This is a genomic window from Salinivibrio sp. PR5, from assembly GCF_001996085.1.
GTDB lineage: Bacteria > Pseudomonadota > Gammaproteobacteria > Enterobacterales > Vibrionaceae > Salinivibrio > Salinivibrio proteolyticus.
On the sequence record NZ_MUFK01000001.1, the window covers coordinates 229,412 to 287,082 of the forward strand.

48 protein-coding genes (1 of these 48 cut by a window edge) are annotated in these 57,671 nt (G+C 51.3%); 30 read left to right on the plus strand and 18 right to left on the minus strand.

From position 1 onward, the window contains the following. Positions 1-13: 13 nt before the first annotated feature. Positions 14-1,183, plus strand: coding sequence for a cell division protein FtsZ (gene ftsZ, locus BZG82_RS01045; RefSeq protein WP_077455359.1), 1,170 nt, complete (start codon positions 14-16; stop codon positions 1,181-1,183). A gap of 116 nt (positions 1,184-1,299) precedes the next feature. Beyond that, the gene (lpxC, locus tag BZG82_RS01050) at positions 1,300-2,217 is read left to right on the plus strand and encodes a UDP-3-O-acyl-N-acetylglucosamine deacetylase (protein ID WP_069586604.1); all 918 of its coding nucleotides are present in this window, start codon (positions 1,300-1,302) and stop codon (positions 2,215-2,217) included. Positions 2,218-2,290: 73 nt separating this feature from the next. Here the strand turns inward: lpxC and BZG82_RS01055 are convergent, their stop codons facing one another. Further along, on the minus strand, positions 2,291-2,752 hold the full coding sequence (locus BZG82_RS01055) for a DUF721 domain-containing protein (protein ID WP_108742938.1): 462 nt from the start codon (positions 2,750-2,752) through the stop codon (positions 2,291-2,293). Between the two features lie 416 nt (positions 2,753-3,168). Between BZG82_RS01055 and secA the strand changes: the two genes are divergently transcribed. Beyond that, on the plus strand, positions 3,169-5,892 hold the full coding sequence (secA, locus tag BZG82_RS01060) for a preprotein translocase subunit SecA (protein ID WP_077455358.1): 2,724 nt from the start codon (positions 3,169-3,171) through the stop codon (positions 5,890-5,892). 134 nt (positions 5,893-6,026) lie between these two features. Further along, positions 6,027-6,422: an 8-oxo-dGTP diphosphatase MutT gene (gene mutT / locus BZG82_RS01065; protein ID WP_077764971.1), complete on the plus strand. Its 396-nt coding sequence runs from the start codon at positions 6,027-6,029 to the stop codon at positions 6,420-6,422. Between the two features lie 30 nt (positions 6,423-6,452). Here mutT and yacG read toward each other — a convergent pair whose 3' ends face one another. The 8 genes from yacG to nadC form a co-directional block, all read right to left on the minus strand. Next, positions 6,453-6,659 (minus strand): DNA gyrase inhibitor YacG, encoded by a 207-nt coding sequence (yacG, locus tag BZG82_RS01070; protein ID WP_069586608.1) that lies wholly within the window; start codon positions 6,657-6,659, stop codon positions 6,453-6,455. Positions 6,660-6,663: 4 nt separating this feature from the next. Next, entirely contained in the window at positions 6,664-7,404 is a 741-nt protein-coding gene (gene zapD, locus BZG82_RS01075; RefSeq protein WP_077478947.1) for a cell division protein ZapD, read from the minus strand. 23 nt (positions 7,405-7,427) lie between these two features. Further along, complete coding sequence (gene coaE / locus BZG82_RS01080) at positions 7,428-8,042, minus strand: dephospho-CoA kinase (RefSeq protein WP_077478948.1); 615 nt, start codon at positions 8,040-8,042, stop codon at positions 7,428-7,430. A 4-nt stretch (positions 8,043-8,046) separates the two neighbouring features. Further along, positions 8,047-8,913 (minus strand): prepilin peptidase, encoded by an 867-nt coding sequence (locus BZG82_RS01085; RefSeq protein ID WP_077764972.1) that lies wholly within the window; start codon positions 8,911-8,913, stop codon positions 8,047-8,049. 64 nt (positions 8,914-8,977) lie between these two features. Further along, entirely contained in the window at positions 8,978-10,192 is a 1,215-nt protein-coding gene (locus tag BZG82_RS01090; protein ID WP_077764973.1) for a type II secretion system F family protein, read from the minus strand. Between the two features lie 9 nt (positions 10,193-10,201). Then, entirely contained in the window at positions 10,202-11,884 is a 1,683-nt protein-coding gene (pilB, locus tag BZG82_RS01095; RefSeq protein ID WP_077764974.1) for a type IV-A pilus assembly ATPase PilB, read from the minus strand. A gap of 24 nt (positions 11,885-11,908) precedes the next feature. After that, positions 11,909-12,322, minus strand: coding sequence for a pilin (locus BZG82_RS01100; protein ID WP_158075969.1), 414 nt, complete (start codon positions 12,320-12,322; stop codon positions 11,909-11,911). A 245-nt stretch (positions 12,323-12,567) separates the two neighbouring features. Beyond that, on the minus strand, positions 12,568-13,476 hold the full coding sequence (nadC, locus tag BZG82_RS01105; protein ID WP_077764976.1) for a carboxylating nicotinate-nucleotide diphosphorylase: 909 nt from the start codon (positions 13,474-13,476) through the stop codon (positions 12,568-12,570). Positions 13,477-13,638: 162 nt separating this feature from the next. On the opposite strand from nadC, the gene BZG82_RS01110 reads away from it, so the two are divergent. The 7 genes from BZG82_RS01110 to lpdA all read left to right on the plus strand — a co-directional run bounded on the left by BZG82_RS01110 (position 13,639) and on the right by lpdA (position 23,832). Beyond that, positions 13,639-14,631, plus strand: a complete 993-nt coding sequence (locus tag BZG82_RS01110) for an ABC transporter substrate-binding protein (protein ID WP_077478954.1) — start codon at positions 13,639-13,641, stop codon at positions 14,629-14,631. Beyond that, a complete protein-coding gene (locus BZG82_RS01115; protein WP_077478955.1) occupies positions 14,628-15,932 on the plus strand; it encodes a diguanylate cyclase domain-containing protein in 1,305 nt (434 codons plus the stop codon). The genes BZG82_RS01110 and BZG82_RS01115 overlap by 4 nt, the downstream gene beginning before the upstream one ends. A 27-nt stretch (positions 15,933-15,959) precedes the next feature. Continuing rightward, a complete protein-coding gene (gene ampD / locus BZG82_RS01120; RefSeq protein WP_077764977.1) occupies positions 15,960-16,514 on the plus strand; it encodes a 1,6-anhydro-N-acetylmuramyl-L-alanine amidase AmpD in 555 nt (184 codons plus the stop codon). Between the two features lie 280 nt (positions 16,515-16,794). Further along, the gene (pdhR, locus tag BZG82_RS01125) at positions 16,795-17,568 is read left to right on the plus strand and encodes a pyruvate dehydrogenase complex transcriptional repressor PdhR (RefSeq protein ID WP_069586617.1); all 774 of its coding nucleotides are present in this window, start codon (positions 16,795-16,797) and stop codon (positions 17,566-17,568) included. 92 nt (positions 17,569-17,660) lie between these two features. Beyond that, entirely contained in the window at positions 17,661-20,327 is a 2,667-nt protein-coding gene (gene aceE / locus BZG82_RS01130) for a pyruvate dehydrogenase (acetyl-transferring), homodimeric type (protein ID WP_077764978.1), read from the plus strand. 12 nt (positions 20,328-20,339) lie between these two features. Beyond that, a complete protein-coding gene (gene aceF, locus BZG82_RS01135; protein ID WP_069586619.1) occupies positions 20,340-22,220 on the plus strand; it encodes a pyruvate dehydrogenase complex dihydrolipoyllysine-residue acetyltransferase in 1,881 nt (626 codons plus the stop codon). Between the two features lie 187 nt (positions 22,221-22,407). Then, positions 22,408-23,832 (plus strand): dihydrolipoyl dehydrogenase, encoded by a 1,425-nt coding sequence (lpdA, locus tag BZG82_RS01140; protein WP_069586620.1) that lies wholly within the window; start codon positions 22,408-22,410, stop codon positions 23,830-23,832. Positions 23,833-23,953: 121 nt separating this feature from the next. Here lpdA and BZG82_RS01145 read toward each other — a convergent pair whose 3' ends face one another. Then, complete coding sequence (locus BZG82_RS01145; RefSeq protein ID WP_077764979.1) at positions 23,954-25,867, minus strand: methyl-accepting chemotaxis protein; 1,914 nt, start codon at positions 25,865-25,867, stop codon at positions 23,954-23,956. A 558-nt stretch (positions 25,868-26,425) separates the two neighbouring features. On the opposite strand from BZG82_RS01145, the gene acnB reads away from it, so the two are divergent. Beyond that, the gene (acnB, locus tag BZG82_RS01150) at positions 26,426-29,023 is read left to right on the plus strand and encodes a bifunctional aconitate hydratase 2/2-methylisocitrate dehydratase (protein ID WP_077764980.1); all 2,598 of its coding nucleotides are present in this window, start codon (positions 26,426-26,428) and stop codon (positions 29,021-29,023) included. A 68-nt stretch (positions 29,024-29,091) separates the two neighbouring features. Here the strand turns inward: acnB and BZG82_RS01155 are convergent, their stop codons facing one another. Continuing rightward, the gene (locus tag BZG82_RS01155) at positions 29,092-30,231 is read right to left on the minus strand and encodes a glycerate kinase family protein (RefSeq protein WP_077764981.1); all 1,140 of its coding nucleotides are present in this window, start codon (positions 30,229-30,231) and stop codon (positions 29,092-29,094) included. 265 nt (positions 30,232-30,496) lie between these two features. On the opposite strand from BZG82_RS01155, the gene BZG82_RS01165 reads away from it, so the two are divergent. From BZG82_RS01165 to BZG82_RS01190, 6 genes are all read left to right on the plus strand, one after another. Beyond that, a complete protein-coding gene (locus tag BZG82_RS01165) occupies positions 30,497-30,886 on the plus strand; it encodes a YacL family protein (protein ID WP_158011464.1) in 390 nt (129 codons plus the stop codon). 248 nt (positions 30,887-31,134) lie between these two features. Beyond that, on the plus strand, positions 31,135-31,473 hold the full coding sequence (glnK, locus tag BZG82_RS01170) for a P-II family nitrogen regulator (protein WP_069586419.1): 339 nt from the start codon (positions 31,135-31,137) through the stop codon (positions 31,471-31,473). Between the two features lie 18 nt (positions 31,474-31,491). After that, positions 31,492-32,721 carry an ammonium transporter gene (locus BZG82_RS01175; RefSeq protein ID WP_069586420.1) on the plus strand — a complete coding sequence of 410 codons (1,230 nt, stop codon included), beginning with the start codon at positions 31,492-31,494 and terminating at the stop codon, positions 32,719-32,721. Positions 32,722-32,885: 164 nt separating this feature from the next. After that, the gene (locus tag BZG82_RS01180; RefSeq protein WP_077455341.1) at positions 32,886-33,902 is read left to right on the plus strand and encodes a Fe(3+) ABC transporter substrate-binding protein; all 1,017 of its coding nucleotides are present in this window, start codon (positions 32,886-32,888) and stop codon (positions 33,900-33,902) included. A gap of 62 nt (positions 33,903-33,964) precedes the next feature. Then, complete coding sequence (locus BZG82_RS01185; protein WP_077478966.1) at positions 33,965-35,596, plus strand: ABC transporter permease; 1,632 nt, start codon at positions 33,965-33,967, stop codon at positions 35,594-35,596. Next, positions 35,593-36,639: an ABC transporter ATP-binding protein gene (locus BZG82_RS01190; protein ID WP_077764983.1), complete on the plus strand. Its 1,047-nt coding sequence runs from the start codon at positions 35,593-35,595 to the stop codon at positions 36,637-36,639. Before BZG82_RS01185 ends, BZG82_RS01190 begins: the two co-directional genes overlap by 4 nt. Before the next feature lie 48 nt (positions 36,640-36,687). Here the strand turns inward: BZG82_RS01190 and BZG82_RS01195 are convergent, their stop codons facing one another. Then, positions 36,688-37,296: a TetR/AcrR family transcriptional regulator gene (locus tag BZG82_RS01195; RefSeq protein ID WP_077764984.1), complete on the minus strand. Its 609-nt coding sequence runs from the start codon at positions 37,294-37,296 to the stop codon at positions 36,688-36,690. Positions 37,297-37,643: 347 nt separating this feature from the next. Here BZG82_RS01195 and hpt point away from each other — a divergent pair, with 347 nt between their 5' ends. After that, the gene (gene hpt / locus BZG82_RS01200; protein ID WP_069586425.1) at positions 37,644-38,174 is read left to right on the plus strand and encodes a hypoxanthine phosphoribosyltransferase; all 531 of its coding nucleotides are present in this window, start codon (positions 37,644-37,646) and stop codon (positions 38,172-38,174) included. 101 nt (positions 38,175-38,275) lie between these two features. Here hpt and secF read toward each other — a convergent pair whose 3' ends face one another. The 4 genes from secF to can all read right to left on the minus strand — a co-directional run bounded on the left by secF (position 38,276) and on the right by can (position 42,211). Further along, positions 38,276-39,172: a protein translocase subunit SecF gene (secF, locus tag BZG82_RS01205; RefSeq protein WP_077764985.1), complete on the minus strand. Its 897-nt coding sequence runs from the start codon at positions 39,170-39,172 to the stop codon at positions 38,276-38,278. Between the two features lie 12 nt (positions 39,173-39,184). Then, positions 39,185-40,963, minus strand: a complete 1,779-nt coding sequence (secD, locus tag BZG82_RS01210) for a protein translocase subunit SecD (protein ID WP_108742939.1) — start codon at positions 40,961-40,963, stop codon at positions 39,185-39,187. A gap of 105 nt (positions 40,964-41,068) precedes the next feature. Further along, positions 41,069-41,446, minus strand: a complete 378-nt coding sequence (locus tag BZG82_RS01215; protein ID WP_077478970.1) for a hypothetical protein — start codon at positions 41,444-41,446, stop codon at positions 41,069-41,071. A gap of 90 nt (positions 41,447-41,536) precedes the next feature. Continuing rightward, positions 41,537-42,211, minus strand: coding sequence for a carbonate dehydratase (gene can / locus BZG82_RS01220; protein WP_077455333.1), 675 nt, complete (start codon positions 42,209-42,211; stop codon positions 41,537-41,539). 213 nt (positions 42,212-42,424) lie between these two features. Between can and BZG82_RS01225 the strand changes: the two genes are divergently transcribed. The 4 genes from BZG82_RS01225 to BZG82_RS01240 all read left to right on the plus strand — a co-directional run bounded on the left by BZG82_RS01225 (position 42,425) and on the right by BZG82_RS01240 (position 47,723). Beyond that, positions 42,425-44,080, plus strand: coding sequence for a SulP family inorganic anion transporter (locus tag BZG82_RS01225; RefSeq protein WP_077662327.1), 1,656 nt, complete (start codon positions 42,425-42,427; stop codon positions 44,078-44,080). A 284-nt stretch (positions 44,081-44,364) separates the two neighbouring features. Beyond that, the gene (locus BZG82_RS01230) at positions 44,365-46,017 is read left to right on the plus strand and encodes a SulP family inorganic anion transporter (RefSeq protein ID WP_069586431.1); all 1,653 of its coding nucleotides are present in this window, start codon (positions 44,365-44,367) and stop codon (positions 46,015-46,017) included. A gap of 15 nt (positions 46,018-46,032) precedes the next feature. Continuing rightward, positions 46,033-46,956, plus strand: a complete 924-nt coding sequence (locus BZG82_RS01235) for an ABC transporter ATP-binding protein (RefSeq protein WP_077764986.1) — start codon at positions 46,033-46,035, stop codon at positions 46,954-46,956. Then, positions 46,953-47,723, plus strand: coding sequence for an ABC transporter permease (locus BZG82_RS01240; RefSeq protein ID WP_069586433.1), 771 nt, complete (start codon positions 46,953-46,955; stop codon positions 47,721-47,723). The genes BZG82_RS01235 and BZG82_RS01240 overlap by 4 nt, the downstream gene beginning before the upstream one ends. Before the next feature lie 82 nt (positions 47,724-47,805). On the opposite strand, the gene mrcB is transcribed toward BZG82_RS01240, so the two are convergent. Both mrcB and hrpB read right to left on the minus strand, forming a co-directional pair. Then, positions 47,806-50,139: a penicillin-binding protein 1B gene (gene mrcB / locus BZG82_RS01245; RefSeq protein ID WP_077764987.1), complete on the minus strand. Its 2,334-nt coding sequence runs from the start codon at positions 50,137-50,139 to the stop codon at positions 47,806-47,808. 8 nt (positions 50,140-50,147) lie between these two features. Next, positions 50,148-52,601, minus strand: coding sequence for an ATP-dependent helicase HrpB (gene hrpB / locus BZG82_RS01250; RefSeq protein WP_077764988.1), 2,454 nt, complete (start codon positions 52,599-52,601; stop codon positions 50,148-50,150). Positions 52,602-52,666: 65 nt separating this feature from the next. Here hrpB and thpR point away from each other — a divergent pair, with 65 nt between their 5' ends. From thpR to panB, 7 genes are all read left to right on the plus strand, one after another. Continuing rightward, on the plus strand, positions 52,667-53,224 hold the full coding sequence (gene thpR, locus BZG82_RS01255) for an RNA 2',3'-cyclic phosphodiesterase (RefSeq protein ID WP_077764989.1): 558 nt from the start codon (positions 52,667-52,669) through the stop codon (positions 53,222-53,224). 2 nt (positions 53,225-53,226) lie between these two features. Next, positions 53,227-53,949 carry a DNA/RNA nuclease SfsA gene (sfsA, locus tag BZG82_RS01260; RefSeq protein ID WP_077764990.1) on the plus strand — a complete coding sequence of 241 codons (723 nt, stop codon included), beginning with the start codon at positions 53,227-53,229 and terminating at the stop codon, positions 53,947-53,949. 124 nt (positions 53,950-54,073) lie between these two features. Beyond that, positions 54,074-54,523: an RNA polymerase-binding protein DksA gene (dksA, locus tag BZG82_RS01265; RefSeq protein WP_069586438.1), complete on the plus strand. Its 450-nt coding sequence runs from the start codon at positions 54,074-54,076 to the stop codon at positions 54,521-54,523. 166 nt (positions 54,524-54,689) lie between these two features. After that, positions 54,690-55,574 carry a tRNA glutamyl-Q(34) synthetase GluQRS gene (gluQRS, locus tag BZG82_RS01270; RefSeq protein ID WP_077478977.1) on the plus strand — a complete coding sequence of 295 codons (885 nt, stop codon included), beginning with the start codon at positions 54,690-54,692 and terminating at the stop codon, positions 55,572-55,574. A gap of 103 nt (positions 55,575-55,677) precedes the next feature. Next, positions 55,678-57,036 carry a polynucleotide adenylyltransferase PcnB gene (gene pcnB, locus BZG82_RS01275; protein ID WP_069588471.1) on the plus strand — a complete coding sequence of 453 codons (1,359 nt, stop codon included), beginning with the start codon at positions 55,678-55,680 and terminating at the stop codon, positions 57,034-57,036. Continuing rightward, a complete protein-coding gene (folK, locus tag BZG82_RS01280) occupies positions 57,033-57,524 on the plus strand; it encodes a 2-amino-4-hydroxy-6-hydroxymethyldihydropteridine diphosphokinase (RefSeq protein ID WP_069588415.1) in 492 nt (163 codons plus the stop codon). The genes pcnB and folK overlap by 4 nt, the downstream gene beginning before the upstream one ends. A 35-nt stretch (positions 57,525-57,559) precedes the next feature. Next, positions 57,560-57,671, plus strand: the beginning of a protein-coding gene (gene panB, locus BZG82_RS01285; protein WP_077478978.1) for a 3-methyl-2-oxobutanoate hydroxymethyltransferase. It continues 683 nt past the right edge of the window; the window shows 112 of its 795 coding nt (coding positions 1-112); the start codon lies at positions 57,560-57,562; its stop codon lies beyond the right edge, outside the window.

The following is a 57,671-nucleotide window of genomic DNA, read 5'->3' on the forward strand; positions in this document are numbered from 1 at the left end:
ACGGAGAGAACTCATGTTTGAACCGATGATGGAAATGTCTGACGATGCGGTAATTAAAGTCGTTGGCATTGGCGGTGGCGGCGGTAACGCTGTCGAGCATATGGTACGTGAGTCAATCGAAGGCGTTGACTTCATTAGTATTAACACTGACGCCCAAGCGTTGCGTAAAAGTAGCGTTGGCACCGTCATTCAAATTGGTGGTGACATCACCAAAGGCCTAGGCGCGGGGGCAAACCCTCAAGTAGGTCGAGATTCTGCCCTTGAAGATCGCGATGCGATTAAAGCTGAGCTCGAAGGTGCCGATATGGTATTTATCGCAGCAGGAATGGGCGGCGGTACTGGGACAGGTGCAGCACCTATCATCGCAGAAATTGCGAAAGAAATGGGTATCCTCACCGTTGCAGTGGTCACCAAACCATTTAGCTTCGAAGGTAAGAAGCGACTGGCCTTTGCTGAGCAAGGAATTGAAGAGCTGTCTAAGAATGTTGACTCGCTTATCACGATTCCTAACGAAAAACTGCTCAAAGTACTGGGTCGTGGCATAACCTTACTAGATGCGTTTGCGAAAGCGAATGATGTACTTCGTAACGCGGTGCAGGGTATTGCTGAGCTGATTACCCGTCCGGGCCACATCAACGTCGACTTTGCGGATGTCCGCACTGTGATGTCAGAGATGGGGCACGCCATGATGGGAAGCGGGGTTGCTACGGGAGAAGATCGAGCAGAAGAAGCGGCTGAAATGGCCATTTCTAGCCCGCTACTTGAGGACATCGACTTAGCAGGCGCACGCGGTGTGCTGGTGAACATTACCGCTGGTTTCGATATGCGTCTTGATGAATTCGAGACGGTTGGTAACACGGTTAAAGCGTTCGCCTCTGATAATGCGACTGTCGTGATTGGTACCTCGATGGATCCGGAAATGAGCGACGAGCTGCGAGTGACTGTGGTGGCAACGGGGATTGGCAACGAACGTAAGCCAGATATTACCTTGGTGACCAATGCACAGTCTGGGCAAGCACCGGCCGAGCCGAAAAAGGCACAGCCTTTGCAAGAAAAACCTCAGGCGGCAACGCCTGCGGCAAAAGAGCAGCCAGCTGCGTCGTCGTCAAACGCGGCGCCAAAATCGCAGACCGAGCATGATTATCTCGATATTCCTGCGTTTTTGCGTAAGCAAGCTGACTAGTGCCAGTGCTTGGTTTGTAGCCAGCGATGTGCTATCATCACGCTCCCCTTGTCTAAGGTGACAGGGTAATGAGTGACGCAGAGCACACTTTTTTGAGAAAAAGTTGAGATAAGCCGATGATAAGACAGCGAACATTAAAAAGTATTGTCGAAACGACCGGTGTGGGCCTCCACTCTGGGCGTAAGGTTACGCTTACTCTGCGTCCGGCTCCTGCGAACACCGGCGTGATTTATCGCCGTACCGATATGGAGCCGCCGGTTGACTTTCCGGCTGATCCAGCGGATGTACGCGACACCATGTTGTGTACCGCGCTCGTCAATGATGAAGGCGTGCGTATCTCGACTGTCGAGCACTTAAGTGCCGCGATTGCCGGTATGGGCATCGATAACATTATTATCGAGGTCAATGCGCCAGAAATTCCGATTATGGATGGTAGCTCAAGCCCATTCATCTTCTTGCTGCAATCTGCCGGCATTGAAGTACAAAACGCACCAAAACGATTCATTCGCATCAAAAAACCTGTTCGCATTGAAGACGGCGACAAATGGGCAGAGCTGGTGCCGTATAACGGTTTCCGCCTCGATTTTGCCATCGACTTCAACCATCCTGCGATTGAATCAGAGCAACAAAATTTGGTGATGGACTTCTCGACGCAGTCGTTTATCAAAGATATCAGTCGTGCGCGAACCTTTGGGTTTATGCGCGACATTGAGTACCTGCAATCACAGAACCTATGTTTGGGCGGCAGCTTTGACTGTGCCATTGTTCTGGATGACTACCGCATCTTGAACGAAGAAGGTCTGCGCTTTGATAACGAGCTCGTGAAGCACAAAGTGTTGGATGCAATTGGCGACCTATACATGTGTGGTCATAGCATCATCGGTGAAATGCGCGCCTATAAATCGGGCCATGCACTGAACAACCAGCTGCTGCGTGCGGTATTGGCGGATCAAGAAGCGTGGGAGTGGGTGACGTTTGAAGAAACGGAAAAATCACCGGTTGCGTTTGCTGACCCAGATATGGTGCTTGCATAAGACTTGCACCTAAATAGGGCAGAGTTGCCTCATTATGGTAAGTTGCTCAGCACCCTGTTAAATAAAGCCAGAGTCACGACTCTGGCTTTATTGTGTCTGTCGCTAGCTTGGCTAGAGCTTCTAAACGCGCTTTTAACTTCGGCGAGGCACTTTGCCCCAGCTCATGCAGTAACTCACCCGAGGCTTTGCTCAAATGGCGTGCGGGTGTGGTGGCATCTTCTTCTCTATCCACGGCGGCCAAGGCTGGATTAATTTTCACTTCAATGGTGGTGAGACTGGCGAGGCCTTTTTGCCGTAATACAGACAAAAGGTGTTGGCGCTCGTAATTGAGCCGCATAGCCCAAGCAGCGCTGCCAGCTTCAACCACAAGTACGCCCTCACGATAGTTGGCTACCCGGCATGCCTTGGAGGTTTCGCCTGGCAACAAGGCCAAGATCAGCTTATTCAACTTGGCGAGCTCAACTGCGCGTTGAGCGATATTGTTGTTGTCGCTCTCCAAGAGGTGCAACGTAGAGCGGGGTCGGTGATCTCGCATGGCTATTGTCTTTTTTATCGTCAATTCGGTGCGTGAACAGTCGCACAGCGTCTAATTTTTCCTAATTGATCCTATCTGTCCCTGATTATTCATAGGATGTCGGTCCAATTTCCCTTATTATAAGTGACCGAATCATTCACAGGTAAGTGTCGCATGGGTAGAGCGACAGGCATAGTGTTTTCAATGCAGCCTGTTAATTTCACAATCAGCTTCGCGGAAAATAAGTTGTTAAGCGGCACTGTCCGCCCTTGAATTCTTTCCGATTTGGCTCCACCTAATAAAGATGCGCGCATTGGCATCTTCTGTCGAATCGATGAACCATAGCCTATCCGCGTTGAACTGAATGCACACCAGCATCATTGCTGTGCAGCTGCCGCCCATGTGGGAAGACCATTAAAAAGAGTACCGGCAACGCCATGTTATCGAAAATCCTGACTAAAGTTATCGGAAGCCGTAATGACCGCACTTTGCGTCGGCTGCGAAAAGTCGTTGATGAAATCAACAAGCTAGAGCCCCAATTTGAATCCCTCAGTGATGATGCGCTAAAAGCGAAAACCGTCGAATTCCGTGAGCGTCTTGACCAAGGCGCGAGCTTGGACGATCTGCTTCCTGAAGCCTTTGCCACCGTCCGCGAAGCATCTAAGCGTGTGTTTGGTATGCGTCACTTCGATGTTCAGCTGATCGGGGGCATGGTGCTGCACAGTGGCCAGATTGCAGAAATGCGCACCGGTGAAGGTAAAACCCTGACCGCGACCTTGCCGTCTTATTTGAATGCCCTGACAGGCAAATCCGTGCACATTGTTACCGTCAACGACTACTTGGCGCAACGTGACGCGGAAACAAACCGCCCGTTATTTGATTTTCTTGGTATGACGGTCGGCGTGAATGTGCCGAACATGCCACCGGAAGCGAAGAAAGCCGCTTACGCGTGTGACATTCTTTACGGTACCAACAACGAATTTGGTTTCGACTACCTGCGCGACAACATGGCGTTCCGTGCGGAAGATCGCGTACAGCGCGATCGCTACTTCTCAATTGTCGATGAGGTGGACTCCATCTTGATTGATGAGGCGCGTACACCGCTGATTATTTCAGGGCCTGCAGAAGACAGCTCAGAAATGTATCAGCGGATCAACGCCTTGATCCCTCAGCTCGAAAAGCAGGACGAAGAAGACTCAGAAGAATACCGTGGCGATGGTCACTACACCGTCGATGAGAAAGCCAAACAGGTCTACATGACCGAAAACGGCCAAGAATTTGTCGAAGAGCTGCTAAAGAAAAACGGCTTGATGGCAGAAGACGATACGCTGTATTCGCCTGCGAATATTAGCTTGTTGCACCATATTAACGCTGCACTCCGTGCCCATGTGCTGTTTGAGCGCGACGTTGATTACATTGTTAAAGAAGACGAAGTGATCATCGTTGATGAGCACACCGGCCGCACCATGCCGGGACGTCGTTGGTCTGAAGGCTTACACCAAGCGGTGGAAGCCAAAGAAGGGGTGAAAATCCAAAACGAGAACCAGACGCTGGCCTCGATCACTTTCCAGAACTTCTTCCGACTTTATGAAAAGCTGTCAGGTATGACAGGGACCGCGGATACCGAAGCGTTTGAGTTCCAGTCGATTTATGGATTGGATACCGTGGTTATTCCGACCAACCGCCCGATGGTACGTAAAGATCATGCTGATCAGGTTTATATGACTGAGCGTGAGAAATTTGCCGCGATTATTGAAGACATTAAAACGCGAGCGAAAGCTGGCCAGCCGGTACTTGTCGGAACCGTCTCAATTGAAAAATCAGAGCTTCTTTCTAATGCGCTGAAAAAAGATGGCATCAAGCACCAAGTCCTCAACGCGAAATTCCACGCCCATGAAGCCGAAATCGTTGAACAAGCTGGTTACCCGGGCACCGTGACAATTGCGACCAATATGGCTGGTCGTGGTACGGATATTGTTCTAGGTGGTAGCTGGAAGCAGGTACTGGGTGATATTGACGAGCCAACAGACGCACAAGTCGAAGCGGCGAAAGAGAAATGGCAGCAGCTCCACGACCAAGTGGTTGAGGCGGGTGGCCTGCACATTATTGGTACGGAGCGTCACGAGTCACGCCGTATTGATAACCAGCTTCGTGGCCGTGCCGGTCGTCAAGGTGACCCAGGTTCGACGCGCTTTTATCTGTCGATGGAAGACTCACTGATGCGCATTTTTGCCTCAGAAAAAGTCTCTAACATGATGAAACGCCTCGGGATGGGTGAAGGTGAAGCGATTGAACACCCTTGGGTGAACAAGGCAATTGAAAACGCGCAACGTAAAGTAGAAGGGCGTAACTTCGACATTCGTAAGCAGTTGCTGGAATTCGATGATGTGGCCAACGATCAGCGTAAAGTGGTCTACGAATTGCGTGACGCGCTACTGGTTTCTAGCGATATCAGTGAAATGATTGAGCATAACCGTGAAGATGTAGTGAATGCATTGGTTAGCCAATATATTCCGCCACAATCGTTGGAAGAAATGTGGGATATCGCCGGCCTAGAGCAGCGCTTAAAAGCAGACTTTGATATCGAATTGCCTATTCAACAATGGTTGGATGAAGACGACAAGCTGTATGAAGAGTTATTGCGTGAGCGAATTCTGTCATCGCTGATTGATGTCTATAAGAGCAAAGAAGCGGCGGTGGGTGCTGAAACACTGCGCAACTTCGAAAAAGCGGTCATGCTGCAAACTTTGGATACGCTGTGGAAAGAGCATTTGGCGGCGATGGATCACCTGCGCCAAGGTATCCACCTGCGCGGCTATGCGCAAAAGAATCCGAAGCAGGAGTACAAGCGTGAATCGTTCGAGCTGTTTGAAGACATGCTAGAAGCGCTAAAAACCGACGTGATCACCACACTCAGCCGCGTTCGTGTGCAACAGCCTGATGACGTTGAGCGTATGGAAGCGGAGCGTCAAGCACGTGCCGAGCAAGCAGCTCGCCAACAGCAAGTAAATCATGCCAAAGCCGATAATCCACTCAGTGACGGCGAGGCGAATGCTTCAGGCAACGAAACTGTGGTGCGCGATGGCCGAAAAGTTGGCCGTAATGAGCCGTGTCCATGCGGATCAGGGAAGAAATTTAAACAATGTCACGGTAAAATCTAACCCTGACTATGTATGACTAAAAAGGCCGTTCAGCGGCCTTTTTTTATACCCCAAGACGCGCGTTCGCTGACGTGTTTGTCATCGATATCGACAGACAGTGGATAGCGCGTAGGCGGTAGTAAGTAGGAGTATTCATGAAACGGGTTAATATTGCCGCTGGTGTGATTGTTAATGCCGCGCAAGATAAGATATTTATTACACGTCGCCATGCGGATGTGCACCAAGGCGGAAAGTGGGAATTCCCCGGCGGAAAAATTGAAGCCAACGAAACCCCGCGCCAAGCCGTGGTGCGGGAGCTGCGTGAAGAAGTGGGGATTGATGCCACCGACGTCAGCCCCTTTATTTCGCTAGACTTTGATTTTCCAGACAAAGCGTTAAGCTTTGATTTTTTCTTAGTCAGTCGCTTTGAAGGGGAGCCGCAAGGGCAGGAAGGTCAGCATGGTGAGTGGGCACCGATTGCGCGTTTATCCGAGTACACTTTCCCTGAAGCGAATGACGCGGTGCTTGAGAAAATCCGTGCTCGATTTTAAGCACGGATCGTTCGTCTTGGCAGGTGGAGATTACTCCGCCTGTCCTTCTGACCATAGGTCGTCATCAGAGCTGTCTGGTGCGCCGGGAATCGCCTTTTCTTCATTGGCCCATTCCCCTAAATCAATCAACTGACAACGTTTGCTGCAAAACGGGCGATGCGGGCTGATTTCGCCCCAAACAACAGGTTGTTGGCAGGTTGGACATTTCACCACCGCGGGGGTATCACTCACGCTCATCTCCTTAACAGACACTGATAAATACCGGCATATTGTCGGCGACCTCGCGATCATCGTCAAATGGCATAAAACGGATCGCAAAACGGTTTTTGTGTCCTGAAACCAACGGATAAACGCCCAGATCGGGGTTGACCTGAATCCGGATCAGGCACGCGCCATCAGTGTCTTGTTGATAGAAGCCTTGTTTAACCTCGACATGCCCACCTTGTGCGCTTTCTCGGGTCAGTTGCAACCAAAATGCTAAGGCATGACGCAGCGGTGATAGCGTGGCGAGCCAGCCATTAATCGCGTTTTGGCGGGCGGCCAAAGGCTGATGTAACCAATGGTGGAAAATGGGCAAATCAAAACTACAGCTGCCACCGGGAATGGAGAATCGCTGTTTGATGCTGGTCAAGAAGCGATCTTCGCGTAGTGCTTGGCCAAAACGCTTGGCTTGTAAGACCGCACGTTGGTGCTCGGCCAATTGCTCAAGCAGTTGTTGCAGCTGCTGTTGATCGACCTGTGGCACATTGGCCCATGCGTTGAGCTTTTTCTTGAGCTTATCCAAATCCTTGGCAAGATCCGCTTTTACTTGCACTTGTTCTAATATTTCCAGCAAATCAAACAGACTGCGGAAAAATTGAATATGGTGGCAAGGGGCCGATAATCCGCTCACTTCGTCCAATTGATCGAGCAGGTACTCTAGGCGCAAATAAATTCGCACCTGTTCATTGAGTGGGTGTTCATACAAAGTGAGGCTGGTCATAAATGTTTTGCGATCCTATCCGGTTACTCCCCGGTGTGATGTTGGGCGGCCAAGGTTAAATACGTCTGGTGTAAGGCATCAATCTGGTGTTGGAGTTCCGTCTCTGGTTGATCATTGTTGATGATGTCGTCGGCGACCGCAAGTCGCTGTGCACGGGTTGCTTGGGCTGCCAGAATGGCATCGACTTGCTGGCGGCTCACGCCGTCTCGCTTTAATGTCCGTGCAATTTGGGTTTGCTCATCAACATCGACCACCAAAATACGGTCTGCTAATGCCATGAGGTTATTTTCCACCAATAACGGCACCACAAGCAAACAGTAGGAAGAGCGTGCTTGCGCGCAAGCGCTGATCATCCGGGTGCGGATCATTGGGTGCAGTAAGTCATCTAACCAACGTTTGTCGTCAGGGTGAGAAAAGACCCGCTCTCTGAGCCAAGCGCGATTCAATTGCCCATCGGACTGCAAGGCTGATTCACCAAAGCGCGCGGCGATTGCCGCCAGCCCTTCACTGCCAACCGCCACCACATCGCGTGCAATCACATCTGCATCAATCACCTCAATGCCTTTGGCAGCAAACTGGTTGGCAACCGTGGTTTTGCCGCTACCGATACCGCCAGTAAGCCCAATCACTAATCCCATTAACCTATACTCCCAATACTTGTGAAAGATACCAGTGTAACAGGCCATCACCCCACAGGAGGCAGACCCAGCCGGCGATCGCAATAAAAGGACCAAAGGCAAACGGCTGTTGCAGTCCTTGCTGCTGTCGGCGGAGTACGATCGTGCCAATCACGGCGCCACTCAATGAGGCCAGCAGGATCAATAGCGGCAGTACTTGCCATCCCAGCCAAGCCCCCAAGGCGGCAAAAAGCTTAAAGTCGCCATAGCCCATGCCTTCTTTGCCGGTGATGAGCTTAAAAGCCCAAAAGAGGCTCCAAAGGCTGACATAACCGACCATGGCGCCAATCACACTTTCACTGAGGGTGACTGGGCTGATGCCGATAAGAGCAAGGCCGATGCCGGCCCACATCAAAGGTAAGGTGAGTTGATCGGGCAGCAACAGGGTTTCCCAATCAATCAAGGTTAGGGCGAGCAAGACTAAACTGGCCGCCATCACGGCGATGGCCCATGTCGGGGAGGCGAGAAGCCAAGCGGGAAGCATGCAAAGTATTGCGCTGGTCAGCTCCACCAACGGATAGCGTTTACTGATGGGGTGCTGACAATGGCGGCAGCGGCCTTTTAAAGCCAGCCAACTGAGCAGCGGAATATTGTCATACCAGCGAATGGTTTGCTCACAGGCCGGACAGTGAGACGCTGGGAGACACAAATCAAAACGCTGCCCGTCAGGGGCATCAATATTAGCATCGGGAAACGTGGCCAAGCATTCTTGGCGCCAACGACGCGCCATCATGATTGGCAAACGTGCGATGACCACATTTAAAAAGCTACCGATAATCAGGCCGAATAGGCCGGCAAGACCGATGAATAACGGCGATGAGAATATCAACATGGGACCTTCTGGGTATAAACCTTGTGCGCATCATAGCGCCTTGTGGCGAGAGACTCTATCTTGGCTAGCCAAGAACGGACATCAGATTGAAAATCGGTAAATACATGGCCACCACCAAGCCGCCAATCAATAGCCCCAGCACTAAAATTAACAGGGGCTCGATGATTTTACCGAGGTTGTCCACGGTGTTATCGACTTCGGCTTCATAGATTTGCGCGATGCGGTTGAGCATATTATCGAGTGATCCCGACTCTTCGCCAATCATCACCATTTGCGTCACCATTACAGGGAAGCTGTCGCTGTCACGCAATGCTTGGTGGAGTGGAATACCGGTCGCGGTGTGCTGGTAAACTGCGTTGAGCGCGTGAACATAATAGGCGTTGGTCATGGATTTCGTGGCCGCTTGTAAGCCAGAAAGTAACGGAATGCCGGCACTAAAGGTGGTGGCGAGGGTACGAGAAAACTTGGCAATGCAGGCTTTACTCACCACTTCACCGATGACGGGCAGTCGCAGTAGCCAGCGGTCATAGTAATATTGGTAGGTCGCGTTTTTACGCTGCAGTAGTTGGTGGGCAGCGGCAAGGCCCGCCATTATCAATGTGATGGTCAATGCGTGCTGGCTCACGATGTCCGATAAGGCGAGGACTTGTTGGGTCAGCCAAGGTAGCTCGGCGCCGAAGGAGTCAAAAATATGTTTAAACTTCGGGATCACGAATACCAGTAAATAGGCACTCACTCCCAAGGCCACGCTGATCACGATGGTGGGATAGATCATGGCTTTAATCACTTTACTGCGAAGCTGCGCCTGCTTTTCACGATATAAGGTTAACCGGGCAAAGACCTGCGGCAATTGCCCGGTTTGCTCGCCTGTTGCGACCAGATCGCAATAGAAGCGATCAAACAAGGGACTCGCTTGCGCCAACGCATCACTCAAACTGGTACCGGCTTCGAGTTGCTGGCGAATATGACGCACCAGCAAGCGCATCTCGGCTTTGACCTGATTGAGCGCGATGAGGTTGAGGGCTTGTACGATGGGGATCCCAGACTCAAGCAGGGTGGTGAGATCGCGGGAAAACTGAGTGATATCCGCCGCGTTGGCTTTGTGACGGCGCTGCTGAAAGCTCGATAGCCGACGGCGAATGATGCGTGTGGGCAAGATCGATTGGCTTGCTAACTGTTGGCGAGCATCCTGCTCGGTATAGGCGAACACCTGACCTTTTTTGTCGCCGCCTGCAGCGGCTTGACGCCAATGAAAGAGAAACAGCGTAGGTTTGGCCATGAAGACTCCTTAGGCAAGCTGAATAACGCGAGTAAGCTCTTGAATGCTGGTGATCCCTTGGTTGAGTTTGGCAATCCCGGATTCGGCCAGTCGCCACATCCCTTCCTCCGTCGCCAGTTGGGTCAGTTCGATGGCACTGGCATTGCGGTAAATAGCGCTGGCAATGGTCTCGGTCACAGGAAGCACCTCATACACCCCTGTGCGACCTTGATAGCCTTGGTAACACTGATAGCAGCCGTGAGGATGTGCTTGGTACAAGGTGTTTGGGGTTAACGTCGGGTAGAGGTTGGCTAAGTGCTGAAGGTGCGGGTCATCAGCTGGATGCGGCTGTTTACACATCGGACATAAACGGCGGACCAAACGTTGGGCCACCACCAAGGTTAGAGAACTAGCAAGGTTGTAGGGCGCAATGCCCATATGAGATAAACGGGTGATGCTCTCGGCGGCAGAATTGGTATGCAGGGTTGATAACACCAGATGACCGGTTTGCGCGGCCTTGATCCCGATTTCAGCGGTGTCGAGATCGCGAATTTCCCCCACCATGACCACATCGGGATCTTGACGCAAAAACGCACGGAGTGCGGTGGCAAAATCTAAACCAATGGCCGTATTAACGTTGACTTGGTTGACGCCCTCTAGCTGGATCTCAACCGGATCTTCGACGGTGGCTATATTGCGCTCGGGCTGATTGAGATATTTTAACCCACTGTATAAAGAGACGGTTTTGCCGCTTCCGGTTGGGCCGGTAAACAAAATCATGCCTTGCGGTCTATCCAATGCGTCTTGATAGTGCTGGCGTTGCCACTCGGTTAAGCCTAAATCATGCAAGGTTAATTGCTGTTGGCCATTATCTAGCAGACGAACCACCACTTTCTCACCCCAAATGGTTGGCAAGGTGGAGACGCGCATATCGACGGTGTGATCGGCGGTGAGGGTCAGCTTGATGCGTCCGTCCTGTGGCAAACGTCGTTCAGCAATATTGAGTTGAGCTAAGATTTTGAGCCGGGTCGATAGCCGCCGCGAGACCCCAGCCGGAGGATGGGCATAGGTTTGCAATAAACCGTCTTGGCGAAAGCGAATTTGGTAGTGATGCTCAAAGGGCTCGAAATGCACGTCGGAGGCTTTTTTGCGCACCGCATCCACTAAGATCTGTTGAATGTAACGACTGATGGGCGCCTGATCGCTTTGTAGCTCGGCACTGTCCTCTTGTGGGCTATCGGTGACGGTCAGGGCCGCTAAGTCCTGATCACTGATGGTGATGCCATCGCCAGTGCCATCGATATCTGCCCCGTATAAGTGATGCAAAGCGGCATCCAAATCTGGCTGACTGAGCACCACTAACCGGACATTGAGCCCAGTAGAAAAGCGAAAGTCAGCGACAGCTTCTGCGTTATCTGGATCACTGACCCCCAGTAATAGATCTTGGCCTTGCTGAGCAAGCGGTAGCACTTGATGACGCTGAATCAAATCGCGCCGGTCGAGCGCATAGCAGGTGTCTTTAAACGGATACTGATGGCTTTCTGCAAATGGAAGATGGTGCAGGTTGGCGAGGGTGTTGGCGAGCGCGGTGGGGTCAACCCCAGCATCGAGTAAATGCGCAAGACTGAGCAAGGTATTGTCACCAATGCCCAGCATATCGCGCTGGGCATCAGTCAATAAACCGGCTTGATACAACTGAGCGGTTGGGATCATCGTGAGTCCCTGTTTTATATTCGCTTAAGGTGTTGGCTGGTTTTTACTCGCTTGCTTGCAACCATTGACTTCTATGGTTGTCGATGGTTGCTCGCACTTCCAGTGGCCTGCAGCAGTACGCGAGAGCTTTACGTCTCCACCTCCCGGTAACCCCTGTACGGTTAGAGACATGTTACCTTCAACACCTTTAACAGGAGTGAGTGTTACATCATCAGGAATACCAAGTGTTTTTCCAGCCGTTTTTTCTGGGAACTTACCCTCTTCCATAACATACGCTTCTACCACGGAGCGCATATTGGTCAGTGTGGCAATCGCGGCAGTGACTTTGGCTTTGTCTTGATACTTTTGGTATTGCGGAATGGCGATGGCAGTCAGAGCGCCAATAATGCCTAATACCACCAGTAACTCAATCAAGCTAAACCCTTGTTGCTTTTGCATCCTATATCTCTCCTCGTAATCATGAGTTGCCATAATGTGGGCAACAATCAGTACCAGCACTTTACGCTCGTGCGTGTGGCGCAAAAAAGAGGGGGAACATAAGTTTGAGAGTCAAGGGTAAAACCTTGATGTAACAGCGGGTTTTTTCTGTTGCAGTGTTCGACAGACTACAAATTTTTTGTCACGAAATTGTTATAAAAAGGCCGCTAATCAGAAGCGGCCTCATCATCTTGCCAACAGAAGGGTTATTGGAAGCGCATGGATAAGTCGAGCGCAGTAACATGCTTGGTCAGCGCGCCCACGGAAATATAATTCACGCCTGTGGCGGCATAGTCGGCGAGGGTGTCCAAGGTGACGTTTCCAGACACTTCGAGTGCGACACGGCCTTGATTGAGCGCAACCGCTTCACGCATCATGGGAATGGTAAAATTATCCAGCATCACCACATCGGCACCTGCATCAATGGCTTGTTGCAGCTCGGCCAAGGTTTCTGTTTCTACTTCCACTGGCTTGTCGGGGTTAAGGCGACGGGCTTCTTGCACGGCATTGGTAATCCCACCACAGGCAAGAATATGATTTTCTTTAATCAAATACGCATCGAACACCCCAATCCGATGATTATGGCCGCCACCACACGCAACCGCGTACTTCAACGCACTACGCAGCCCTGGAATGGTTTTGCGGGTGTCGAGCAATTTGGTGTGAGTGCCGTTGAGCGCTGCCACATAGGTCGCAACCTTACTGGCGCAGCCTGACAAGGTTTGAATGAAATTCATCGCATTACGCTCGCCGGTCAAAATAATCCGCGAGGGGCCGTGCAGGGTACACAGGGTTTGGTTTGGCGTCACTGTGTCGCCATCTTTGACATGCCAAGTGAGCGACACGGTACCGCCGAGTTGACGAAACACCTCATCGGCAAACGCCTGACCACAAAATACCCCAGCTTCTCGGGTGATCAAAGTAGCGGTGGAGACCGAGTCGGCAGGGATTAAGCTTGCGGTAATGTCCTGACTGGGATCAATCTCTCCTCCCAAGTCTTCTCGAAGTGTCTCAGAAACTAGACGTTTTACGTCCGCATCAAGGTGCGAGGTGAGATAAGCAAAGCGGCTATCGCTATCGTGTACCGCGCGAAATGGAGAAGTTGTCGACGTCATCTTGGCTCACTGGTGCAGTCAAAAGTTGCCGAAATGATAACCTCACTGGTGATGAAATGCAGCTACTGCCGCGGTAAACTTTTTTGTCGTCTTGTTTTTTATACATAGCCTGTCTAAACCTTGACTATACTTGGTGTCAGCACACACTTATGAGGCGCAACAATGAAACGACTATTGGCATTATGTGCCATGTTAGCCATCGCAATACTGGGATATTGGGTATGGCAAGGGGTGCGTGCGCCAGTTACCAACAGTGGGCCGACCATGACGATCGCGGTATCGCTCACCCCGCTTGCCGCTCCAATCATTATTGCGAAGAAAAAAGGCTTTTTTGAACAACAAGGTATAGGGGTTACGTTAAGGCCTGTCCATGGTGGAGTAAAAAGCTTCAATTCGCTAATGGCGGGGGAGGCCGATCTCGCGACGGTCTCCGAAACCGTGGCGATGTTTAATAGTTTTCAACGCGATGACTTTAATATCCTCGCCAGCTTTGTAGAGTCCAATAACGACGTTAAGCTCTGGTCATTGACGTTGCCGATTCACCAATCTTTAGATGTGCTGGCGAATGCGCGTGTTGGCGTGGTGCAATCGAGTGCCAGCGAGTTCTTCTTAGACTTAATGCTGAATTTGAATGGTCTATCTGAGTTACCGATACGAAAGGCCTACTACTCTCCAGACCAACTTCCCGGCGCATTATTACGTGGGGAGGTGGATGCGATTTCTATTTGGGAGCCTTACGGCTATCACATCATGCAAGAGGCGCAGCAGCGCGTATCGCAATTTAACAGTAAAGGGCTGCACAACCTCTCTTTTTTATTGGCGAGCCGAAGCCCATTAAACATTCATCAACACCAGCATATGCGCCAAGTGATTGCAGGGCTCGATGACGCGATTGATTATATTCATCTTTATCCTAATGAATCAAAAGCAGTCGTGGCCGACTACTTATCGATTCCCGACAACCAGCTGGCATGGCTGTGGCAAGATTATCTTTTTCGGCTTTCCCTGAGCGACGCTTTACTCCTTAGCTTGAAAAATCAAGCTATGTGGGCGCGAGAAGCTGGACTAGTGGCAGGGACGGAACCGAGCTTTCGTCGTTTGCTAAATCCTGGCCCTTTAACGGAGGCGACGCATAAGGCGAGCTTATTAAAATGAAGATAGGACAACAGTTAAGTGTCGTGGTGTATGCTTGTGCTGCGCTCACCATGATCACCTTACTTATCACCGTCGAGTTATTTTATAAACAAACTCAGGTCCAACATCGTCTCGATGCCATCGTCTCTTTACATTCACAAATTGATGCGGTGCGGGGAAGGCTTTGGTTATATCAGCAGTACCATAGCGCGGAAACACGCCAAGATGCGTATCATGCCAACCAAACCTTACTGCAACGCCTTCGTGAAAAAAACAGTGAACTGCCGTTACAGTCTATCCAAGTGATTCGCCAAGCGGCACAGAGTATCGATACTTTACTTGTCTTATCAGCGCGACGTCATAGCGAGATCAATACTACGGATACCTCGCGATTGATGGTGTTTTCTCGCTATAACATGCTATTGCAAACCATGAGTGAGGCGGCCTTCTCCATGCGTCAAGAAGCGATGCACTCAGCTGGGCAGCAACAAAAAGCCTTGCTTCTCCTCCATGGCGGTGTGCTGATCTTACTGGCGCTGTTAGTGACCGCGTTAGCCACTAACACACGGCGACGTTTCTTCCAGCGGTTAGAAGAACTGCATGACGATGTGGCGAAAATAAAGCAAGGGGATTTAACCACTCAGCTTTCACTCGAAACCTCTGACGAGATGTCTGATCTTGCCGCCCACGTTAACGAGATGAAACGTACCTTGAAAAACACCATGGTGCGCAAAGAGCAGCTTGCCGAAGAGATTGCCCAACAAACTCAGCAACTGCGAGAGCAACAGCAACAGCTAATGTATTTAGCCGAGCATGATGAACTCACGCGACTGTTTAATCGCCGCGCGTTTGAGTCACATGTGGAGGTGGCCTTGATGCGTGCTTCACGCGCGCAAACTAAAGCCGCGTTGCTGTTTATCGACGTAAACCGATTTAAAGAAGTGAATGATACCTATGGTCACGGGGTGGGGGATGAATTGCTAAAAGTCGTTAGCCAGCGGTTAAAGCTTGCGGTGCGACGCTCTGATTTAGTCGGGCGTTTAGGCGGCGATGAGTTTATTGTTTGGCTCGATTTATTGGCGGATAAACAGGCACTGCACGAGGTGATTGAGCGCATTATGCAAGAAATGCGCGCGCCCATGGTGACCAATGGCGCAGAGCTAGAGCTTTCTCTGAGTATCGGGGTGAGCTGTTTCCCCACCGATGGGCTGGAATTGCAACAATTGATGAATCAAGCTGATGCGGCCATGTATCACGCCAAAGCGAATCCAAGCGCGGGTTGCTGCTTCTATTCCAATCTGAACACCCGCGAGATAGAGTAATCGTCCAGTCCAACCATGGATAGCGGCATGTCTTTTTCAAACATCAACGATCATTGGCTGGTGGGCGCGCGCGCTTGCCCATCTCCCCACTACAACCAACGACCCGATGGGGAAGAGATTTCCTTACTGGTCATCCACAATATTAGCCTCCCCCCAGGACAGTTTGATGGACCCTATATTGAACAGTTTTTTCAAGGTCAGCTCGACGCGAGTGAGCACCCTTATTTTGCCGAGATCGCCGATCTTCGCGTCTCCGCGCACCTACTGATCCGACGAGATGGAAGTGTGATCCAGTTTGTACCATTCAACGAGCGTGCGTGGCATGCTGGCGCTTCGTGTTTTGATGGACGCGAGCAATGCAATGACTTTTCGATCGGTATCGAGCTTGAAGGCACGGATGACCTACCTTATACCGATCCGCAGTACCAAGCTTTAGCGACGATCACCTGTACGCTGATGCAGTATTATCCAGCCATTACCTGTGATCGTATTACCGGCCATGAACATATTGCGCCGGGAAGAAAAACCGATCCGGGCCCTGCATTTGATTGGCCCTACTATAATTCGCTGATCGTCAAATAGTGTGGCGGCATCACGCGCTTGTTTAGGCTCGTGGGGCTGTAAAAAAGCGACTTGTTAATAAAGTGTTTATTGGTCAGACCAATTTTTGCGAGCCAGAGTGTGCCGACTGTCACCTTAAAGATACAGTCGTTTCCATGATGTCAATCAAACTTCTGGTGGACACAATATCTGCTGTCTGGTAACTTTAAAGGATTATAAAAAATTGGTATTACCAATTGACAACCAGTCAGTTTCTGTCGAAGGCAGTGAAAGCTGCTAAGACGGATGGTCAACAAAAACAATGGCATATCAAAGAATTCGTCAACCTAAACTCTCAGATGTTATCGAGAAAGAGCTCGAAGGTTTAATTCTGGAAGGCACTTTATCGCCGGGCCAGAAGTTACCGCCTGAGCGGGAGTTGGCAAAACAATTTGATGTGTCGCGTCCGTCAGTGCGCGAAGCGATCCAGCGACTTGAAGCTAAAAAGTTGCTGACGCGTAAACAAGGTGGCGGCACTTTTGTCAGTGAACGACTGTGGCAGCGATTCTCTGAACCCCTGCTAGAGTTATTGGCGGACCATCCTGAAACCCAACTTGATTTGCTGGAGTCACGTCATGCGCTGGAAGGCATCTCTTCTTACTTTGCCGCCCTTCGCGGCACGAAAGAAGACTTCAAGCGGATATGTGACTGCCATGATGCAATTCGTCATGCGCAGCAACAAGGGGACTTAGAGGCAGAAGCCTCGGCTGTCATGCAGTATTTAGTTGCAGTAACGGAAGCGGCACACAATGTGGTGCTGCTTTATATTATGCGCAGTCTTGCGCCGCTGCTGGAGCAGAATATTCTGCAAAACTTTGAGCTACTTTACCGCCGCCAAGAAACGGTGGAAAACGTCAGCCGACACCGGGCTGAGATCGTGGATGCGATTACTGCTGGCGAACCAGAAAAAGCCAGACAGGCGTCACATGCACACTTAGCTTACATTGAGGAAACTCTGTTGGATCTTGGCCGTGAAGAAAGCCGTCGAGAACGGTCTCTGCGTCGAATTCAACAACGCAAGGACGAGTTGGAATAATACCGGATTCGCCCAAAAGAAAGGGCAAGCGGTGTCTCCAGCTGCGACAACGTTTGTTTTGTATGAGTCAATCAACGAAAGGATAGATCGCCATGTCTGAAGTCATGAAACATGACGTGGACGCACTTGAGACTCAAGAGTGGCTACAAGCCCTCGAGTCAGTCGTTCGTGAAGAAGGTGTAGAACGTGCCCAGTTCCTTCTGGAGCAAGTACTGGAACAAGCACGTTTAGACGGTGTTGACATGCCAACTGGCGTGACCACCAACTATGTAAATACCATTCCTGCCGATCAAGAACCTGCTTACCCAGGTGATGTGAATCTGGAACGTCGTATCCGTTCTATCATTCGTTGGAACGCAATCATGATCGTGTTGCGTGCGTCCAAGAAAGATTTAGAGCTGGGTGGCCACATGGCATCATTCCAGTCATCGGCTGCTTTCTACGAGACCTGTTTCAACCACTTCTTCCGTGCGCCGAATGAAAAAGACGGCGGCGATTTGGTGTATTATCAAGGTCACATCTCTCCAGGTATCTACGCGCGTGCGTTTGTTGAAGGTCGTCTCACTGCTGAGCAGCTCGACAACTTCCGCCAAGAAGTAGACGGTAAAGGTATTTCTTCTTACCCACACCCGAAACTGATGCCTGAATTCTGGCAATTCCCTACCGTTTCTATGGGTCTGGGTCCTATTGCGTCTATCTACCAAGCGCGTTTCCTCAAGTATCTGCATGGTCGCGGTCTGAAAGACACCTCAGAGCAACGCGTTTATGCGTTCTTGGGTGATGGTGAGATGGATGAGCCAGAATCACGTGGTGCGCTGTCGTTCGCGGCCCGTGAAAAATTGGACAACCTATGCTTCCTGATCAACTGTAACCTGCAGCGCCTTGATGGCCCTGTAATGGGTAACGGTAAGATCATCCAAGAGCTAGAAGGCCTATTCAAAGGTGCTGGCTGGAACGTGATCAAAGTGGTTTGGGGTTCTGCCTGGGATAAACTGCTGGCGAAAGATACCTCAGGTAAACTGCTGCAGTTGATGAACGAAACCATCGACGGCGATTACCAAACCTTCAAGTCAAAAGATGGCGCCTACGTGCGTGAGCACTTCTTCGGTAAGTATCCAGAAACAGCTGCTTTGGTTGCTGATATGACCGACGAAGAAATCTTTGCACTGAAGCGTGGTGGTCATGAGCCATCAAAACTGTTTGCTGCGTTCAAAGCGGCACAAGAGTGCAATGACCGTCCAACCGTTATCCTAGCGAAAACCGTTAAAGGTTACGGCATGGGTGAAGCGGCAGAAGGTAAGAACATCGCGCACCAAGTGAAGAAAATGGACATGACCCACGTCATTGCCATGCGTGATCGTCTTGGCCTGCAAGACTTGCTGTCTGATGAAGACGTACAAAACCTGCCTTACCTACAGTTGGAAGAAGGTTCAGCGGAGTATGAGTACCTGCACGCGCGCCGTAAAGCGCTGCACGGTTACACCCCGCAACGTCTGCCTAACTTTACTAAAGAGCTAACACTGCCAAAACTGGATGATTTCTCAGCCCTGCTGTCTGAGCAGAAGCGTGATATCTCCACCACCATGGCCTTTGTACGCTCTTTGAATGTATTGCTGAAAGACAAAAACATCGGCAAAAACATTGTACCTATCATTGCTGACGAAGCGCGTACTTTCGGTATGGAAGGCCTGTTCCGTCAAGTAGGTATCTACAACCCACATGGTCAGACTTACACCCCTGAAGACCGTGGTGTGGTGTCTTACTACAAAGAAGACCAAGGCGGTCAAGTACTGCAAGAAGGGATCAACGAGCTAGGCGCGATGTCATCGTGGGTAGCGGCGGCGACCTCTTACAGCACCAACGATCTGCCAATGATCCCATTCTACATCTACTACTCAATGTTCGGCTTCCAACGTGTTGGCGACATGGCGTGGATGGCAGGTGACCAACAAGCACGTGGTTTCCTATTGGGTGCTACTGCCGGTCGTACTACCCTGAACGGTGAAGGTCTGCAGCACGAAGACGGTCACAGCCATATTCTGGCGAGCACTGTACCTAACTGTGTTTCTTACGACCCAACCTTCGCGTACGAAGTGGCGGTGATCATGCAAGACGGTATCCGTCGCATGTACGGTCCTGACCAAGAAAACATCTACTACTACCTGACGCTGATGAACGAAAACTATCATCAGCCAGCCATGCCTGAGGGCGCGGAAGAAGGTATCCGTAAAGGTATCTACAAGCTAGAAACCTACACGGGCGACAAAGCGAAAGTTCAGCTAATGGGCTCTGGCACCATCATGACTGAAGTGCGCAAAGCGGCGAAACTGCTTAGCGATGAGTACGGTGTAGCGTCTGACGTATACAGCGTGACTTCGTTCAACGAGCTGGCACGTGACGGCCAAGATGCAGAGCGCTTCAACATGTTGCACCCAGATGCAGACGCACAAGTTCCTTACATCCAAACTGTAATGGGAACTGAGCCTGCGATTGCTGCGACTGACTACATGAAGAACTACGCTGACCAAGTTCGCGCGTTTATCCCAGCGGAATCTTACAAAGTTCTGGGTACTGACGGCTTTGGTCGTTCTGACAGCCGCGAAAACCTACGTCGTCACTTCGAAGTGAACGCAGGCTATGTGGTTGTTGCGGCGCTTAACGAGCTGGCTAAGCGTGGCGATGTTGACAAGAAACTGGTAGCGGACGCTATCAAGAAATTCGACATCGATACCAACAAAGTAAACCCGCTGTTCGCGTAAGAGGCTGAAATAATGTCAATCGAGATTAATGTACCTGACATCGGTGCTGATGAAGTAGAAGTGACTGAGATCCTTGTTAGCGTTGGCGACAAGGTCGAAGAAGAACAGTCGTTAATCACCGTTGAAGGTGATAAAGCATCCATGGAAGTGCCTGCATCACAAGCGGGCGTGGTCAAGGAAATCAAAATTGCTGAGGGTGACAAAGTTACCACTGGCTCTTTGATTATGATCTTCGAAGCCGATGCGCCAGCGCAAAGCGCACCAGCTCAAGAGGCGGCACCAGCCGCCCCTGCTGCTCCAGCGGCTGCGTCAGAAATCAAAGAAGTGCACGTGCCTGATATCGGTGGTGACGAAGTCGAAGTCACCGAGATCATGGTTGCGGTTGGCGATACCATTGAAGAAGAGCAGTCACTGATCACTGTTGAAGGCGATAAAGCCTCAATGGAAGTGCCTGCACCGTTTGCGGGTACCGTTAAAGAAATCAAGATCGCGGCGGGTGACAAGGTGTCAACTGGCTCACTGATCATGATGTTCGAAGTGGGTGGTAGCGCGCCAGCGCAAGCGCCTGCAGCCGCCGAGGCACCAGCAGCGCCTGCAGCAGCACAAGCCAAAGACGTTCACGTCCCTGATATCGGTGGCGATGAAGTTGAAGTGACTGAAATCATGGTGGCGGTAGGCGACACCATTGAAGAAGAGCAGTCACTGATCACCGTTGAAGGCGACAAAGCGTCAATGGAAGTACCGGCACCGTTTGCGGGTACAGTGAAAGAAATCAAAGTGGCCGCGGGCGATAAAGTCTCGACGGGTTCGTTGATCATGGTCTTCGAAGTTGCCGGTAGCGCACCAGCAGCGCCTGCACCTGCAGCGGCACCTGCTGCTGAGAAGGCGGCACCCGCTCCTGCAGCCAAAGCTGACGCCCCAGCGGCTAAAGCTGACGCTGGCAAAGACGAGTTTGTAGAGAACAAAGAATACGCGCATGCGTCTCCTGTTGTTCGTCGTCTGGCCCGTGAATTTGGCGTGAACCTTGCGAAGGTAAAAGGTAGTGGCCGTAAAGGACGCGTACTGAAAGAAGACGTTCAGAGCTTTGTAAAAGAAGCGCTGAAACGCCTTGAATCAGGTGCAGCATCGGGTTCAGGCGACGGTAGCGCACTGGGTCTGCTCCCTTGGCCAAAAGTGGACTTCAGCAAATTCGGTGAAACCGAAGTTAAACCACTGTCTCGCATTAAGAAAATCTCTGGTGCGAACCTAGCACGTAACTGGGTGATGATCCCGCACGTGACGCAGTGGGACAACGCTGATATCACTGAAGTGGAAGCGTTCCGTAAAGAACAAAACGCGATCGAGAAGAAGAAAGAGTCTGGCATGAAGATCACCCCATTGGTGTTCATCATGAAAGCGGCTGCGAAAGCGCTAGAAGCTTTCCCTTCTTTCAACTCATCGCTATCTGAAGACGGTGAAAGCCTGATCCTGAAGAAGTATGTCAACATCGGTATCGCGGTTGACACGCCAAACGGTCTGGTTGTGCCTGTGTTCAAAGACGTGAACAAAAAAGGCATCTACGAGTTATCTGAAGAGCTGATGGCGGTTTCTAAGAAAGCTCGTGCAGGCAAACTCACTGCCTCTGATATGCAGGGTGGTTGCTTTACCATCTCTAGCCTAGGTGGCCTAGGCGGTACGGCATTTACGCCAATCGTCAATGCACCAGAAGTGTCTATCTTGGGTGTGTCTAAGTCAGAAATGAAACCAGTATGGAACGGTAAGGACTTTGAACCTCGCCTAATGCTGCCATTGTCTCTGTCTTACGATCACCGTGTGATTGACGGTGCCGAAGGCGCGCGCTTTATTACTTACCTCAACGGCTTGTTGTCAGACATCCGCCGTTTGGTACTGTAATTCGCGTCACCGACAACACCCTCCGGCCCGTTACGGGCCGGTTGGGAATTGTTGTGCAGCTCACAGGCTATGGGTTTTTATTTTTCAGCCCATTAACATGGCTGTAAACTGTGGCTTCCAAACTCCCACAACAATAAAAAATTACCGCTCTTAGCCTGTCAGGGAATAAGACTACAACGAGGTCAGAATGAGTAAAGAAATCAAAGCGCAAGTCGTCGTCCTTGGCGCTGGTCCTGCTGGATACTCCGCCGCCTTCCGCTGTGCCGACCTAGGTTTGGAAACAGTATTGGTTGAACGTTACAACACCCTAGGTGGTGTATGTCTAAACGTTGGTTGTATCCCTTCTAAAGCCCTACTTCACGTTGCCAAAGTGATCGAAGAAGCCAAAGCCATGGCGGATCACGGTGTGGTTTTCGGCGAGCCACAAACCGATATCGACAAAATTCGCACTTGGAAAGATAAGGTTATCGGTCAGCTGACCGGTGGTCTGGGTGGCATGGCCAAGCAGCGTAAAGTGACTGTTGTTAACGGTAAAGGCCGTTTCACTGGCGCGAACACCCTAGTAGTTGAAGGTGATGAAACCACCACTATCAATTTTGATAATGCCATCATTGCGGCGGGCTCTCGTCCAATCGAACTGCCATTTATCCCGCATGAAGACCCACGTATTTGGGACTCAACGGACGCGCTTGAGCTCAAAGAAGTACCAGAGAAACTGCTGGTAATGGGCGGTGGTATCATCGGTCTAGAAATGGGTACGGTTTATCACTCGCTAGGTTCACAAATCGACGTTGTTGAAATGTTCGATCAAGTGATCCCAGCTGCGGATAAAGACGTGGTGAAGGTCTTCACCAAGCGTATCAGCAAGAAATTTAACCTGATGCTAGAAACCAAGGTGACCGCGGTAGAAGCCAAAGAAGACGGCATCTACGTCACCATGGAAGGCAAAAAAGCGCCAGCAGAGCCTGTACGCTATGATGCCGTTCTGGTTGCCATCGGCCGTACACCAAACGGTAAGCTACTTGACGCTGGCCAAGCGGGCGTTGAAGTTGATGACCGTGGCTTTATCCGTGTTGATAAGCAAATGCGTACTAACGTGCCACATATCTATGCAATTGGCGATATCGTTGGTCAGCCAATGCTTGCGCATAAAGGTGTGCATGAAGGCCACGTTGCCGCAGAAGTCATTGCTGGTAAAAAGCACTACTTCGATCCTAAAGTGATCCCATCGATTGCTTACACTGAGCCAGAAGTGGCATGGGTCGGTAAGACCGAGAAAGAGTGTAAGGAAGAGGGCATTAACTACGAAGTGGCTACCTTCCCATGGGCCGCGTCTGGTCGTGCAATCGCGTCTGATTGTGCCGACGGTATGACTAAGATGATCTTCGATAAAGACACTCATCGCGTGATTGGTGGTGCGGTTGTTGGTACTAACGGTGGTGAACTGTTAGGCGAGATTGGCCTTGCTATCGAGATGGGTTGTGATGCCGAAGATGTCGCATTGACAGTACACGCTCACCCAACTTTGCATGAGTCTGTTGGTCTTGCCGCAGAAGTGTTTGAAGGCTCAATCACTGACCTGCCAAATCCAAAAGCAAAGAAAAAGAAATAAACCGCGCGTTTATCGTTTTCTGATTAAGCCCCGCCATGCGGGGCTTTTTTTATATCTGTTAGGTACCGCTTAAGAATAAAAAAGCGGGCCAAAGCCCGCTTCGTGCGTCAGAAGATAGCGTTTAAAGCTTAAAGCTCCCAACCAAGGTATCAAGACGTTTAGAAAGATCGCGCAGTGACTCACTGGCTTCTGCCATGGTGTTGGCGGTATCAGCGGTTTGCTGCGAGCTGTGATTAATCTCTTCAATATTTTGGTTAATGTCATTCACCACGGTGGACTGCTCCTCGGTAGCCGTCGCCACTTGGGTGTTCATATCCGAGATCTGGACAATTTGCTCGTTGATCAAATTGAGTGCTTGTGACGCCTCGTCGGAAGCATTGACCCCTTCGGCCGTCATCGCTCGGCTTTGCTCCATGGCTTGCACCGCATTGCTCGCTTCTTGTTGGAGGCGATCGATCATGGTTTGAATTTCATCGGTAGAGTCAGATGTCCGACTTGCCAAACTGCGCACCTCGTCGGCAACAACCGCAAATCCGCGTCCTTGTTCGCCCGCTCGTGCCGCTTCAATCGCCGCATTGAGTGCCAGCAAATTGGTTTGCTCGGAGATACCGCGGATCACATCCAAGATGCCGCCAATCGAGTCAGTATTCTCTGCTAATGCACTGACGACCTTGGACATGTTCTCCATGTCATCGGCTAAGCGTGCAATCGTATCTCGCGCTTGGGTAACGACTTGTTGGCCACTGGCTGCGCCATCAGAGGCTTGATTCGCAGCGCTGGCGGCATTGGCCGCATTCCCAGCAATCTCATTGACGGTAGCGCCCATCTCGTTAATCGCGGTCACCACCTGAACGGTACGATCTCGCTGATGTTCACTTTGCGATTGCGTGGCACTGGCTTGTGCTGAGACCTGTTCGGCGGCGCTTCTTAGCTCACCACCCGTGGCGGCTACATCTGAGACTAGGCGGTGGATTTTTTCCACAAAGCTATTGAAACCAGACGCGAGCTGGCCAATTTCATCTTGGCTGTTGATGTCCACACGTTGGCGCAGATCGCCTTCGCCTTCACCTATTTCACGGAATACATTGGCGACATATTGGATAGGCTTGGTAATGGTCGCAGCAAGCCAGATGGCGACAACAACGAATAAGAGGCCGACGACGACAGAGACCATTAAAATTTGGTTGCGCGTTTGATTCAGCGGGGCATAGACTTCGTCTGCTGGGACGTCTGCGATCACAAACCAATCCATGGAAGGCACATAGCTAGAGGCGAGTAAAAGTTCATCACCATTCACTTTGGTGTCGAGTAAATTGAAGTCACCTTTGTTAAGCAGGCTACGTGCTTGAGCACCATATAAGTCGGTAAGGTTCTTCTCTCCCATTAGGCTGGTGTCGCGATGGAGCTGAACTTCGCCCTGCGCATTGACGAGAAAAACGAATCCAGATTGCTCAATCTTGAATTGATTCAGAAATTGCGTCATGTCATCCAGGGAGCGTGAAAACCCAGCCAGGCCTGTCCCGTTAAGTTGCTGGAAGTTCACGAACAGTTTGAGATCCCCATTATCCTCTTGGAACACTTGCGCCATGGTGGCATTGCCACTGTCTAGGAAGTTATAGAACCACCCGTCTTTATCGCGGGTCAGGACCCGCAAGAAGCCATTCTGATTCCAGTACTGCCCCGTCTTACGGTTCGCAATGCTGGCGTCATTCAGGCCATATTGTTCTCGCAAAATATTGAGTTGCTCGATGACACGCGCTTCTTCACTGGCACTCATGTCGCTACTGATCATATCGAGCATTACAGGGTTTGAGGCTAACTGGCGTGCGGCGGATTGTAGCTGGTTGACTTCACTATCAATCGAATCGCGAAATTGGGTGAGGGTGGTTGGCAGCTCGTTCTCCAACAGCCGCTTTTCCATAATATCTCGAGCTTGGCTTAAGCTCATGTAGCTGATAATCGCCGTGGAGGCGATAACGGCTGACACAAAGGCCAAGATGAGTTTTTGTTTAATAGTGAGTTGGTTTAGCTTCATGCCCTTCTCTCTACAAGTCAATGAATACAGGGTTTRCCACGCAATAGGGTGACAAAAACTAGGATATTTTTATGGTACTAATGTCTAAGTTAGCAGAAGTGTGTGAATGGTTAACGACGTATCGGCGAGAACCCCACAAACTTAACGGAACAGTTCGGTTTTATTGATAAAAATAACACCTAGTGCGCAGTTTCAACAGCAAAGGGGAATAATACCTTTCTACCGCGGATGTGAAGCTGTGAACTTGATAACAGACTGATTACTGCGTCGTGGAAAAAAGCGGTGTAGAATCAGTCACAACCGCGACACATGCTGTGAGTAGTGTGAGAAGAATAGGGATTAGCGCGCTGCGTCACTAAGACCTAAGTCGTATGTTTCATAAAAGGGGTAGATTTTAATTTTAAGTTAAAAATGCTATCCTCACGCAGCGGTTACGTGCTCGAACCCTCGTCTTGCTGGAAAATTTTAATAAACTTCGCCGGATAAGCGTGATACGAGTACTAACACTTTCCAAGGATGTTGGATCACACGATCTGACCGAGAAAAGAGGAAATAGTCGTGCTTGAAGCCTACCGTAAACACGTCGAAGAACGTGCCGCTCAGGGCATTGTGCCTAAACCGCTGAACGCTGAGCAAACCGCCAGTCTGATAGAACTGTTGAAAAACCCGCCCGCTGGCGAAGAAGAAACACTGGTCTACCTACTTGAAAATCGAATTCCGCCCGGCGTGGATGAAGCGGCTTATGTGAAAGCTGGCTTTCTTGCCGCGCTCGCGAAGGGAGAAGCAAGCTCTCCGCTCATTAGTCGTGAACGCGCGACTGAGCTATTAGGTACCATGCAAGGCGGTTATAACATCGAACCGCTTATCGCACTGCTTGATGATGCCACGTTGGCACCGATTGCGGCAAAGGCCTTGTCTCAGACTCTGCTAATGTTCGACGCGTTTTATGACGTTGAAGATAAAATGAAAGCAGGGAATACCTACGCCAAGCAAGTGATGGAATCTTGGGCTAACGCCGAGTGGTTCTTAAACAAGCCGCAAATCCCTGAAAAAGTGACGTTGACGGTGTTCAAAGTGTCAGGTGAAACCAACACCGATGACTTATCGCCCGCACCCGATGCTTGGTCGCGCCCTGATATTCCGCTCCACGCGCTGGCCATGTTAAAGAACGAGCGCGAGGGCATTCAACCGGATAAGCCCGGTGAGATTGGTCCGATTGCGCAAATGAAAGCGCTGGAAGAAAAAGGTCATCCACTGGTTTACGTGGGTGATGTAGTCGGTACGGGTTCGTCACGGAAATCAGCGACCAACTCTGTGCTGTGGTTTATGGGCAAAGATATTCCTAATGTGCCGAACAAGCGCTTTGGTGGTTTTTGTTTAGGTGGAAAAATCGCGCCGATTTTCTTCAATACCATGGAAGATGCGGGTGCGTTGCCGATTGAGCTAGATGTTAGCAAGCTCAACATGGGTGATGTGATTGACTTGTATCCGGCCGACGGCAAGGTATGTAAGCATGGCACCGACGAGGTCTTGTCTACCTTCCAACTGAAAACCGATATCTTATACGATGAAGTGCGCGCCGGGGGCCGTATTCCTCTCATCATCGGCCGTGGTTTGACCGACAAAGCGCGTGAGAGTTTAGGCCTTGAGCCTTCGGACGTATTCCGTCGTCCGCGTCCTGTTGCGGACTCCACCAAAGGGTTTACGTTGGCGCAGAAAATGGTCGGTAAAGCCTGTGGTGTCGAGGGTGTCCGCCCCGGTACCTATTGCGAGCCAAAAATGACCACCGTAGGTTCTCAAGATACCACGGGTCCGATGACGCGTGATGAGTTGAAAGATTTAGCGTGTCTGGGCTTCACCGCTGATCTCACTATGCAGTCATTCTGTCACACATCCGCTTATCCAAAGCCTGTGGATGTCGAAACCCACCACACACTACCAGACTTCATTATGAACCGTGGTGGTGTGTCATTGCGTCCGGGTGATGGTGTCATCCACTCATGGCTGAACCGAATGCTGCTGCCCGATACCGTGGGAACCGGCGGTGATTCACACACCCGTTTCCCGCTGGGGATCTCGTTCCCTGCCGGTTCAGGTTTGGTGGCCTTTGCGGCTGCAACCGGCGTGATGCCACTGGATATGCCAGAGTCAGTTCTGGTGCGCTTTAAAGGCGAAATGCAGCCTGGAGTCACCTTACGTGACTTAGTGCATGCCATTCCATATTTTGGTATTAAGCAAGGTCTCCTGACGGTTGAGAAATCTGGCAAAATCAACGAATTCTCAGGCCGTGTCTTGGAAATTGAAGGGGTGGAGCACCTGACTGTTGAGCAAGCCTTTGAGCTGTCGGATGCATCCGCAGAGCGTTCAGCGGCTGGCTGTACGGTCAAGCTGTCACAAGAGTCAGTGGCAGAGTACCTTGAGTCGAACATTGTGATGTTGAAGTGGATGATCGCCGAAGGCTATGGTGACCGTCGTACCATCGAGCGTCGTATCCAAGCGATGGAGCAATGGCTCGCTAACCCAAGTTTGATGGAAGCGGATAAAGATGCCGAGTACGCGCATGTGCTCGAAATCGATCTGGCAGACATCAAAGAGCCGATTCTGTGCGCGCCGAACGACCCAGATGATGCCCGCACCTTGTCGGATGTTGCTGGCGATAGCGTTGATGAAGTCTTTATCGGTAGCTGTATGACCAACATCGGTCACTTCCGTGCAGCTGGTAAACTGCTGGATAAATTCGGTGGCAGTTTATCGACCCGTATGTGGGTAGCACCACCGACGAAGATGGATAGGGATCAGCTAACGGCAGAAGGCTATTACGGTATTTATGGCCGTGCTGGGGTACGGATTGAAACGCCAGGGTGTTCATTGTGTATGGGGAACCAAGCACGTGTGGCAGAGAAATCGACCGTATTGTCGACCTCGACCCGTAACTTCCCGAACCGTTTGGGAACCGGCGCCAATGTGTATCTTGCCTCAGCTGAGCTTTCGGCGGTAGGTGCGATCCTAGGACGTATTCCTACCAAAGAGGAATACCTCGAATACGCAGAGCACATTAATGCGACTGCAGCAGATACCTATCGCTATCTGAACTTCCACCGTATGGACGAATACACGCAAAAAGCGGATAACGTCATTATCAAAGCCGCGGTCTAGCCGGCTTTATCTAACGCCCTCTTCGGAGGGCGTTTTTTTATCCTGATGATGCTGTCGGTCTGAATGACTTATTGTTCACTTTGCGCGGCAATCAGGCGGGCGACATTCTCCGCAGTGCGGCGCAGATTCTCCGCCGTGTGTTCAAAGGCATGTTGTAAATCACAGGGGCCTGATTGAATCGGCAAGATAGTAGTAACCCCGCGTTCGTATAAGGTTTCACAATCGTCGCCAACGCGGCCTGCGAGTACTATCACAGGAACATCAAATTGCTTCGCGACCTGTGCCAAGGCTGCGGGCACCTTACCATGCAGTGTTTGACCATCGACTTTTCCTTCGCCGGTTACCAACCAATTGGCTTGTGCTATGTAAGGGGTGGCTTGGCTGCGTTCTAACAAGAGCGCCACACCGGGGACCAATTGCGCTCCCAGTAAGCCTCCCAAAGTGGCACCAATTCCACCGGCCGCGCCGGCGCCCGCAAATTGTGCAATTGATTTGCCAAGCTGATAGCGACAGAGGCTGGCAAAACGATGCAGGTGTTGCTCCAGTTGACGAACCTGCTCCGGTGACGCGCCTTTTTGGGGCGCAAATACAGTTGCCGCACCTTGCGGACCACAAAGCGGATTATCTACATCACATGCAGCCGTTAATCGGACGCGTTTAAGTCGGGGATCGAGCTGGCTCAGATCAAGGTGCGCGAGCTTACCTAAGCCATCACCGGTTGGCGGAATGGGCGCATCCTGGCTATCGAGCAATTTTGCCCCCAAGGCGACCAAGATACCTGCGCCCGCATCTGTGGTGGCGCTGCCGCCTAAGCCGATAATGATTTCATCGACATCATGTGCGAGGGCGGCACGAATAAGCTCTCCAGTCCCTAGGCTGGTGGTGTGTAGTGGGTTGCGTTGATGGTGAGCGAGCAGGGGCAAGCCAGATGCGCTGGACACGTCGATGATCGCGAGTCGCTGCGAAGGGACGATAACATAGCTGGCGGTGAGCGATGAAAAATCGGGACCAGTCACTCGGCAAGTGTGAAAATCGCCGCCTAATTGCTGGGCAAAGCTTTGCGCCGTCCCTTCACCGCCATCGGCCATGGGAAGCAAGGTAAAATGCGCCTTGGGTAGTATACGCGCCATGCCGTCATGGATGGCTTGCGCAGCCTCGCCAGCTGAAAGGCTTTCTTTGAACGAATCAGGGGCTATCACTATATGCATCGGCTACTCCTTTCCAGACGCGACCACGTTGATGAGGCTGATATATCCTTCCTACTTGAAGCCGCAGCGGTGTTGGCTACGTTCGTTCACTCCAATCACATAGTCTATCTATGCTCATGGGGACTCACTCACTGGCTACCTACCTGCATCGCCAAGTTGTCTGGATATAGTATTTAAGTATGGCGAAGGTGGCAGTTTGATGACAGTCTCGAGTTGGCAATTGATAGAAAAACTCGGACAATAGCCTCTCATTTTGGAGGTGGATGTGGATTACGAATTTTCCCGCAATAGTTTTGATGACAGCTATCGCATTGTGTTCTCTATGGGGCATGAGGCCATGGGACGTTGGTTGCTTGATGAGTTGGGTACCGACCTGAGTGAGGTGGATGCGTGGTTAGCCACCTTTACCCAGTTGCGTCAAGAGCAGCAATGGCGAGGACACACCTTCACGCTGACGGCCAGTCCTGAAGAAGTGGTGGTGATGGCCAATGCGATGTTACAAACGCCCTCTGACGAGGCGACGGATACGTTGAGTGCTCAAGACCTACAGTTTTACGATCAAGAAAGCAGTGCCGCTTGTGGTTATGAAGACTTTCTGGCCATGCTCGAAGCGTATCGTGATTTTATTGCTCGCTACGGACGCCGTACGCGATAACCTGCCGGCGAGTGACGCTGACACTCGCCTCCTTCCTATAAGACATCCGCACGTGGCTCGCTTTGGTGCATCGTCCTCCTCACGATGAATCTATGCGTCGAGATGGTGAATAGTTTGCACTAAAAAAGTGCAAATGTGCGCCTTCCCCCAGTTAGTTTCTGTAAAATACTGATTTTTATCTAATTAATAGTTGGCATATCTCTTGATACTTATTGACTGATGCAAACATAAGGACTCAGGAGAAGGATATGAAACTGATTAGCGCCATTATCAAGCCTTTTAAGCTTGATGACGTCCGTGAAGCACTATCCGACGTCGGCATTGACGGCATGACAGTGTCAGAAGTGAAAGGGTTTGGTCGTCAAAAAGGGCACACCGAACTGTATCGCGGCGCCGAATATCAAGTCGATTTTTTGCCGAAGGTAAAACTCGAAATCGCCGTCCAGAGCGATAGTGTTGATGCCGTGGTGGAAGCGATTTCCAAGGCGGCACAAACCGGCAAAATCGGCGACGGTAAGATTTTTGTCTTTGACCTCCAGCAAGCCGTGCGGATCCGCACTGGCGAAATGGATCTGGAAGCAATTTAATCACAGGGAGTAATCACAATGGAATTGGTCAATACGGTTACTGAGTTACGTTACGCACTCGACACCTTCTTTTTCCTTTTATCCGGTGCGTTGGTGATGTGGATGGCGGCTGGGTTTGCCATGTTAGAGGCAGGGCTAGTTCGCTCGAAAAACACCACCGAGATCCTCACCAAAAATATTTGCTTGTACGCGATCGCCTGTACCATGTATCTGTTGGTGGGCTACAACATCATGTATGTCGACAACAGTGCGGGTGGCTTTATGCCCTCGTTTGGTTCGCTGATTGGAACGCAAGCGGCCGACGCGGATCACTCTCTCGAGTCGGACTTCTTTTTCCAAGTGGTGTTTGTTGCTACCGCCATGTCGGTGGTCTCAGGGGCCGTGGCAGAGCGTATGAAGCTATGGGTATTCTTGCTGTTTTCTGTGGTGCTCACCGCTGTCATCTATCCGGTAGAGGGTTACTGGACATGGGGTGGTGGTTTCTTATCCGAAGCAGGCTTTAGCGACTTTGCTGGCTCAGGTATCGTGCATATGGCGGGCGCGTCAGCTGCATTAGCGGGGGTAATCTTACTGGGGGCACGCAAAGGAAAATACGGCAAAAACGGTCAAGTGAATCCGATTCCTGGCTCGAACCTGCCTCTAGCGACCTTGGGTACCTTTATCCTATGGTTCGGTTGGTTCGGCTTTAACGGTGGTTCACAGCTGATGGTGTCAGACTTTGAAAACGCCACGGCGGTAGGACAAATTTTCTTGAATACCAATGCGGCGGCGGCAGCCGGTGCGATTGCTGCCTTACTGGTGTGTAAAACACTGTGGGGCAAAGCCGATTTGACCATGATCTTAAACGGTGCATTGGCCGGTTTGGTCGCCATTACCGCTGATCCCTTATCTCCCACGCCAGTCGCTTCGCTTATTATCGGTGCGGTATCGGGCGCCATTGTGGTGTTTAGCATCGTCGGCCTCGATAAAATTAAAATCGACGATCCAGTGGGTGCGATTTCGGTGCACGGTGTGTGTGGTTTCTTTGGCTTGATGGTCGTGCCGCTGAGCAACGCAGACGCAAGCTTTGGTGCACAATTGCTGGGGGCGGCCGTGATCTTCGCTTGGGTCTTTGGTGCGAGCTTTGTGGTGTGGTTGGTACTGAAGAAAACCATGGGCATTCGTGTTACCGAAGAAGAAGAGATGTCAGGCATGGATTTGCATGACTGCGGTATTGATGCATATCCCGAATTCGTTAGCGTGAAATAGTCACTCGTACGGCACTTCGTTAAACTCTGAAACGAAACCTTACATTTTTGATGTTGGGTTTCGTTTTTTTTTGCGTGGCAGAATATTGAGCCCAAAATCATTAGCTGTATACTAACGAAACTGAGAAACGTTATCATTTATCGTCTAATTTAAGGACTGTTACGATGAAAAAACTGCTAATCGCCTCTGCTGTTACGGCTAGCTTATTAGGAACGAGCGCCGCCTTTGCCGCTGAAGAAGTGAACGTCTACTCGTATCGTCAACCTTTTTTGATTGAGCCTATGTTCGATGCGTTTACTGAAGAGACGGGCATCAAAGTCAACGTGAAGTTTGCTAAACAAGGTATGGCGGAGAAGGTGAAGCAGGAAGGCGAATACAGTCCTGCAGATGTATTGCTGACCGTCGATATTTCTCGCCTCAAAGACTTGGTTAATCACGATGTGGTTCAGCCAGTGCAAAGCGATGTGATCGATCAAAACGTTCCTGAGCAGTTCCGTGACAGTGAAGATAAGTGGGTTGCGTTAACTACTCGTGCTCGCGCCGTTTACTCATCGCGTGAGCGGGTCGGTAAACTGGGTGATGATTTTGATTATCTCGACTTGGCAAAACCTGAATGGAAAGGCAAGATTTGCACCCGTTCAGGCAAACACCCTTACAATGTGTCTTTGGTGTCTGCCATCATCGAAAATCACGGTGAAGCTACCGCTAAAGAATGGCTGAAAGGGGTGAAAGCGAACTTGGCGCGTAAACCTCAAGGGAATGATCGTGCACAAGTCAAAGCGATTAAAGAAGGCTTGTGTGACGTTTCTTTGGGGAACAGCTACTACCTTGGTAAGATGCTGAACGACGAAGAACAAAAAGCGTGGGCGGAAGCGGTATATATTAACTATCCTGGCCAAAATGCGCACGGCACCCAAGTGAATGTGAGCGGTATGGCGATGGCGAAGTATGCGCCGAATAAAGAAAACGCTCTTAAACTCATGGAATTCCTAACGTCAGACAAAGCGCAGCACATGTATGCTGAAGTGAACTTTGAAGAGCCAGTGAAACCTGGCGTAGAAAAGTCTGAGCTAGTGGCATCGTGGGGCGAGTATAAGCACGATCCTATGCCGCTAGAGGCCATTGCTGATAACTACAGCAAATCAGTGAAGCTACTGGATGAAGTCCAGTTCGATCTGTAAGCCTCTACACGGGGTGCGTGGCACCCCGGTTGTCTTTCTCTGACGCCTGAATGTTGTAGGCTATGCAAGACAGATTACCCGTTATTAAAACCAGCAGTTGGGGCCTAGCCCTGCTGCTGGTTTTGCCGATCTTGGCAATCTTCTACACCGCAATCGGTGATACAGATGATATTTTCTCCCATCTGTTTGAGACCGTTTTGCCGACGTATACGCTCAATACCAGCTTATTGGTGGTGGGGGTCGTGGTTATTGCGATTGCATTAGGCGTGCCGACGGCTTGGATGCTTGCTATGTATCAAGTGCCGGGCAGCCGACATTTGCAATGGGCGATGGTACTGCCATTAGCCATGCCCGGTTATATCATCGGTTACATCTACACCGATTGGTTTGATTACGCGGGGCCGTTACAGCGCCTGCTGCGCCATTGGTTTGAGTGGCAAAGTGTTAATGATTACTGGTTTCCAGATATGCGGACCTTACCGGGGGCGTGTTTTGTGCTGGCATTGGTGCTGTACCCGTATATCTACCTGCTGACTCGCGCCGCGTTTATGGAGCAAAGTGTCACCTTGACGCATTCTGCGCGTCTGTTGGGATGCTCGCCACTGCAAAGTTTTCGCCGTATCTCCCTGCCTTTGGCTCGTCCAGCCATTGCCGTCGGGGCATCGCTGGTGGCAATGGAAGCGCTGGGGGATTTTGGTACGGTTAACTATTTTGCCGTGAGTACATTAACCACCGCGGTATATGATACTTGGTTGGGTTACTCAAGCTTAACGGCGGCGGCTAAGATTTCTGCCATTATGCTGGTGGCCATTTTTGTATTGATCAGTGCCGAGCGCTATGGACGACGTAAGCAAGCGCAATTTACGCCGTCATCGAGCAGTGATGCGATAGAGAAAACTCCCCTGTTCGGTTGGAAGAAAGTGGGCGTGGTTGTCTGGTGTTGGGGCTTGCTATCGCTGGCGTTTATATTGCCGCTGCTTCAACTGATCATTTATGCGTGGCACTACTATGCGCAAAATGCCATCGACGATTTTCTCACCTTTAGCTACAACAGCTTTTATACCTCCAGCCTTGCGGCTGTGGTTGCGGTCGGCATTGCATGGACAGTCAATGTGTATCGCCGCTTACGCGGTCATGGTTTGAGTGTCGCGCCCATGCGTCTCGCCTCTATGGGGTATGCGGTGCCGGGCACGGTGTTAGCGATTGGGGTGATGCTGGTATTAACTCGAGGCGATCACCTGATCAATGACATCGCCAAGGCGTATGACTGGGGACGCCCCGGTTTGGTGCTTTCTGGCACCATGTTTGCCTTGCTCACTGCCTTTGTGGTGCGTTTCAGTGCGGTGGCGATCGGCAGTATTGAGTCTAGCATGGCAAAAATACCGCCATCACTCGACATGGCGGCGCGTACTATGGGATGCACGACCAGCGGCGTGATTCGTCGTGTTCATCTCCCCTTAATTCGTCGGGGGACTTTAATTGCGATGCTGTTGGTCTTTATCGAGTCGATGAAAGAGTTGAATGCGGCGATTTTACTGCGTCCGTTTAACTTCGAAACCCTTGCGACTTACGTGTACAACTTTACCTCGGATGAGCACCTCGAATACGCGGCCTTACCTGCCATTTTGCTGGTGGCGGTGGGGCTGATACCGCTTATTTTGATTAACCGTTCGCTGGAGCAGAAATACCAATGAAGTGCGCCCTGTCGATAGAAAACCTGACCTGCAGTTATAACGGCACGCCAGTACTCAAAGATTTGTCTTTGCAAGTCGCACCGGGTGAGATTGTGTGTTTGCTCGGCGCCAGTGGCTGCGGCAAGACCACCTTGTTGAAAGCCATGGCTGGGTTAATCCCTCTTAGCGCGGGCACGCTGTCGATTGGGTGTAACATCATGGAAGATGGCCAGCATTCGGTGCCGCCTGAGCAGCGCAATATTGGTATGATTTTTCAAGATTATGCGTTGTTTCCACACTTGACTGTTGCCGAGAATATCGGCTTTGGTCTCACCTCACTGGCCGCGTCTGAGCGTAATGAAAAAGTGGCTGATATGCTCAAGCTCGTGCGCCTTGAAGGGCTGGGCGAGCGCTATCCGCACCAGTTATCCGGTGGTCAACAACAACGAGTTGCGATTGCGCGTGCGCTGGCTTATGAGCCTGATCTATTGCTGTTGGACGAGCCGTTTTCCAATATTGATACCCAAGTGCGTCATGACTTGATTGAAGAGATCCGCCGGATCTTTAAATCACAGGGTGTGACGGCGATTTTGGTCACGCATAGCCGGGAGGAAGCCTTTGCGTTTGCGGACAAATTAGCGGTGATGAACCAAGGGATTATCGAGCAATTTGGGGATACGACTGAGGTGTATTATCAGCCGAAAAGCCGATTTGTGGCCGATTTCTTGGGGCAAGGCTCTTATGTTCCAGTGACTGTGTCGGCGCAAGATCAAATGCAGACACCGCTGGGACCTTGGCCGCGGCCAGTGCATTGTCACCCCGGTCCACATTGGTGGTTGCTTCGCCCGCAATTTTTGAGTATCCGAGCGGATGCGCAAGGCGAGGGGCAGGTATTGTCTCAGCAATTTATGGGTGACAGCAGCCGTTACACCATTGATATTCACGGTCAAAAATTGTCGGTGCATGCACGAGAGCCATTATCGGTGGGGGATACGGTAAGTCTCACTATTCGCCCTCATGAGCCGGTGTTATTTAACGATGGACCCAGCTTTATTGATGCTTAAACGAAAAAAGCCAACCGCGAGGTTGGCTTTTCGTCATCGGCGCGCAATTTAAGCGCCTTGCTGACACAGTACATCGATGTACTTTTGTGCCATTTCGCTCAATGCTGCTTTATCGGGTTGCTGGTGCGCTTGTAAAAACAACACATAGCAAATCCCTGCAAGCATGCTCGCCAGCTCGCGAGGTTGGTGACGGTGAGTGAGTTCACCTTGCGCCATGCCTCGCTCAAACACGTGCACAAATTGCTCGAGGGCATCGCGGCTGCCTTTTACAAAGCGTGGCCAAATGTCTTCGCGAATCGATGTACTCCATTCAAACCAGACTTTCATCCATGCTTTGTCTTCCAATGCGGTATCGATAATCTGCGAGGTAATGCAGTTAAGCGATGCACGCATTGATTGGCTATCGCGGGTGCAATCATTGATTAACGCAATGAAATGCTTTTCTGTTTGGGCCAAAATTTCCTCGACCAGATCTTCACGGGTCGGGAAGTAATTGAAGACGGTTGCCACAGAGACATTCGCCATATCAGCAATATCAGCGTGACCGGCACGACCGATTCCCCGTTTTGCAAACACATCCAAACCACAAGTTAACAACTGCTCTTTGCGTCTCTCTGGTGACAGTCGCGTCCTTGTTCTTTCATTTGATTGAGCCATCCTAAAACCTGCCAACTTATATTTAGTTTGTACAAATTAATTATTGTTTGTGCTAATAATTTTCTTAATTAGCGGGTTGAGTTTATACCAGCTTTCTGTGGCGTGACAACGGCTGGAAGGCCGATCTGGGCCGTAAATCGGTAATTTTGTCTGCAAAAAAAGTCATCTATTAATAAAAACACAGGCAGGGATTATTTTTTCTTATCAATCAGTGTGATAGTTAACTAGTGTAAGGGTACAAGCTAAGGTCAATCGGTGGAATTGGGATCCGCAATCGATTTAGTGCTAGACTATGCCACCTTTGTTATTGACCCCCGCAAACGTGGGGAGAAACCATCGGGGCAGATATGAAACACACCGTTGAAGTGATGATTTCAGAACAGGACGTACAGGCGCGAGTAAAAGCCCTGGGCGCCGAGATCAACGAGCATTATAAAGACTCAAAAGACCTAGTATTGGTTGGATTGTTGCGAGGCTCGTTCGTCTTTATGGCTGACTTATGTCGTGCCATTGACTTGCCACACTCGGTCGATTTTATGACCGCATCAAGTTATGGCAATAGCATGGAAAGCACACGTGACGTGCGCATCCTCAAAGACTTAGATGATGATATCAAAGGAAAAGACATTCTTTTGGTAGAAGACATCATTGATACGGGTAATACGCTTAGCAAAGTGTGCGAAATTCTATCGCTAAGAGAGCCCAATTCCGTGCGTATTTGTACCCTACTTGATAAACCAGAACGTCGTGAAGTGGATGTAAAAGTCGATTGGCTTGGCTTTACTATCCCAGACGAGTTTGTGGTTGGCGTAGGGATTGATTACGCGCAGAAATACCGCCACTTGCCATTTATCGGTAAAGTGGTACCGCTCGATTAATCGTGACGGTATTCTCTGAGCGCTGAGCCTCTTTGGCTGTCAGGCGATGATAAGCCATAAAAAACCGAGCAGACGCTCGGTTTTTTTATGTTCATAGCAAGTTAATAGGCACCTTCTCGCTCGGGAGCCGGCGCGCGCTGATAATGCGCGGGAGACAATCCCAGCATTTCTTGTAGACAAGATGCCACCGCGACCGATGACCAAGTGCCAGTGAGTACGCCAACAAAGAGCGTCAGCGCAAAACCATACAAGGCATCGCCACCTAATACCAACAAACATCCGATGGTAAATAGTGTGGTGCCGGCGGTGATCAAGGTGCGCGAGAAAGTCTCACAGACCGCAATATTGGTGCTGATATACACACATTGATTCGGTTTGGCTCTGAGCACATCGCGCAGCCGATCGCCGATCACAATCGAGTCATTGAGCGAGTAACCAATAACGGCGAGAAGGCCGGCAATAACATTGAGATCCATCGGCACAGCCAGTATCGCTAGCAGGCCCAAGGTGAGGATCACATCGTGCACCAACGCCCCTACTGCCGCCAAGGCAAGGCGCCATTCAAAACGAATGGCCAAATAAAGCATGATAGCCAACGAAGCAACCAGCAGAGCCAACCCCCCTTGTTCAAATAGCACCTGACCCACTTGAGGGCCGACGACGTTCGCTTGAACCAAGTTAACGGGCATGGCGAGTGCGCTGCTGATTTGTGCGATGACCTGTTGCGGATCTTGCCATTGAGACGCATGAGGTAAAATGAGCTGCCACTGGCCATGAGTGGTGCTTGGCGTGAGTGTTGCCAACTCGCCAAACTGATTGTGCAGGGCAGCGATCAGCGTATCACTGCTCGCTAGGCTGGGTAGGACGAAATCAATTACGATACCGCCAGTAAAGTCGATGCCCAAGTTTAGGCCATAATACGCGATCGCCCAGAGACTGATCACGGTGAGCAATCCCGAGAGCGCGAAGCTGGTATAGCGGACTTGTGTAAGTTTCATGACTGTAGCTCCTTAAATAGTCACGGCGCGGCGGCGGTCGCGTCCCCAAATTGGGTTGATGATGGCTCGCGTGCCGACAATGCCGCTGATCATGCTGGCGCATAATCCCAGAATTAGCGTGGTGGCAAACCCTTGTAATGGACCTGAGCCGACCGCATACAAACAGACCGCGGAAATTAAGGTGGTGATATTGGCGTCAAAGATGGTGCTAAAGGCCGCTCGATAACCCGTATCAATGGCATTGGCTAGGCTTGCGCCAGCACGTAAGCGATCGCGAATACGCTCAAAGATAAGCACATTGGTATCGACCGCCATGCCCACGGTTAACACTAAGCCGGCGATGCCCGGTAGGGTCAACACTGCACCGGGCAGCAGCGCGAGTAGGCCGACTTGCATCATCAAGTTGGCAACCAGTGAGACAATCGCGACCCAGCCGAAGCGGCGATACCAAAGCATCATAAAGATAGCCATACCTATCATGCCAACGGCCAGTGCAGAAAATCCTGCCTTGATATTATCGGCGCCCAAGGTCGGACCAATCGCGCGTTCTTCGACGATTTTAATTGGCGCGGTGAGTGCGCCAGCGCGCAGCAACATCGAGAGGTTACGGGCTTCTTCTGGGCTCGACAGGCCCGTGATCCGGAATCGATCGCTGAGCGCACTTTGAATTGTCGCGACGTTGATCACCCGTTCATTGGCAACCAGATCACCCTGCTCATTGGCTTGATACTCACGGTACACAGTGGCCATGGGATCGCCCAAGTGACGTCGGGTAAAGGCCAACATGGTCTCGCCACCGGGGCCATCCAAGCGAATATCAACTTGTGGACGACGCATTTCATCAACGCTGGTACGCGCATCAATAATGTGTTCCCCACCCAAAATGGCGTGACGTGCTAACGGCACCACATTGTGCTGTGCGTCATACAGGCGTTTCGGGCTTGTGGCATCGAGGGCATAGAACGCGAGTGAGGCTGTCGCGCCAATGACATTTTTGGCTTGCTTAGGATCGTGCACCCCGGGCAGTTCGATACGAATGTAGTCTTTACCCTGACGTTGTACACTCGCCTCAGCCACGCCTAAAGCGTCGATACGTTTGCGCAGAATATCGATATTCTGACGCACAGCTTGATGACTCATCGCGTCTTGCTCGGTATCTGTCATCTGCCAGCCATTTGCGGCGCTATTGAATCGCCATTGCGGATAATGCTCGGTAAACCAAGCGCTGGCTTTGCTGCGATCGCTGGCACTGAGCATCGGCAATTGCACCGTGGTGTTATCTTTGGTGTTGACCGTGGCGTTAGCGGGTAAGTGCTGACTGTCTAACCAAAGGTTGAGGCCTTGCACTAACGCCTCGGCTTGATGAGCGAGTGCTTGGTCGGTATCAACCCAAAGCAACAATTGCACACCGCCGCGTAGATCGAGCCCAAGTTTTACCGGCTCGGCGCCGAGGCGCGACAGCCATGTGGGTGCTGCGGATAAATAATCGAGGGTGATTTCCGCGTCGGGTCCTAGAGTGCCTTTTAATTGCTGTTGTACGTTCTGTTGCTGGCTAATATCGGGCGTGATTAAGGTAACCGTCCCTTGCGAGTCATAACGCACTTCACTCACGGCCTCAGGATGGGCTTTAAGCCAGTTTTGTAGTCCCTGATGGGAGTGATGCGACACGCTCACCACTGGGTGGTCGCCAAAAAAGCTTGGTAACGCCTGCACGGTCAGGACGATCAACATCAGGACTAATGCGGCGTAGTGCCATAAAGAATAGCGATTAACGGGGGATAATTTATTCATTCGTTCTCCTTGGCTGTGCATCACGCACAGCAAAACCTAATACCAAGCGCCAGCTCGATATTGTGATTGGGGGAAAGGCGCGACGGCCTTTAGGAAAGCGAACGATTAACGCGAATGAATAAAGCGATATTGCAGGTTGTGTTCTCGCCAGCCACCAAGACGGGGGAGCGAAAAAGCAAGATACTGGCGTGGCAGGCACACCCCAAGTGCGCACAAAAAGGCAATCAGGTGCCAAGCAAGGCGAATGTGCGGGGGAGGAAGAATCGCGACTAAATGTGGCGGTTGGGTATCGTCATCAGGCAATGCCGCAGGCAAGGCAACACTGGCTCTCGCGGTAGAAACGAGCGCCGGAGTTTGCTGAAGGGCATGGACTTGGCTGCTGGAGCGAAACGGTGAAACCTGTGCTTGCGCTGCCACATTGACCAGCACCGCAAACAGCATCATGCCCGCCATCAGCCACATGGTGAGCGGAGAGCGGTGCATTGTTGATGATGAAGCGTGCGCGATCGGAGTCATGGCGGTGTTGTACGACGATTAAGTCGCGATCACAAGTGTGACTGTGTCAGCACTGTGTCAATTCTCACAACAAACCGGCGCGGCAGAGTCGGGCACTAGATGACTCATCGCCGCTTGGTAGTTCACTTCCAGCGACTCGCGGCTATCTGCGGTCATGCCTAAATCGCGCAAAATACCGTCGGTGGTGTTGTAGAACCAACCATGTACTTTCACGTCTTGGCCGCGCTCCCAGGCCGCACGCAAAATGGTGGAATTGCCCAAATGATACACTTGCTCAGCCACATTAATTTCGCACAGGCGATTACCGCGTTCTTGGGGTGGCAGGCAGCCGAGATAATGTTTGTGTTTGAGGTACAAATCGCGAATATGGAGTAACCAGTTATTGATCAGACCAAGCTCTGGGTTATCAATAGCCGCGTGGACACCGCCACATCCATAATGCCCACAGACAATAATGTGCTTGATCTGTAGGACATCGACGGCGTACTGCACCACGGATAAACAATTGAGATCGGTGTGAATCACTTGATTGGCGACATTGCGGTGAACAAACAACTCACCCGAGTCTAATCCTGTCAGGCGCTCGGCGGGTACGCGGCTATCAGCACAGCCAATCCAGAGGTATTCAGGATGTTGTTCTTGGGCCAAGTTGGCAAAAAACTGGGGGTTACTGTCGCGAATATCTTGCGACCATGCTTTGTTGTTAGCAAATAAAGCTTTGATTTTGGCCATGGGCAACGTGTCTTTTGGCAAACATATCAATTGCCACTATACCTCACTGTTACGCCGTGAAATATACTGAGATCAATATTCACATCTTTTTACATTTATGACGCTCGAGGGATCACGCTGTTAACGGTGCGATCGACTGCTCGGATAGGTTAATGCGAGAAAATTCGTATACTGTCCGCTCCATGATGATCTTAACCGCAGTAGAGGTAGTGCGTGTTTGATAAAGGACGATTTGCACAACTGTCATTAAAGGGCGATCTATTCGGCGGCGTGACGACTGCTATTATTTCATTGCCTTTGGCGTTAGCCTTTGGTGTCGCCTCAGGCGCCGGTGCAGAAGCTGGACTTTGGGGAGCCATCTTAGTTGGGCTTTTTGCATCGCTGTTTGGTGGCTCGTCCACCCTGATCTCAGAGCCGACCGGCCCGATGACGGTGATCATGACGGCGGTATTAACTGCCATGATGGCGCGCTACCCGGAAGGCGGCTTGGCAATGGGCTTTACCGTGGTGATGATGGCCGGCGCGTTCCAAGTACTGATTGGCAGTTTGCGCTTGGGTAAGTACGTGACCTTAATGCCCTACAGTGTTGTTTCTGGGTTTATGTCGGGTATTGGCGTGATATTGATTCTGCTCCAACTTGCGCCGTTATTAGGGCAAGCTGCGCCATCGGGTGGTGTCCTCGGTACCTTAAAAGCCTTGCCGGATTTACTGGTTAATGCCGACATTAAAGAAGTCTTTCTCGGCGCGCTCACGCTGGGGATTTTGTTTTACTTTCCCGCTAAGTACCGCCGTTTCATTCCCGCGCAACTGGTGGCACTTGTCAGTATTACCTTGGTGTCGGTGGTACTCTTTGATACGGACAGCATTCGTCGAATTGGTGAGATCCCAACCGGCCTGCCGTCGCTCGTGATCCCTCATATCACCCCCGAGCATTTTACCGCCATGGTCATTGATGCACTGGTACTCGGGACGCTCGGCTGTATTGATACCCTGTTAACCGCCGTGATTGCGGACTCGCTGACCAGACAAGAGCATGACTCGGATCGTGAGCTGCGCGGACAAGGCATTGCCAATATGATCGCAGGGCTATTTGGCGCCTTGCCCGGCGCAGGGGCTACCATGGGCACTGTAGTCAATGTCCAAGTGGGGGCGCGTTCGCCGCTATCGGGCATTTTGCGGGCGCTTATTCTGGCTGCGGTGGTGTTGGTGGCCGGCGCGTTGACCGCGCCCATCCCGATGGCAGTATTGGCGGGCATCGCCTTGTATGTTGGCTTTAATATCTTAGATTGGAGCTTTTTGCATCGCGCCCACAAAATCAGTTTGCAGCAGACGGGGATCATGTATGGCGTGATGGCACTGACTGTGTTCGTTGACTTAATCGTGGCGGTGGGATTAGGGGTCTTTATCGCTAACTTACTGGTAATAGAACGACTCAGTCGCGAGCAAGCGAAACAAGTGCGCGCAATCAGTGATGCCGAGGATGACGAGGTACCGCTGAATGATGAGGAGCGTGCCCTTTTAGATGCCAGTAATGGACAAGTACTGTTCTTCTATTTATCCGGGCCCATGATTTTCAGCGTTTCTAAAGCCATTGCGCGTCAACATGCGCATATCAATGAGTTCCGTGTGATGATTTTGGACTTAAGTGATGTGCCTATGCTGGATATGACCGTTGGGCTGGCGCTCGAAAACGCGATTAAAGATGCACGAGAAGCGAACTGTACGGTGTTTTTACTATGCCCGCATGACGAAACGCGTGAGCAATTGCAGCGCTTACACATAGGTGATTGGGTCCGTGATGCACACATTTTCACCACACGTAAGCCGGCGCTTGAAGCGGCCAACCGATTAGTTGAAGTGATGCCATAACCTTATAGCGCGACGTGACCTTGCGGGTGATGTCGCGCTTTTCGCGATTCTTTAGCGATGCTAAGTTTTTGGCAAACCTTATTTTACAACGCTTTTATTTTAAATTTGCCACATTTCTACGCATTTCGAATCATTTGCTTGAAACTTGACCACGTGTTTTCCTACCTGATTTGATCTTACACACATTCCTATATACTGGCGCCCGCGCACCGGGTGAGTCCCGTGCCAGTGAGTAAAGCCGTCATGGCCGTGAAACTGCATACGACTTGAAAGGATCAAAGGTTTTGAAATTCGAACGATTCAAAAACTGGACCCTCAAAGGGGACCTGTTTGGGGGCGTCACCACGGCGGTTATCTCTTTGCCCCTCTCGCTGGCGTTCGGGGTAGCGTCAGGGGCGGGGGCGGAAGCCGGAATGTGGGGCGCCATTTTAGTGGGCTTGTTTGCTGCTTTATTTGGTGGCTCTTCAACGCTTATCTCTGAGCCAACTGGGCCGATGACGGTGATTATGACCGCGGTGCTCACTACCATGGTGTCGCGCTATCCTGAGGGCGGCATGGCAATGGGCTTTACCGTGGTGATGATGGCGGGCCTGTTCCAAGTGATATTGGGAACGCTCAAGCTGGGCAAGTACGTGACCTTAATGCCCTACAGCGTGATCTCCGGTTTTATGTCGGGGATTGGCGTTATCCTGATTATTCTCCAACTGCCACCCTTACTGGGCCAAGCCACGCCTGATGGCGGGGTGTTAGGCACGCTCAAAAGTCTTCCCGATCTGATCGCTCACACTCAGCAAAGCGAATTACTGTTGGGACTGGTGACATTGGGTATTTTGTTCTCCTTTCCACAGCGTTATCGGCGCTATATGCCGGTGCAGCTGGTTGCGCTCGTTGTGGTCACCTTACTGTCGATTGCATGGTTTGATTTGGCGGCGATTCGCCGGATTGGTGAGATCCCAACCGGGCTGCCAACCTTGGTGTTGCCTCAATTTAACAGTGAAATGCTCACCACCATGATGGTCGATGCCTTGGTTCTCGGGACCTTAGGCTGTATTGATACCTTATTGTCAGCGGTGATTGCCGATTCACTCACTCGCGAGGAACATGACTCGGACAAAGAGTTACGCGGCCAAGGGTTAGCGAATATGGTTGCTGGGTTATTCGGCGCGTTACCAGGGGCTGGCGGTACCATGGGGACGGTCGTCAATGTGCAGGTGGGGGGACGCTCTCCGTTGTCGGCCATTATCCGTGCACTCTTGCTCGCGGCGGTCATCTTAGTCGCCGGCTTTCTGACCGAGCCCATTCCGATGGCGGTATTGGCGGGTATCGCTATTTATGTCGGTTTTAATATTCTCGACCGCACCTTCATTCAGCGTGCGCATAAAGTCAGTTTGCATCAAACCGTGATCATGTATGGTGTGATGGTGCTGACCGTCCTGGTGGACTTGATTGTCGCAGTTGGCGTTGGGGTGTTTATCGCCAATATTATCGCGATTGAACACCTGAGCCGAGAGCAAGAAAAGCAGGTGAAAGCGATCAGTGATGCTGATGAGGACGATGTACCGCTTAACGATATGGAGCGTGCCTTATTAGACAGCGCGAACGGAAAAGTGTTGTTTTTCTACCTCTCAGGCCCAATGATATTCAGTGTCTCAAAAGCGATTGCACGTCAACATAGCAAAATTGAGGAATTTGATGTCATGATCCTCGACCTTAGCGACGTGCCCATGATTGATATGACTGTCGGTCTCGCGCTGGAAAATGCCATCAAAGATGCGTTAGACGTCAATTGCCAAGTCTTTTTGCTCTGTCCCCACCAAAAAACACGGGACCAATTGGAGCGCTTGCATGTAAAAAATTGGCTCACTGACGATCACACCTTTGATAGCCGTTATGACGCATTACGCGCCGCGCACAAAGTGACCGAAGTCATGGCTTAAACGTAACGGGAGCTTATGAAAGCAATCGAAATTAAGGACCTGGTGAAAACGTACGGGTCCAATGTCAAGGCGCTTAAAGGGGTATCGCTCTCCGTGGAGGAGGGCGATTTTTATGCGCTATTGGGGCCTAATGGGGCGGGAAAATCGACCACCATTGGCATCTTGAGCTCACTGGTCAACAAGACCCAAGGTCAGGTGAGCATTTTTGGCTACGACTTAGACACGCAAAAGGTGGAAGCCAAAAAGCAAATTGGCCTTGTGCCGCAAGAGTTTAACTTTAACCAGTTTGAAAAAGTGCAGCAGATTGTGGTGAACCAAGCTGGATACTACGGTGTGCCGCGTGCTCAGGCCAAAGAGCGTGCGAAAAAATACCTCTCTCAGCTCGACTTGTGGGATAAACGCCATGAGCCGGCACGGAACTTATCGGGTGGGATGAAGCGTCGTTTGATGATCGCCCGCGCGTTAATGCACGAGCCTCGCCTATTGATCTTGGACGAGCCGACAGCTGGGGTGGATATCGAACTGCGTCGCTCGATGTGGGACTTTCTCAGTGAGATAAACCGCCAAGGGATCACCATTATTTTGACCACCCACTATCTCGAAGAAGCGGAGATGCTGTGTCGAAACATCGGTATCATCAATCGGGGTGAGCTGGTGGAAGACACGTCCATGAAAGCACTGCTTGCCAAGTTGGACGCGGAAACCTTCATTCTTGATTTGCAGCCTGGACATAAGCTCAGCACCTTAGAGGGCGTGAATTGGCAAAAAACCGACTCTAACACCCTTGAAGTGGAGGTGAATAAATCAGTCGGGCTGACGCCGGTATTTGAACAGTTGTCGCAACAAGGTGTGCAAGTGCTGTCGATGCGAAACAAGGCGAATCGTCTTGAGGAGTTGTTTGTCACCTTGATTCAGCAAAACGGGGAGGGCCACGCATGAATGCCTTGTATTGGGTCGCTTTTCGTACCCTTATCCACAAAGAAGTGGTCCGCTTTACGCGTATTTGGGTACAGACCTTGGTGCCGCCAGCGATTACCATGAGCCTCTATTTTATTATTTTCGGTAACCTGATTGGCTCTCGAATTGGTGAGATGGAAGGCTTCACTTACATGGAGTACATCGTGCCCGGGCTTATCATGATGTCGGTGATCACCAACTCTTACTCGAATGTGGCATCGTCCTTCTTTAGTGCCAAGTTCCAACATAATATTGAGGAGTTGTTGGTCGCGCCGATTCCAAACTATGTGATCATTGCCGGCTACATTGGTGGTGGCATGTGTCGCGGCTTGGCTGTGGGGGCCTTGGTGACCATGACGTCGCTCTTTTTTGTCGACTTGCAAATCGCGCACCCTCTGATTGTTATTACGACCGTGGTACTGACGTCGGCGGTGTTTGCGCTGGGGGGATTAATCAATGCGATCTTCGCCAAAACCTTCGACGATATAAGCTTAATCCCAACCTTTGTCCTCACGCCATTGACCTATTTAGGCGGGGTCTTTTACTCGCTATCACTGTTACCAGAGTTTTGGCAGGGCGTGTCCAAACTGAACCCTATTGTGTATATGGTTAACGCCTTCCGTTACGGCTTTTTGGGTGTCTCGGATGTGGGGATTACCACCTCGTTTGGCGTCTTACTGCTGTTTATTGCGGGGCTGTATGCCTTGGCATGGGGATTAATTTCTCGAGGCACCGGATTGCGCAGCTAAGCGAGGGTTAATCATGGCTAAGATGAAGCTATCTGATTGATCGTTAAAAAAGCCCCAGCTATTCAAACTGGGGCTTTTTGGTTTAGTTAAACAAGCCTTTCAGCCATCCGACTGGGTCTGGTTTATCACACCGTTTCGCCAACTCACCACTCGGATCCCACATAGGGAGTTTTTGGTTACCGTAACAGTCCAGTTGATAGCGACTCGCGTTATGCTGCACCGTGACGGTGGTGACTTGTGCAGGCCACGCGACGCTGAGGTTGCTCGCACCGCGGCGCGTGAGGTAATCGTCATAGACACGCAACGCCCCTGATGCACCGGTCAGTCCCGTTGATTGGTTGTCATCGCGGCCCAACCAAATAGTGGTGACTTCCTTATCATCCATGCCAACAAACCAGCTATCACGGTTGTCGTCGGTTGTACCTGTCTTACCGGCGAGCGCAAACTGGCCATGATGTTGCTGCAAGTAGCGGCCCGTTCCTTGTTGAACGACTTGTTTCATCGCATATAAGGTTAACCAACCGGCTTGCTCTGGTACCACACGCTCCGCTTTGGGCCAGTTGCGATAAAGACTATGGCCTTCTTTGGTGGTCACAGCCCGCAGTGCGGTGAGAGGCGCGCGCTGACCAGCACTGCCGAGGGTTTGATACATCTGAGTAACATCAAATGGACTCATGCTAAATGTACCAAGCAGCACGGATGGCACACGTGGAATGGCATCGGTATTCGCGCCCAGCTTGCCAAAGGTGTCAATCACTTCACCTAATCCCAGTTGCATGCCGAGATTCACCGTGGGCACGTTATACGACTTGGCCAGTGCCGTGAGCAAAGACACACTGCCTCGGTATTGACGGTCATAGTTCCGCGGTTGCCAACTGCTGCCTTGACTGCCCTCAAGACGAATGGGTTTGTCGTCAATGTCGCTGTTAAGCTGAAAACGGGTCGGATGGCTTAATGCCGCAAGATACACCGCCGGTTTGGCCAATGACCCAATTGGGCGTTTTGCGTTCAGGGCGCGGTTAAATCCGGCGAAACCGGGCTTTGCGCCGCCGACCATGGCGCGAACTTCGCCACTGCGACGGTCGGCAATCACTGCTGCGGCTTCCAGTTGGTTACCGGCCCGTCGTTTTAATGCTTTGACCTTAGTGGTCACCGCTCGTTCGATGGCCTGTTGAGAGACAGGATCGAGGGTGGTGAATATGCGCAGGCCAGCACCAGCAGCGTATTTGTCGCCGACCTTTTGACGAATTTCTTCTTTGAGCTGATCAAAGTAAGCCGGTTGGGGGCGTGCCAGCGAGGGCGTGTTTTGAATATCTAGCGGGCGGCTGGCGGCCGCATCACAGTCTGCGCTGGTGAGTAGGTTTTGCTCCATCATTAACCGTAAAACGAGATCGCGACGAGTTTTCGCGCGCTCGGGATGACGGAACGGGTTGTAATAAGACGGCCCCTTGACCATGCCAACCAACAACGCAAGTTGGTCAACGCGCAGCTCGTTGATGGGACGTCCAAAGTAGAGTCTGGCGCCCAATGGAAATCCATGCACAGGTTCACCGCGGTTTTGACCGAGATACACTTCATTGAGGTAAGCCTCGAGGATTTTGTCTTTGCTGTAGCGAAAATCGAGCAACAGTGCCATGTAGGCCTCTTGGACTTTTCGCCACAAGGTGCGGTCACGGGTTAGGAACAGGTTTTTGGCGAGCTGTTGGGTGAGGGTTGAGCCACCTTGTACAGTGCGACCTGCACGAATATTGGCCACCAAGGCTCGCAATATCCCCGTTGGAGAGACCCCCTCGTGGTGGTAAAAGTCGCGGTCTTCGGTTGTGATCAGGGCTTCTACCAGAAATTCAGGAAAGCGCTCCCGGGGTAAAAATAAACGCTGTTCGTGGATCCCAGACTCCATCATCCCCAATAACTTGGGTTCGATACGCAACAGCCCTAGCGGTTGGTTGCTGCTTACCTCGGTGATTTTGGTCACTTGGTTGCCGTTAAAGCTTAGCATGGCGTGCCGAGCGGTGGCCGGACCGTCTTCAAAGTCGAACGGACGGCGGATGATTTCTAACCGTGTCTGCGACGCTGAGTATTCACCGGGGCGCTTGGGGGTACGCACTTTTTGGTAGTTGAGTGCATCTAGCTGCTGGCGCAACTGAACCAAGGAAAAATCGCTCCCCGGTGACAGGCTAATCACACGGCCATAGACAACGCCCGGGAGCTGCCAAATTTGACCATTAAACTTGTCTTGGATTTTGCCATCTAAGTAAATACCGAGGATAACGATAGCCGCTATACCGACCAAACTGCATTTAAAGCCGAAGGCAAGCAAGCGCTTGGTCCAGCTTGGCTTGGCGGTCGCCTTTTTAGTGCGACGGGTCGGCGCGGTGCGTTTCTTAGTGCTAGTGCGTGTTTTTTTATTAGCCATACAATCGGTTAACTCTGGTTAAAATGGCGTTTCGTTTTGCGTGTGGGCACATGATTGGCTGGGTCATCCGGCCAAAGGTGTTTAGGGTAGCGTCCCTTCATTTCTTTTTGCACCTCTTTATAGGCCCCTTGCCAAAAGCCCGCTAAGTCTTGGGTTATTTGTAACGGTCGTCCGGCAGGGGACAAGAGTTCTAGCTGGACCGCTACCTTACCATTGGCAAGCGTCGGTGTTTGCGCTTGTCCGTACATCTCTTGCATCTTCACCGCCAAAACCGGTGCCTTGTTAGACTCGTAGCGTAATCGATAGCGAGAGCCAGTCGGCACCGTTAGGTGAGTGGGTAAGGCGGCGTTAAGCTGTTGCGTCGTCTCATACCCAAACCAAGCTTCGAGTACTGGTTTTAGATCTAACTGTTTAAGTGCTTGCCAACGCGATAGGCCGTGCATAAACGGCGCAAGCCATGTATCGAGGGTGTTAAGCAAGTCCGCATCGCTTAAAGGCGGTAACCTAATGTCGAGTCCCCACGCCTTTGCGCAGCGCGCCCGTGTGAGTAAGGACTGACTTTCTGGCTGCCAATTCAATGCCTGAAGGCCTTTTTGACGAACCGCATCAAGCAACCCTTGCACTTTCTGCTCCGCGGTAAGCGTATCAAGCGGTTGGCGGTTAAGCACCAGCTCCCCCAAACACTGCTGTTTTTCTGCACGTAGCGTGCCACGCTGTTCATCCCACGCGATCACTTCTCGGTGTGTAAACAGATCGGGACGAGCCTCACTCAAGGTCGTCAGGGATAACGCAATGGCGCAGTAGGCCCGGCTATCGCTACGCTCACTGGCCATTACATCACAGATCACCAGCGTGTCGGCATGGCTCTGGGGATCTTGGCTGTCGAGTGTGACGCCGTGACCATTTGCCATCACAAAGCGCCCCGATTGCCCACGTGATTGCGCAATGCGATCTGGCCAAACGAAAGCGGCCAATAACGGCAATGCCTGCTCATCGAGCGAGTGGGTCAAACGGATGCCAAGTGCGTGAGCCAGCGACTTGGCCCGTGATTGATGCTCTCGCGATGACATCGCGGCGCGGACCTGATCGATAAGCGATAATGATCCGTTTCCTCTGACCGGTTTATCCACCCAAGCGGCTAACCAGCAAGCGGTCGATTGCACCGATGTGGCGGCCGTTTCCACGCGTGCGAGCATCGCTGCAGCGCGAGGTTGGGCGGCCAATTGGCTAGCCCGTTGCCCGAGCGCGGTGAATGTCTGTCGTGTATCCGTTAGGCCCAATTGTGTCAGCCTTTGGCAGGCAGCTTGCCAATGTTTCGCGGGGGGCGCGTCAAGCCAGTGTAAATCTTGGACGTCACAGCCCCATTGGATCACATTAAGCGCCAAGTCGGTTAAGTCTTCGCGCAGAATCGGTGCATCAGGGGCCGCTGGCAGGCGCTGGAATTGCTCCTCACTATAAAGACGTAAGCAATGTCCCTCGCTGAGTCGTCCGGCCCGTCCTGCGCGCTGTACTGCAGAGCTGCGCGCAATATGCCGAGTGACGAGCTTATCGATACCCGTCTGCGCGTGGTGGGTCACCAAACGTTCAAGACCCGTATCAATGACCAGCTGGACCCCATCAATCGTCAAACTGGTTTCTGCAATATTGGTGGTCAGTACCAACTTTCTCCTTCCCTTGGGTGCAGGTGCGATAGCCGCTTGCTGCGCTGAAAAGTCGAGGCTACCGTGAAGCAGATGTAAATCCATGTCGTCGGGGAGCGTGTTTTGTAGCGCTTGATGGACGCGGCGTATTGCCTGCATCCCGGGCAAAAACATCAGTGCCGAGCCTGAGTGTTGTCGGATAAAGTCGAGACTAGCGCGTGCGACCGCACTTTCCCACTGGTCACGGCGAGCGATTGGCTGATAGTGATAGTGAATTGGAAAGCTGCGCCCTTCGGTAGCGAGTACCAATGCGTCAGGCAGACATTGACATAAGGCGTGATTGTCTAAGGTCGCTGACATCACAATTAAACGTAAGTCTTCGCGCAGGCCCGCTTGGCTGTCGAGGCTTAGGGCCAGCGCTAGATCGGCGTGTAAACTGCGCTCGTGAAACTCATCGAACAGGATCAGGCTTACGTCTTCCAGCATGGGGTCTTGTTGCAGTAAGCGCGTCAGGACACCTTCGGTAACTACTTCTAAGCGGGTGTTGGCACTGACTTGTGTGTGGCCACGCATTCTCAGCCCCACGGTTTGTCCAACTGGTTCATTTAACTGTTGCGCTAAAAAAGCAGCGATGTTTCGCGCAGCTAAACGTCTTGGTTCAAGGAGTAGGATTTTGCCGGTTAAGGCGGTGCGTTCGAGCAGTGCGAGTGGCAGGCGCGTTGACTTACCGGCGCCCGGTGGTGCCGACAAAATGATTTGTGGATACTGGCGCAAGCCGTCAATTAACGGCGGAATCACGGCATCAATCGGAAGCTGAGACAAGCGTTTGCCCTTTGTGTCAGAATCAAAGCAGCTATTTTAACGAACCAGACGCAAAAGGAGACCCCATGCGAGTATTTTTCGCGCTGGGCTTGAATGAGAGCGTGAACCTTGCTGCCAGAGAGGCGCTGGCTGACTATAAAAATCAGCTATCGGGGGAAGGGCGCGCCGTGCCTGACGCCAACTTGCACCTCACGCTAGCGTTTTTAGGGGACGTGCCGGAGGCGGTGTTACCAGCGTTGTGTGAAGAGGCCAACGCTATTCGTCTCTCCTCATTCTCCCTGACATTATCACAATTAGCCGTCTGGTCAGGGCCAAACATCGCTTGTGCCACCGTCGCGACGCCGCCCGCTATGTTGTGCGATCTGGCCCATCGCTTAAGCCAGTTAGCAGCTTGGCCAGCACAGCGTGATAGTCATGCGTTTACTCCTCACATCACGTTACGTCGAGGGGTTAAAACCGTTCAAGGTTTGGACGGACCGCCGCTACCGTCGCTAACATTTACTTGCCAACGCTTTGGTCTCTACGCTTCGCCTTCTCATCCAGCCACACATGGTCAGCGTGATAGTGAGGGGAGAGCCTTATACCAATGCTTACACGCGTTTGATCTTACTAGCAGGAATTGAGCATGCTGTTTTCACCACCACTCCAGTCGGCGACCTTAGTGCGCCGTTATAAACGCTTTTTAACCGATGTCACGCTGGCCAATGGCGATACCTTGACGATGCATTGTGCCAATACAGGCGCTATGACGGGGTGTGCAACTCCCGGCGATACCGTGTGGTACTCCACGTCGGACAATGCAAAGCGTAAATATCCGCATAGCTGGGAGCTCAATTACACTCAGCAAGGCCACTGGATTTGTGTCAATACGGCCCGCGCTAACACCTTAGTGGTTGAGGCGATTGAGGCTGGGCGTATTCCTGAACTAGCCGGCTATACACAATTACAGACAGAAGTACGCTATGGCAGCGAAAACAGTCGCATAGACCTTCTATTACGTGACGATGACAAAACGGACTGCTATATAGAAGTAAAGAGTGTCACCTTATTAGAGGAGGATGGCTGGGGAGCCTTCCCAGATGCGGTATCAACCCGAGGGCAAAAGCATCTGCGTGAACTGATTTCAATGGTCGAACAAGGCCATCGTGCCGTATTACTGTTTGCTGTTTTGCATTCAGGGATTGAAAAAGTCACCGGTGCCCCCCATATCGACGCGGACTATAATCAGTTATTAAATGACGCGGTGGCGGCGGGTGTGGAAGTAATTTGTTACCAAGCTGAGTTGTCGCCAAGTGAGCTAATACTGGTTAATTCCGTACCTTTTGTTGCGAATACAGCAAAAGTGTAGACATGTTCACACTGGGCGTAGCAGGGCGTAAATCAAAGATTGCCACCCTATAGGCTTTCTGATATAGATAGCGCCCTCATTTGACTGACACGGGTCATGTCAAGGTGTTTTTAGGAGAAGCTGAATGCCAGAAAGCAAAGAAAAGAAATCGCTGGGCATCCTGGCCATTGCCGGATTAGAGCCATACCAGGAGAAGCCTGGTGAGGAATATATGGGCGAGCCACAGCTCGAGCATTTCCGTAAAATCCTCAACGCGTGGCGTAATCAGCTCAGGGAAGAAGTCGATCGTACGGTTAACCATATGAAAGACGAAGCGGCAAACTTTCCCGATCCTGTTGACCGAGCGGCGCAGGAAGAGGAGTTCAGTTTGGAGCTGCGTAACCGCGATCGTGAGCGCAAGTTGATCAAAAAAATCGACAAAACCCTACAACGCATTGAAGACGATGACTTCGGTTTTTGTGACTCGTGCGGTGTGGAAATCGGTATTCGTCGCCTTGAAGCGCGTCCGACCGCCGAGCTATGTATCGACTGCAAAACGCTTGCTGAGCTTAAAGAAAAGCAAATGGCGGGCTAATTGCCCCGACAGCCAATGCAGTGAATTGGCGGTATACTCAATTGGATAAAAGGGAGCTTCGGCTCCCTTTTTGTGTCTTGGTATGCTTGTGTTCAGGCTATATCCCCGTACAATTTGCGCTATTCCTTGTTGCCACCAGGCTTATGCCCTTGATTGCCCGCTTATCATGACCTCGCACACGCACTATATTGGCCGCTTTGCGCCTTCACCGTCTGGTCCTTTGCATTTTGGCTCTTTGGTCGCGGCATTAGGCTCCTACTTAGATGCACGCGCTCACGATGGACAATGGCTGGTGAGAATCGAAGATATTGATCCGCCGCGAGAGGTTGCAGGGGCGGCGAGTGATATTTTGCAAACACTCGAAGCCTATGGACTGCATTGGGATGGTGCGGTGCGGTATCAAAGTGATCACTTGCTTGATTACCAAGCGCAGATTGATGCGTGGTTAGCCTCGGGCGAGGCGTACTATTGCACGTGCACACGTAAACAAATTAAAGCGGCAGGTGGGATCTATTTAGGGACATGCCGAGAAAAGCATCAGGGGCCAGAGCAAGCGGCGGTACGCTTGAAAAGTCCGGCTGCGATTCTCGCTTTTGAGGACCGGCTTCACGGTACGCTAGACATGGATGCGGCACTTGCCAGTGAAGACTTTATTATCAAACGGCGTGATGGTCTGTATGCCTATAATCTCGCGGTGGTCTTGGATGATATTGACCAAGGCATTACTGATGTGGTGCGCGGCGCGGATTTAATTATGCCCACAGGGCGTCATATTGCCTTGTATCAAAAGCTGGGTAAGGTGGCACCACGCTATCTACACTTGCCCTTGGCAGTCAATGCCGATGGGAACAAGTTATCTAAGCAGAATCATGCTCCCGCGATTAATCGCGCCGACCCAATGCCAGCGTTACTCGCCGCATTAGCGTTTTTGGGAATGCCATTTTCTCCAGATTGGCGCTCGGCGAAACCGGGAGAATTATTGGCAGAAGCGGTAAAAAGATGGTCAATAGCCACCCTGCCACGGGAAACAGAGGTAAAGACAGCATTCTAAAATTTCCCACCCTGATATATTATATGCCGCTGTTTCATGGCCCGAACTGTAAATGACGAGGTGAGCTATCTTTAATCGAGTGACCAGCTTTTGCCGTAAGGTTCTGAATCGTGATAATAAATCACGAGCAATAGAGGATCTTAAGTTGGAAGTTATCCCCCGCAAAGCACATGGCATTTCGCGAAAAGGTATCAGCGAAAATGCGCTGAAAGTGCTCTATCGCCTGCATAAAGCGGGCTATGAGGCGTACCTCGTCGGTGGCGGTGTGCGTGATTTACTCTTGGGGCGTGACCCCAAAGACTTTGATATCGCCACCAATGCCACGCCAGATGAAGTGCGTAAGTTATTCCGAAACTGCCGCCTTGTCGGACGGCGATTTCGTCTTGCCCATATTCTGTTCGGCCGCGATGTGATTGAAGTGGCGACCTTTCGAGGTCATCACACTGATCCAAAGAAAAGTAAGCACACGGCGCGTTCAGAAGACGGCATGCTGCTAAGAGACAATGTCTATGGCAGCATTGATGAAGATGCACAACGTCGCGATTTCACCGTTAACGCGCTGTATTACAACATCGCTGATTTTTCGATTCGTGATTACGCCGGTGGTGTGGACGACCTGAACAATCGAATTATTCGTTTGATTGGTGATCCTGAAACGCGCTATCGCGAAGATCCGGTGCGGATGTTGCGAGCGGTACGCTTTGCCGTCAAGCTCGATATGACCATCAATCCAGCTACCGCAGCACCGATTGAAACCTTGGCCCCGTTGCTACAAGAAATCCCGTCGGCGCGCATGTTTGAAGAAAGTCTGAAACTGTTACAAGCAGGTCAAGGCTTGGCAACCTATAAAATGTTGCGAGAGTATCATCTCTTCGAACAGCTTTTCCCTGCGGTTGCGGCGCACTTTACCGAAGAGCACACCAGTCAAACCGAACAAATGCTTGAGCAGGTCTTAAGCTCCACGGATAAACGGATCGCCAACAGTCAACGGATTAACCCGGCCTTTTTGTTTGCGGCCATGCTTTGGTATCCCGTGGTAACACGTGCTGAGGAGATGACTTTCGAAAGTGGCTTAAGTTATTACGATGCCTTTATGGTGGCCGCTAACGACATCCTTGACGAGCAAGTGAAAACTGTGGCGATTCCGCGACGTTTCACGGCAATGGTACGAGAAATCTGGCAACTGCAAATGCGCATGACGCGTCGCACAGGGGCTCGCGCCTTTAAATTGCTTGACGAATCCAAATTCCGTGCGGCATTTGATTTGTTAGAAATGCGTGGTGCGGTTGAAGGCGGAGATACTGAGGTGCTTGGTGCATGGTGGCGCGATTTCCAACGTGCCGACCAAGGTGGCCGACAGAAAATGGTCCGCGCCATTAATAAAGTCAGTAACACTCGTAAGCCTCGCCGTCGTAAGCAAGCGCCACGACGACGTAAACCACAATCGAATTCATCGTCATGAATCGTGTGTATATCGCCATTGGTAGTAACTTGGGGAACCCGATAGAAAAGGCGAACCAAGCGATTGCTGCCTTAAAGCAATTGCCGCAAAGTCAGTTTGTTGCGGCATCTCCGCTTTACACGAGTAAACCTATGGGGCCAGCGGATCAGCCGGATTATATTAACGCGGTGATTGCGCTGGACACCCACCTTGACCCTTTGACACTATTGGATGCAACGCAAGCAATTGAGCTTGATTATGGCAGGGAACGCAAAGCAGAACGCTGGGGACCAAGAACCTTGGATCTCGACATTTTGCTCTATGGCAATCGCGTCATCGATCATCCGCGACTGACGGTGCCACACTACGGCATGAAAGTGCGCGAATTCGTGCTTTATCCACTTGCCGACATTGCCCCCGACTTGTGCTTGCCCGACGGCAGCACCCTCGCCGCGAGCCTGACGCGCGTCGATCGTAATGGTTTAACCCGTATTAGCGATCACGCTTAATCGGTGGGCCCCAGTTTCAGGCTTTGGGAGACATAATGAAAAAAATCACAATCACTGATCTGATGACATGGAAGCAGCAGGGCCAAAAGTTTGCATCACTGACGGCTTATGATGCGAGTTTTGCCCAATTGTTCGAGCAACAGGAAG

Excerpts from the sequence above, each read along its gene's own strand:
- secD (WP_108742939.1), bottom strand. The coding sequence starts at position 40,963 with ATGAATAAATTATCCCCCGTTAATCGCTATTCTTTATGGCACTACGCC.
- BZG82_RS01100 (WP_158075969.1), bottom strand. The coding sequence starts at position 12,322 with ATGCAAAAGCAACAAGGGTTTAGCTTGATTGAGTTACTGGTGGTATTA.
- BZG82_RS01055 (WP_108742938.1), bottom strand. The coding sequence starts at position 2,752 with ATGCGAGATCACCGACCCCGCTCTACGTTGCACCTCTTGGAGAGCGAC.
- mutT (WP_077764971.1), top strand. The coding sequence starts at position 6,027 with ATGAAACGGGTTAATATTGCCGCTGGTGTGATTGTTAATGCCGCGCAA.
- BZG82_RS01155 (WP_077764981.1), bottom strand. The coding sequence starts at position 30,231 with ATGCATATAGTGATAGCCCCTGATTCGTTCAAAGAAAGCCTTTCAGCT.
- BZG82_RS01240 (WP_069586433.1), top strand. The coding sequence starts at position 46,953 with ATGAATGCCTTGTATTGGGTCGCTTTTCGTACCCTTATCCACAAAGAA.
- thpR (WP_077764989.1), top strand. The coding sequence starts at position 52,667 with ATGCGAGTATTTTTCGCGCTGGGCTTGAATGAGAGCGTGAACCTTGCT.
- pilB (WP_077764974.1), bottom strand. The coding sequence starts at position 11,884 with ATGATCCCAACCGCTCAGTTGTATCAAGCCGGTTTATTGACTGATGCC.
- glnK (WP_069586419.1), top strand. The coding sequence starts at position 31,135 with ATGAAACTGATTAGCGCCATTATCAAGCCTTTTAAGCTTGATGACGTC.
- BZG82_RS01190 (WP_077764983.1), top strand. The coding sequence starts at position 35,593 with ATGAAGTGCGCCCTGTCGATAGAAAACCTGACCTGCAGTTATAACGGC.
- BZG82_RS01110 (WP_077478954.1), top strand. The coding sequence starts at position 13,639 with ATGAAACGACTATTGGCATTATGTGCCATGTTAGCCATCGCAATACTG.
- BZG82_RS01185 (WP_077478966.1), top strand. The coding sequence starts at position 33,965 with ATGCAAGACAGATTACCCGTTATTAAAACCAGCAGTTGGGGCCTAGCC.
- ampD (WP_077764977.1), top strand. The coding sequence starts at position 15,960 with ATGTCTTTTTCAAACATCAACGATCATTGGCTGGTGGGCGCGCGCGCT.
- zapD (WP_077478947.1), bottom strand. The coding sequence starts at position 7,404 with ATGACCAGCCTCACTTTGTATGAACACCCACTCAATGAACAGGTGCGA.
- dksA (WP_069586438.1), top strand. The coding sequence starts at position 54,074 with ATGCCAGAAAGCAAAGAAAAGAAATCGCTGGGCATCCTGGCCATTGCC.
- BZG82_RS01145 (WP_077764979.1), bottom strand. The coding sequence starts at position 25,867 with ATGAAGCTAAACCAACTCACTATTAAACAAAAACTCATCTTGGCCTTT.
- secA (WP_077455358.1), top strand. The coding sequence starts at position 3,169 with ATGTTATCGAAAATCCTGACTAAAGTTATCGGAAGCCGTAATGACCGC.
- ftsZ (WP_077455359.1), top strand. The coding sequence starts at position 14 with ATGTTTGAACCGATGATGGAAATGTCTGACGATGCGGTAATTAAAGTC.
- BZG82_RS01085 (WP_077764972.1), bottom strand. The coding sequence starts at position 8,913 with ATGTTGATATTCTCATCGCCGTTATTCATCGGTCTTGCCGGCCTATTC.
- can (WP_077455333.1), bottom strand. The coding sequence starts at position 42,211 with ATGGCCAAAATCAAAGCTTTATTTGCTAACAACAAAGCATGGTCGCAA.
- aceF (WP_069586619.1), top strand. The coding sequence starts at position 20,340 with ATGTCAATCGAGATTAATGTACCTGACATCGGTGCTGATGAAGTAGAA.
- sfsA (WP_077764990.1), top strand. The coding sequence starts at position 53,227 with ATGCTGTTTTCACCACCACTCCAGTCGGCGACCTTAGTGCGCCGTTAT.
- BZG82_RS01090 (WP_077764973.1), bottom strand. The coding sequence starts at position 10,192 with ATGGCCAAACCTACGCTGTTTCTCTTTCATTGGCGTCAAGCCGCTGCA.
- BZG82_RS01215 (WP_077478970.1), bottom strand. The coding sequence starts at position 41,446 with ATGCACCGCTCTCCGCTCACCATGTGGCTGATGGCGGGCATGATGCTG.
- BZG82_RS01235 (WP_077764986.1), top strand. The coding sequence starts at position 46,033 with ATGAAAGCAATCGAAATTAAGGACCTGGTGAAAACGTACGGGTCCAAT.
- BZG82_RS01195 (WP_077764984.1), bottom strand. The coding sequence starts at position 37,296 with ATGGCTCAATCAAATGAAAGAACAAGGACGCGACTGTCACCAGAGAGA.
- lpdA (WP_069586620.1), top strand. The coding sequence starts at position 22,408 with ATGAGTAAAGAAATCAAAGCGCAAGTCGTCGTCCTTGGCGCTGGTCCT.
- coaE (WP_077478948.1), bottom strand. The coding sequence starts at position 8,042 with ATGGGATTAGTGATTGGGCTTACTGGCGGTATCGGTAGCGGCAAAACC.
- pdhR (WP_069586617.1), top strand. The coding sequence starts at position 16,795 with ATGGCATATCAAAGAATTCGTCAACCTAAACTCTCAGATGTTATCGAG.
- yacG (WP_069586608.1), bottom strand. The coding sequence starts at position 6,659 with ATGAGCGTGAGTGATACCCCCGCGGTGGTGAAATGTCCAACCTGCCAA.
- lpxC (WP_069586604.1), top strand. The coding sequence starts at position 1,300 with ATGATAAGACAGCGAACATTAAAAAGTATTGTCGAAACGACCGGTGTG.
- BZG82_RS01180 (WP_077455341.1), top strand. The coding sequence starts at position 32,886 with ATGAAAAAACTGCTAATCGCCTCTGCTGTTACGGCTAGCTTATTAGGA.
- nadC (WP_077764976.1), bottom strand. The coding sequence starts at position 13,476 with ATGACGTCGACAACTTCTCCATTTCGCGCGGTACACGATAGCGATAGC.
- aceE (WP_077764978.1), top strand. The coding sequence starts at position 17,661 with ATGTCTGAAGTCATGAAACATGACGTGGACGCACTTGAGACTCAAGAG.
- gluQRS (WP_077478977.1), top strand. The coding sequence starts at position 54,690 with ATGACCTCGCACACGCACTATATTGGCCGCTTTGCGCCTTCACCGTCT.
- mrcB (WP_077764987.1), bottom strand. The coding sequence starts at position 50,139 with ATGGCTAATAAAAAAACACGCACTAGCACTAAGAAACGCACCGCGCCG.
- secF (WP_077764985.1), bottom strand. The coding sequence starts at position 39,172 with ATGAAACTTACACAAGTCCGCTATACCAGCTTCGCGCTCTCGGGATTG.
- BZG82_RS01115 (WP_077478955.1), top strand. The coding sequence starts at position 14,628 with ATGAAGATAGGACAACAGTTAAGTGTCGTGGTGTATGCTTGTGCTGCG.
- folK (WP_069588415.1), top strand. The coding sequence starts at position 57,033 with ATGAATCGTGTGTATATCGCCATTGGTAGTAACTTGGGGAACCCGATA.
- BZG82_RS01175 (WP_069586420.1), top strand. The coding sequence starts at position 31,492 with ATGGAATTGGTCAATACGGTTACTGAGTTACGTTACGCACTCGACACC.
- hpt (WP_069586425.1), top strand. The coding sequence starts at position 37,644 with ATGAAACACACCGTTGAAGTGATGATTTCAGAACAGGACGTACAGGCG.